We start from the raw sequence: 57,671 nt of genomic DNA, 5'->3' as shown, positions 1-57,671 counted from the left end.
TCCATCCAGGAGGCCAGGTGATGAACATACTGATCGCCGATGACGACGCCACCAACCGAACCATTCTGGTCAAGTTTCTGGAGAAGTGGGGTTACACGGTAACCATCGCGACAGATGGAGCGCAGGCCTGGGAAATCCTGCAAGCGCCCGGCGCGCCCAACATCGCCTTGCTGGACTGGATGATGCCCGGCATGGATGGCGTGGAAGTGTGCCGCCGTCTGCGCATCTTGCGCCCGACGCCTTACACCTATCTGATCCTGCTCTCCGCCAAATTTCAAAAGCAGGAAATTCTCGATGGTCTCAATGCCGGTGCCGATGATTACATCACCAAGCCGTTCAGCCCCAACGAACTGGCCGCCCGCCTGCGCTCGGGCTGTCGCATCGTTGAATTGCAGGATGAATTGGTGAAGGCCAGGGAGGCGCTGCAGCTTCAGGTCAGCCGCGACCCCCCACCGGCCTGTGGAGCCGCACGGCCATCATCGAGTTTGTGGAATCGGAGATTCACTTTGCCCGGCGCGAACATTCCTGCGTCGGCGTGTTGCTCGCCGATGCCGATCATTTCAAGGCGGTGAATGACACGCACGGCCACCTGGTCGGCGACGAGGTGCTGCACGAAGTCGGCCTGCGCATTACGCAATGCCTACGGCGTTACGATGCCGCCGGACGGTATGGCGGCGAATAGTTCCTGATCGTCGCGCGAACTCCCACCATCGATCATCTGGCGATGCTCGCCGAGCGGCTGCGCGCCACCATCGCCGCGCCGGAGATGGCCACCCGCCTCGGGTCGGTTACCGTAACCGTCAGCATCGGCTATGCCCTGTGGGACTCCGCGAATCCCCTCGACCGGCAGGCGCTTTTGGTACAAGCCGATGAAGCCCTCTACCGCGCCAAGGCACTGGGCCGGAATCGCTGCGCCTCCGCACAAGCGAACCCGCGTGTCGCGGAAACAGTTGAGCTAGTTGTCTCTGCCAGCAACCCAATGGGATCGAAATGATTGCGGGTCGCGAGGCGACCGGAAAGTCACCTCGCAAGTCCACCAAATATCTCCTAATAGGATTTGGCGATGACCACGCGGTGCGGCACCGTCTCGCCGGTTATCAGGCACGGACCCGGGCCGTCGTAGTGGTCTTCCAGAGGAATGCAGCGCACGCTGGCTTTGAACTCCTTCAGGCGCGCGTCGCAGCTTTTGTCATCTTTCAGATGAGCCATCACAAACTTACCGCCGCCCTTCTCCGCCGTCGCTGACTCAAGGATCGCGCGGACTTCCTCCAGACTTCCTGCCAGCACGGTGTTGTCCGCGCGGCGTTTGCGGGCGGCCTCCAGCATCTCCGTCTGCATCTGGTCGAGCGTGCGCACCACTACGGCCGCCAGGCCGTCGGCGGGAACGGTCTGCTTCTCCGCTGCGTCGCGGCGGCGGAACACCACGTTGCCCGCTGCCAGGTCACGCGGTCCCAGCTCAATCACCACCGGAACTCCGTGTTGCTCCCAGTGGAAAAACTTATTCCCCGGCGTGTAGCCCTCGCGGTCATCGGCGGTAACGGCGACACCCGCCGCTCGCAGCTCGAGAGTAATCTGCTGAACTTTTTCAAGGACGGCGCTGCGCTCCTCGTCCTTGCGATAGATGGGGATGATGACCGTCTGAACTGGCGCTAACTTCGGTGGCAGCACAAGTCCGCGATCATCCGAGTGGCTCATAATTAAGCCTCCCAGCAGACGCGTGGATACACCCCAGCTTGTCTGCCAGGCGAACTCCAGCTCGCCCGACTTGTTCTGAAAACGAATTTCGAAGGCTTTGGCGAAGTTCTGCCCGAGTTCATGGCTGGTCCCGGCTTGCAGCGCGAGGCCGTTCTGCATCATTGCTTCAATACAGAACGAACGCGTGGCGCCGGCGAAGCGCTCGGCCTGGGACTTGATCCCGCGTATGACGGGCATGGCCATGATGTTCTCGGCGACGTCAGCGTAAACATCCAACATGCGGCGCGCTTCCTCTTCGGCCTCCTGCTGCGTGGCGTGCGCGGTGTGGCCCTCCTGCCAGAGGAACTCAGTGGTACGCAGGAACATGCGCGTGCGCAGCTCCCAGCGGACGACGTTAGCCCATTGATTGATCAACACCGGCAGATCGCGCCAACTCTTAATCCACTTGGCGTAGAAGTAGCCGATGATGGTCTCCGACGTGGGGCGAATGACGTAGGGATCCTCCAGCGTCTCGCCGCCGGCGATGGTTACGACGGCCAGTTCAGGCGCGAAGCCCTCCACGTGCTCGGCCTCTTTCTTGATGAAGCTCATGGGGATCAGCAGCGGGAAGTAGGCGTTCTGATGGCCCGTGGCCTTGAAGCGGCTATCGAGCTCGGCCTGCAGGCGCTCCCAGATGGCGTAGCCATGCGGACGAATCACCATGCAGCCCTTCACCACTTCGGCCGCCTCGGCCAACTCGGCTTGTTGGATTACGTCCTTGTACCAGCGCGCGAAATTCTCGGCGCGGGGTGTGATCCTAGTCTTGTCTGCCATAGACAAATATCATAGCAGGAGTCGGGCAGGAGTCGGGCAGGAGTCGGGCAAGAGTCCGCGCCAGGAACTCGCCCGAGGTGAGTCGCGAGGACTGCGGGCCAGCGCATGGTTGGCAATCACAGTCCTTACGAGACCTGTTACAATCGGCATATATGAGCGCAGAAAAAGTTGGCTTGACTGCCGCCGTGAAAGCGGCCGGCTGAGCGTCGAAATTGAGTCCAAAGGTTTTGGACGCTGTGCTGGGGAAGCTCCCCCGGCAGACTGACAAGAACGTGCTGATCGGCTTCGACAAAGCCGACGACGCCGGAGTGTATCGCCTCAGCGATGCGCTGGCGCTAGTCCTGACTGTCGATTTCTTCACACCGATTGTCGACGACCCCTACACCTATGGGCAGATCGCGGCGGCCAACTCGCTCAGCGATGTTTACGCGATGGGCGGCAAGCCCATCACCGCGCTGTCGGTGCTCGCGTATCCGGAAAGCGGCGACCTGGACGTGCTGGGCCAGATACTTCGCGGCGGCCTCGACAAGATGCTGGAAGCTGGGTGCAGCGTAATCGGCGGGCATAGCGTGCGCGATGAGGAGATTAAATTCGGCTACTCGGTTACAGGCACCGTTCATCCGGATCACATTTGGACCAATGGTGGGGCGCGTCCGGGCGATGCTCTGATTCTCACCAAGAAACTTGGGACTGGAGTCATCTCGACCGCTGTAAAGCGCAAGCAAGCCCAGCCGGATTGGGCGGCGGCGGCCATTGAGTCCATGAGCACGCTGAACCGCGCGGCGGGAGAAATCGCGATTCGGCTTTCAGAAGCCACGGGCTATTCCGTTCACGCCGCCACGGACATCACCGGCTTCGGCCTGCTCGGCCACGCGCGAGAGATGGCCGTGGCCAGCAATGTAACTTTGGAAATCGACCATTCCAAAATAGACGCGCTGCCCGGGGCGATCGATGCCATTCGGCTGGACGCGGTTCCGGGTGGACTAAAGAACAATCAGGAGTTTGTTTCGTGCGCAGTTTCCCTCGGCGCATCCGTCAGCCCTGAAATCGAAACACTTCTCTATGACCCGCAAACCTCCGGCGGCCTGCTGATCTCCGTCGCCACACAACATGCCGCGGCGCTGGAATCAGCGCTGCAAGAGAGCGGTACTCCCGCTCACATCATCGGCCGGGCCATCGAAAAATCCGCCAGCACCATCCTCGTAATCTAAAGCCACAAAACAATACCCGTTCAAGCAATCTATTTCATCGCGGCTGATAGCGATTGGATGGAGTCCTCGGAGATCACTCGAAATTCGATGGCGCGGGGATTGCGTACTTGCTTGAAGGACAGCGAATCACAGATGACCAAATCCACAACGCGCAGTTCCGATGGATTCTCCATCGGGAAAGAGTACGTCATCAGGGTGTGCCCCAGCCGTTCGGCAGGTGCAAACAAACTGCGGGCCATCATAAGAATGGCAGGGCTCACGGAGATCATAGCGATCAGCGCGGGCTGAGTGAGTTGGAGAATCCGCCCGCGCGCCTGTTCAATAGTGCCGAAGCGCAACTCCACCAGCGGACGTGATTTAGGCACCAGCGGCTTAACGTCTTTAGCCAGATAATTGGGAGCGGCCACCTGCGCGCCAATGAGCAGATTCGGTTGTCCTGCCAACTCTGCGACCGAACAACTATTTACGGGAATCTTCAAGGCGGCTTTTAGTTCCGCCTGTAGGAGTTTGCGCAGCCCGTCCTCCGGCTCGACGATCAGGATGTGGTCGGCAGGCTCGACCATCAGACGGTCCAGCAAGCGTGTGCGCAACTCCTGCAAACTCCATTTCTGCTCCCGCGAGAAGCTGATCATCGCGTTGACCAACTCCTCCAGGCCGTTGGCGCGAACCTCGGAGGCCATCTCAGCCGAGCGCACCAGCAGACGGCTTCCCCGCCGACGGACCAGCCATCCGCGCTCCACTAGCTTTGAATAAGACTCGCTGACCGTGTTGTGATGAATGCCCAGCCGCCGCGCCAATTCGCGCACGCTGGGCAGCGGCGCACCGGACTTCCATCTCCCGGTGACAATCATGTAGATCACTTGCTCGGATAGCTGCTCGCGTACCGGCACGTCGCTCCGCCTGTTAATTTGAATATCCAATCAGGCTGCCTCCCGTTGCGGTCCCACCGCTCAATCATTCTAGCTCCGGTGTTCCGCTATGACAGAGAAGAAAGTGTCATCCTCCCGCTGGCAGCACAATCCGCAAACCGGCATTCTCTATCTTGAGAGCACGAACCTATTTAGGAAAGGACGTTGAATCATGAACAAAATCCAAACGATTATCACAGTAACTATATTGGCCTCAGGGCTAATGGCGACCGCCGCCAGGGCACAGGATGATCTCATCGTGTATCGGCCGTGGAGCGGCATTCTTTCCTCGGTGGGGAAAGAGATGGGAGTCATTTTGAAAACTGGTAGCTTTGTGCGAGGGCGCGCGGTGGCCATCCGGGGCAGCGAACTCGAAATAGACGTAAAGAAAACATCGGACCCGCAGGCCGTCCCGAAGGGCAAAAGAACATTTGCCCGAGAATCGATTTTGGAAATCGAGCTCTATTCAAAAAAATCGCGGGGATCCTCAGGTGTCTCACGGGCCGTAGTGGATGCAGGGAGGCAATCCGGGATGCTGATCGGCGGAAGGATTGGCAGCGAGTTACATGGCATCAGGGGAGTAGTTACAGGAGCAGCAGTTGGCATACTCGGCGGCGTGATTGGCGGAGTTCTGCTGGATAGGCGACTGCACCGCGAAACGGAAACGCTGCGCATTCGCATCGTCCCTGAAGTCGGCGAACAGGTCAGCATCCCTCAAGCGATTCAGGAGGACGCGGCAAGTCTTCTGGAGGCCCGCCACCGCTGAAGCCAATTCGTGAAATCGAATGCCAAAGGATGGAATCCAACGAAGCCGGTCGCAATCAGTTACGTCAGGCGCAAGGACTTTAGATATTCCCTGAATGCGGGGCCGAGGTCGGGGCGGCGCAGGGCGAATTCGACGGTGGCGGTGAGGAAGCCGAGTTTGTCGCCGGTGTCGTAGCGGGTGCCCTCGAAGCGATAGCCGTAAATGGGATGGCTGCGAAGCAAGGTTCGCAGTGCATCCGTGAGCTGTATCTCACCGCCAGCGCCAGCCGGTGTGGTGGCCAGGGCTTCAAAGATTTGTGGTTCTAAAATATAGCGCCCGATAATCGCCAGATTGGAGGGAGCTTGCGCGGCGGGGGGCTTCTCGACCAAATCATTAATTTTGAACAGGCGGTCAGGCCCACTGGCATGAGGCAGCGGCGCGGCGGAGATGACGCCGTAGCTTGAAATCTTTTCGGACGCAATTTGTTGAATAGCGATTACGGAGGCATTCGTTTCCGTATGCACATCGATTAGCTGGCGGAGACACGGCGTGGGCGCGTCGATGACATCGTCGCCCAGCAGGACCGCGAATGGTTCGTCACCGACCAGGTCGCGCGCCATCAGAATCGCGTGGCCCAGGCCGAGGGCTTCCTTTTGGCGAACGTAGCAGATTTGCATGAGATCGGAGATGCTGCGGACCTGCTTGAGCAGGTCATGCTTGCCTCTGGCTTCCAGGTTTTTCTCAAGCTCAAAGGAAACGTCGAAGTGATCTTCAATCGCATTCTTGCCCCGGCCGGTTACGATAATGATGGTTTCGATACCCGACTCGAGGGCTTCTTCAACCGCATATTGAATGATCGGCTTGTCCACCAACGGCAGCATCTCTTTCGGTTGCGCTTTGGTGGCGGGCAGAAAACGCGTCCCAAGACCCGCTGCTGGAAATACCGCCTTACGTACGCGTTTGGGCATCAAACTTTCTCCATACTATTATTCGTCTACGCAGCATATGCCTGCGGCCTAATAGTCATTAACTTTTCGGAATGAGAACCGATTAGCAAACGCACCCGCAGAAATTTCGGATACTGCCTGAATTTGACACTGGGTCTGACAAGGAAATCTTGGTGGAAAGCGTCCGTAACCAAAGCTAGAAAAAACACGATAGCCTATCGCGCGGAAGGAATATAGACAGGGTCCCCAATCCGGAGACTTTTTTTCAGGTGCCTGTTATTTTTTCTCAGGACTTCAACCGTGGTGTTGTAGCTGCTGGCGATCTGCCAAAGCGATTCTCCATTTTGCACCCGATGAACCAATCGGCCTGTGGTTTCAACGCTCGCATTCGAGGCGGTCGAAGCAATCCGGCGCGTGGATTCTGCTGGAGAGTCGGGAGCTTTCGCAGATGAGTTTGTGGAAGCCGCTAGTGTTCCATTCGCTTCTCTCTCGACTCCCGCATCCACTTCGCGCACAACCAATCGCTGCCCAACGCGGATAACAGTATCCGCCATGTTGTTCAGATCCTTCAGTTGTTGGGTGGAGATACCATAGCGGCGTGCAATCAGCGATAAGGACTCATTCCGGCGGACCACATGGATCCCGTTATTTCCCTTATTGGCTCCGCTCCGGGAGACAGTGGGTTCCTGCTCCGGGCGAGTATTGCCTACAGGAATCACGAGATCGTCAGCTTCTCGCAGCGGGACGTCCGCATCGATACTGTTCATTTGCGCGATGGATTGCACGGCAGTTTTATACTTCTTGGCGATGCCCGAAAGCGTCTCGCCGTGGCGAACCGTGTGCCATCTCCAGAAAACACGCTTCTCCCGTGGGATCATGGCGACTCGCTTCAGGAAAATATCGCGGGTGGCCAGCGGCAGGCGGAGGCGGAACTCGGGAACTTTGGGGGTCGTATTTCTAAGCAAGCTGGGATTCAACTCTCGAATCTCCTCCACGTTGGAGCCCACGATTTCTGCCACCAGCCGAAGATCAACCGGCTCATTAATCGTCACGACATCAAATGCCCAAGTAGGCTCGAAGATGATGTCGTTCACCCCATATTTTTCCGGGTTGCTGCCGACAATCGTCAAGGCGATGATCAGAGGCACATAATTGCGCGTTTCCTTGGGCAGCGCATTGCGCCGGGACAGTTCCCAGAAGTCGGCGTAGCCGGTGCGCTCGACCGCGCGGGAGACGCAGAATTCGCCGCAATTGTACGCGGCCATCGCGAGATACCAGTCACCGAGCGAATCATACAGATCGCCAAGATGGCGGGCGGCGGCGCGCGTGGCTTCCTCAGGATTCAGTCGTTCATCCTCCCACCAAGTCCGCTCCAACCCATAAAGCTTGCCCGTCCCGGAGATGAACTGCCACATGCCCATCGCGGCCTTCACCGATCGCGCGCGGGGCTGAAAGCCAGACTCAGCCTGGGCCAGGAAGATTAACTCGCGAGGTACTTTCTCTTCGTCAAAGACACGGAAGATCATGTCCCGGAAACGGCCTGAGCGCTGCATGGCCGCCTGGAGGGTGTACCTACCCTTGCCGTTGGTGAAATAGTTGATGTACCCAGAAACCTGACTGTTGATGACCAGCGGCATAGTCGAGCGCAACGGAGTCTTCGGGTTACCGTTAAGCACCTGCGACCCCTGATCGTCATCCTGAAACGTCAAGCTTTGGAGCTCATCAATGGGAGCAGGCATATATCCCGGCTCTGCAAATCCGTCGCCTGCGCGCAGGGCGTCCATCTCATAGTTATGGATACGATCAACCAGAGAATCAAAAGCAGTCTGAATCCTACGGTCTTCTCGCGCAGAAACCGGCGATTGGAGAATAGTGTTGATGGCGATATTAAATTCCGACTTGGCGGTCTCCAAATGTCCGGCTGCATAGCTCTTACGGCCCCGCTCAAAGGCCGATTCCGCCTTTTCGATCACATCCTGGATGGGATCAAACCTAGGCTGCTCCGGAATTCCAGAGAAATTCAGGGTGATCGGCAGCCTGGAAGCAGGCAGGGTAGCGGCAATAATTGGCGCAGGCTTGGGCGGCGGAGCTGCCGGTGGAACGTAGGCGCGCTTCGGAGCTGAACTACAGCCGAAGGCAAACCCCAAGGCAAGCATGGGCGCGAGTTTCAACAGCGCAAAATGTGATTTAGCTCTCATTCAATCACTCAAACCTGGAATGCGCACGGTGCCTTCATTATCGCCGATCCCGCGTTCAATGCGTCCCCGTCAATATCAAAAAGTCTGGCTCTTTGGGAGGCACTGTACAAAACCCGTCGTGTGCGCTCGCTGCTACCTATTAATTAGAACTACGAAAGGTTAACCTAGGCCGCAAAGGTGGGTCAACTCTTTATTTCGAAGTAAAAATACCAGAGATATAACATCTTTTATTATCAATTAGATACAGGCTATCAGCAGACGACATCCAGGAACACTTGGGGGGTAAGTGGATGCCTCCGCGCATTCCGGTTCCATCGGTACTCAGCACCGTCGCGGAATTTTTACGGCAATCCGGCCACAAACTTGAAAAGTCCATTTGAGGTAACGCCGGGACAGGAATACCAAAAACGGAATCCCATTTTATGCAAGGTATTCATGCTGTATCCTGGGCGGGAGTAGTTGAAGCAATCCCAGATTGAACTCGGGGGCCAATCCACCGGCGGAAAGACTCACAGAGAATGATCGCCACGCAGATCATCATGCCAACGATCAAAAAGGTATTCAGATACCCCTTAAACGGCTCCCCGGCGACGCTGGAGCTGGTAAGCGCCCAGAACCGCTGGATGAGTTGAACGCCCGCGGTCATGGTGGTGGTGGTTACGAAAAGCATCGGCGCGACGACCACCCAGAGGTAGCGGGCGCGGCCAGCGTTGACCATCACCGTCCCGGCAACTGACAGGGCCACCACCGCGAGCAACTGGTTGGCAATTCCAAACATAGGCCAAATAGTATCCACGTTCCCCGTCCAGATGAGATACCCCCAGCCCATCACCGTCAGCCCAGAGGAGATAATGGTCCCGGGAATCCAGTCCTGCTTGCCAAACTGCGGCCAGACTTTGCCGCCCATCTCCTGTATGAGAAATCTGGCTATTCGAGTGCCTGTATCGATGGTGGTGAGAATGAACAACGCCTCGAACATGATGGCGAAGTGGAACCAGAAGCTGACCAGCGCTTCAAAAATCGGCATACTGGAAAATACCTGAGAGATACCCACGGCCAGCGAGACCGCACCGCCAGCTCGGCCCTGAAGCTGCTCTCCTGTTTGCTGTTCGTAGTGTTGCAGTTGAGAAGGCTGATAGCCCAGTTCCGCGAATTTCTGCTCGAAGCGCGGGGCGGCTTTCAAATCCGTGTTGATGGCGAAATAGTCGCCCGGCGCCAGACTGCACGCGGCGATCAGGGAAACGATGCCCACCAAACCCTCGATTAGCATCGCCCCGTAACCAATCACGCGGGCATCCGACTCCTTGCCGATCATCTTGGGCGTCGTCCCGCTGGAGACCAGCGCGTGGAAGCCGCTGATCGCCCCGCACATGATGGTGATGAACACAAACGGGAACACCTTGCCGGGAAGCACCGGGCCTCCGCCCGCGGCAAACTCGGTAACGGCCGGCATCTTCAAGGTGGGGTTTACGACCACGACGCCAATCACCAGCAGCGCAATCGTCCCGATCTTAAGGAAGCTGGATAGGTAGTCGCGCGGACAGAGAAGAACCCACACCGGCAGCACTGACGCCAGAAAGCCATACGCCATGATGGCCAGAATCACTTCCTTCTGGGTCATGTCGAAATAAGGTGCGAGCACCGAGCCGGGAATGTAGCTGCCCGCCCAAGTCGCAATCAGAACCAGAACCGCTCCGATGGCAGAGGCTTCCGCCACATGCCCCTTGCGTAGCCGGTACATGTAGAGACCCACGAAGAGCGCGATGGGTACCGTGCAAAAAATAGTGAAGGTTCCCCAGGAACTGCCCGCGATCTGCAGGACCGTGCCGTCAGGCTTGACGAAGGTTTCGCCGCCGAGAGCCTTCACCACAACTAATCCCAACCCGGCCAGCGCGCAGAATATGATGAACAAAATGGCGACGGCCGCCGTGCCACCTGCCAGCGGACCAATCTCCTCGCGAGCAATCTCCGCCAGCGACCGTCCATTGCGGCGCGTGGAGGCCGCCAGCACCAGGAAGTCTTGCACCGCCCCGGCCAGCACCACCCCCACCACCAGCCAGATTAATCCCGGCAGATAGCCAAACTGCGCCGCCAGCACCGGCCCCACCAGCGGCCCCGCGCCGGAGATGGCCGCGAAGTGATGCCCGAACAGCACCCACTTGTGCGTGGGATGGTAATTATGCCCATCGTTCAGCCGATGCGCGGGCGTAACGCGCGAGTCATCCAGCACGGCCACCTTGGCGGCCAGAAACGCGCTGTAATAGCGGTAGCCAATGGCCAGCACGCACAAAGCAACAATCAGGATTGGGGCTGCACTCATAGTTCCCTACTTTACCTCAGCTTGATCGATGCTGGAAATGGCATCGGCCTGATCGAGAATTTCACTGGGAGATTCGACGGTCACAACCTCACGCTGCAGTCCATCAATGAAAGCTATAGCCGGGGCAAGATTGTCTGCATCGTAGCGGTGGTTCCATGAAAGAAGCCGCAAGAGGTCGAGAACTCCTTCACGCTTCGTGGATACCATCCACAGTTTCCTACCGACAAACCGTTTCAGGATGCGATAATCGCGCAATAATACGTTAGGGCGCAACGCGAAAATAATTTGCGCCCTTTCGAAGCTGGGACGAAGCCAACTGTAATAAACGCCTTCAACAATCCAATCCGGCTGCTGAAGGATGGCCGTGAGTTTAGCTTCCCGGCCAGCCTCGGAAGCCCGCAATCCATAGGATTGCACCGAAGAATTCCAAAACAAGTCATCCAGATCGTATGCTGGTACACCAAAGCGGCGTGAGAGTTGCCGTGCCGCGAATGTCTTTCCGCTTCCCGGCCCGCCAATGATGTGGATGCGCACGGCCATGCTTTCCCCACGCTTATTTTTTTACGGGCAGGTCGGATCAGCGGCGGGTGGGATGCTCCATGGCCTGACGCAGCAGGCTGTTGATGCGGGTCTGGTAGCCCGTGCCTTGCGATTTCAGCCAGGCCAGCACGTCGGCATCCACGCGAATACTAACGGATTTTTTCACCGGCCGGTAGAACTTTCCCACTACCGCCTTGCTCCAGTCCTTTATCCGGGGGATATCGCTGTAATCGATGTCCTCATCCTTCATGCGCATCAACGCCGTGAGTTCACGGTCATGGTCCTTCACTGTCCTATTTCGTCTGCGCTGATTCATAAGTCTTCCTTTCGTAGGCATCGGCCTTGCGCGCTGAGATGAGCCGGACCACCTCGTTGTCTTCCTCATCCTCTGCGGTGTGCGCAACCAGCAGCATCATGGCCCCACCCGTCGAGATGGGAACCACACCGATGGTCTGCCGGCGCACCTCTCCATCCACAACCCGGTCGTGCGCGGTTACCGCGTGATGATCGTCGAAGACGCGCGCAGCCACATCGAAGTGAACCCGGTGCTTCCGCCAGTTATTGCGCTCCTTTTGCTCATCCCACTCTATGCGCATTCCGCGATCGTCCGGGTTGTATATACATTATCGTACATCTATTTTTGTAATGCAACTGAGGGCGTTTCTTTCCTCGGCTGCATCATGTTTCGCGGGTCGTCGGCGGGGCTGATGTAGTTCACCACCCAGGGTCCCAGGCCGTGCAGTTGCAGGACGGTTTCTTCGCGGAAGTGCGCGAAGTGGCGGTGCGTGGCAGGCATCACCATCAGCGTGCCGGGGCGGATGGCTTCCACTTCACGTTCACTGTACTTTTCCCCCGCGCCTATGTAGAGCACACCGGAGATCACCGTGACGTGTTCGTCGGCGGTGTGCCAGTGGGGCGAGACGATATACCCAGCGGGAAATTTCAGGCGCATGGTGAACAGTCCGGCCTGCGCGGGGTCGCCGCGCAGCACCGCCACTTGCGCGCCCTTGGGCAGCGAGGCGGGCGCGTCTTTCCAAGCGAGCTTTTCCGGAACATGTACGAAATGGTGCGGCGCGGCTTGCTGGGCGAGTGACGCTCCCGCCGCCAGCAATGTAAGCATCAGAAACAGCGCAGTTGTATGTCGTTTCATGGCCCTTAATTTACCTCACTTGCTCAAGATCAAGAAGGACGATTCCGAATTGCGGATTAAATCGGCAAGCCGCTCTCATTTCTCGCCGAGGTAGGCTTCTCTTACGCGCGGATCGCTGGCCAATTGTTGGGATGGGCCTTCCATGACGATGCAGCCGGTCTCCAGCACGTAGGCGCGATGCGAATGCTTCAGCGCGGCGTTGGCGTTCTGCTCCACCAGCAGGATGGTGGTGCCCTCTTTATTGATGGCGTCAATCGCGGCAAATATTGTATGCACCAGCAGCGGCGCCAGACCTAGCGACGGCTCGTCGAGCAGCAGCAGACGCGGGCGCGACATTAGCGCGCGCCCGATGGCCAGCATCTGCTGCTCGCCTCCACTCAAAGTTCCACCCTGTTGCTTCCGCCGTTCCGCCAGGCGCGGAAACAGGGTGAGAACTCGATCCAACTGCCTTTCGTTCTGGGCTTGATCGTGCTGTAGGTATGCGCCCAACTCCAGGTTTTCCGCGACAGTGAGATTGGCAAAAATCGCGCGGCCCTCCGGGGCCATCGAGATGCCGAGCGCGACTATTTTGTGAGTGGGTAGATCGTTCAGCCGCCGGCCTTCAAACAGGATGTCGCCGGAGACGGGCGGGACAAGCCCGGTGATGCTGCGCAGCGTGGTGGATTTGCCGGCGCCGTTGGCCCCGATTAGGGTAACGATCTCCCCCTGCTCGATGCGCAGGTTCACTGACTTCAGCGCCTCAATAGCGCCGTAGCCGCTAGAAACATTTTTCAATTCCAGCATCACATCGGACATTTGGTGCGGCATTAGGCTCCCCCAAGGTAGGCTTCGATCACCTTCGGATCGTCCTGAATTTCCCGCGGACTGCCGAGCGCGATGGTTTCGCCGTAATCGACCACCTGGATTTTCTCGCACACGCCCATCACCACCTGCATGTTGTGCTCGACCAGCAGGATCGTAATCTGGAACTGGTCGCGGCTCCACTGGATCAATCGCATCAGCTCGCGCGCTTCCTGCGGATTCATGCCCGCCGCCGGCTCATCGAGCAGCAACACTTTGGGTTTGGTCGCCAGCGCGCGAGTGATCTCCAGGCGCCGCTGCGAGCCGTAGGGGAGGTTGCGAGCCAGCTCATGCGCCCGCGCGTCGAGATTAAATATCTTCAGCAGCTCGAAGGCATCGTGCTCGACTTCTTTCTCTTCCTCTTTCAACTGATCGGTGCGCACGATCGCATCCAGCAATCCCTGCCTTTTCCGCATGTGCCGGGCGAGCTTCACATTTTCGAGAACGGTCATGCTCTGAAACAAGCGGATGTTCTGGAATGTCCGCGACATCCCCAACCGCGCGATGGCGGAGGGCTTCCGCCTATGGATCGCCATCCCATCGAGCACGATGGAGCCTTCGTCGGGCGCGTAGACGCCCGTGATCAAATTGAAGATCGTGGTCTTGCCCGCACCATTCGGCCCGATCAGGCCATAGAGGTCGCCCGGCTGAAGGGACATGTTCAGGTCCTTGACGGCGACCAGTCCGCCGAACCGTTTCGTGCAGGCCTTGATGTCCAGAATGCCCATAGTCTAATTCGCCGGAGCAGCGCTGCCCTTCTTCTTGAATACGGTCCATGTGCCCAGCAACCCCTGGGGCCGATACAACATGATCAAGACCAGCAAGATTGAAAAGTTGACCAAGCGCATCGCTCCGAATTCGCGGAATACTTCCAGGATGATGGTGATGAGAATCGCTCCCAGCACCGCGCCTTCAATGCTGCCGAGGCCCCCGATGACAATCATGATGATGATGTTGAATGACGTAGTGAACAGAAACGAGTTGGGATGCAGGTACATGGTGTAATGGCCGAACAGGCTTCCGGCGATCCCCGCGAACATGGAACTGATGACGAACGACATCACTTTGATGCGCGTGGTATCAACGCCCATGGCCTCGGCGGCAATCTCATCGTCACGAACTGAAACGAAGGCGCGGCCGTAACTGGAATGCACTAGATTGTGTATGGAGATGATGGTAATCAGAACAGCAAGGTATACCCAGAAGAAATTGCTGAGTTGCGGGATGCCTGAAAAGCCCCGTGAGCCACCGATGAAGTCGAGGTTCAGGATGAGCACGCGAATGATCTCACCAAATCCCAAAGTGACAATGGCCAAGTAGTCTCCTCGCAAACGCAGCGAGGGTATGCCCACGGCCAAGCCGGCTAGTCCAGCAACGACGGCAGCGGCGAAAGACCCGAGCAGCAACAGCACGCCGTCCTGCGCCATCGCCGGCAAGAAGGCGATTGCGGCGCGAATCGAGGGGCCGCCATAGAAGACCACTGCGGCGGAGGCATACGCGCCGACGGCGTAAAATCCGGCGTGGCCAATAGAAAACTGGCCGGTTACTCCATTGATCAAATTCAGGCTGACGGCGAGAATAATGTTGATGCCGACGAGGATGACGATCTGGTAGTTGTAGGCCCCAATCAGGCCTTTCAAGCTGGCTTGCAAGCCCGCCAGGGCGGCGATGGCGACCAACCAGTAGACCCACTTCCTCATACTTTTTCCACCACGCCCTTACCCATAATTCCGGCGGGCTTCAGCAGCAATATCAAGATGAGAATGATGAAGGCGATGGCATCCCGGTAAGTGGATTGTCCGTAGCCAACGGCCATAACCTCGGCCATGCCCACGATCAATCCGCCCAGCATGGCACCGGTGATGTTGCCGATTCCTCCCAGCACCGCCGCGACAAAAGCCTTGAGGCCGGGCATGATGCCCATCAATGGATCGATTTTCGGATACAACAGCGAGACAAGAATGCCTCCGGCGGCGGCCAGCGCCGAGCCGATCGCAAAGGTCAGCGCAATGATGCGATCCGTATTGATACCCATCAACCTGGCGGCATCCAAATTGAAAGACACGGCGCGCATGGCCTTGCCCGTCTTGGTGTACTTCACAAACAGGTTCAGCAGGATCATCAATAGAATTGAGACAGCCAGCACGATCACCTTCTGGCTATCGATGGTCAGCTCTCCTACATGCCAGAGCGTGGTGGAAATGATCTGCGGGAAAAATTTGGGGTCGACTCCGAATACCTGCTGGCCACCATTTTCCATGACCAGCGAAACTCCGATGGCGATTATCAGCAGCGAGAGACGCGAGTTTTGTCGCACCGGTTTCAGGCCGGCTTGCTCAAGAATTACTCCGAGAAAAATGCCGACGCCCGCGCCGACGGCGAGCGAAAAAAGGTTGGGGCGGACGAGATGCCCGATCCCGGCACCAACGATTCCGAGCCAAAACGCCAGCGTGAAGCGCGCGCCGCTTCGCCCGGGGCGATATGCGAACCGCTCGATGACTATACCCAATCCCGCCGAAAGCGCCATCGCGCCCACCATCACCACGACAGCGCCGGCCGTTGAGGTTCCAACGTTCGACTGAATCCACTTATTATTGGCCAGATAAAAACCCATGTAAGCGCCGAACATGTAGACGTCGCCATGGGCGAAATTGATCAGCCGAAGCACTCCGTAGACCATCGTGTAGCCGAGTGCAATCAGCGCATAGGCGCTGCCCTGCGAGATGCCATTGATCAACTGCTGCAGAAAAGTGGCCATGCTGTTCAGCTTAACTTGCCCGCGCCTTTTGGGGAAGACTATCCAGCGGCTATGGTACCCAATTTGGAATGCGGGAGGAAGCCACAGTACCCACGGCGGAGGTTACGCAGGCACAGGCCAGCCGCAAGGGAGTGGCGGCGCCCTCACTGGCCGTCATAACACAGAGGCTTACGGGGTAACTCTCTCAACGAAATCCAGCTTCCCGTTGTTGACGCGAAGGATGACAGCCGGTTTCACCGCGTTGCGGTTGGCATCAATGGTGATGGGGCCGGCAATTCCGGGAAAGTCTTTCGTCTGGGCCAGAGCATCGCGCAGTTTTGCCGACTCAGTGGTGCCGGCGCGGCGAATGGCATCGACCAGGATACGGGCTGAATCGTAGGCGTTCGCGCCCAGCGAATCCGGCAACTCATTAAAACGCGCTTTGTAATCAGCAACAAACTTCTGAATGACCGGACTAGGATCGTCCATGGAAGTATGGTTGGAATAATAAGAACCGTTGAGCGCTTCGCCACCGATCTCCCACAGCTTCGGCGAATCCCAGCCGTCTCCACCGAGCATGGGGATGGTTATACCCAGCTTCTGAGCTTGCCGGGCGATCAATCCGACCTCAGTGTAATATCCAGGGATGAAGATGGCTTCTGGCTTTTTAGCCTTCATCGCGGTGAGCTGAGCACCGAAATCCGTGTCTCCTTCGCTGTAGCTCAAATCGGAGACGATCAGGCCCCCCATCTTGGTGAAATTCTCAACAAACACATCAGCAAGGCCAACCGAGTAATCGTTCTTGATGTCGCGCAGAATGGCGACATTCTTGACCTTCAATGTGGTACTGGCAAACTTGGCCATCACGAACCCCTGAAACGGGTCAATGAAGCAGGTGCGGAAAATGTAATCGCCAATCTGGGTAACTCGGGGATTGGTGGAGGATGGGGTGATCATCGGAATCCTGTTTTGCTGAGCAACAGGCGCGGCGGCCAGAGTGCGCGAGGACGCCACCTCGCCGAGAATGGCGACAACGCGATCGCGCGTGATCAGCTTAGTGACCACAGTCTGCGCCTCTTCGGGCTTGCCTTGATCATCCTCAACAACTACACGGATCTGTTTGCCGAGAACGCCACCCTGCTTATTGATTTCATCGATTGCCAAATCAATGCCGTTCTTGGTGGATTTGCCGAAGGTCGCCGTAGTGCCGGTCAGCGACCCGTATTCGCCAATGACAATCTCGGTGGCCGCTTCAGGCGGACGGGAGCACGAAATTCCTGCAAGCGCGGCGAGGCTAAGCATCGCTACTATAAGTTTGGCTTTCATGTGTCCCTCTCTTGCGAAGTAGTTCTCTCTTGGCGCAATGCAAACCGCCAATATAATCGACATCCACCGCCTGCCACCCGTCAAAGGATTCTACCGCGAGGCGAGGTTGAAGAATACGGAAATTGTCTGCTACCGCGGCGGTGCGGTATGCATATTTGTTGCATGCCAGATTACGTAGTTAATCCCTAATCGAAAGCGCCCAGAGATGGACCAAGCACTCGGTTCGGATCATAGGCCTGCATGGCCACCTGCAACCGCTTCCACACTTCCGATCCGTAGTGCTCCTGCCACTCCTGCGCTGTTTGATACGGCGCGTAAGGGAGGTAGGCCTTGCCGCCCACTGCGCGCATGCGCTCCAACATGCGCTGATTCACCTCCAGGGCATTCTGAAAAGCCGCGTCATCGTCCAGCGCAACGTTGCGCGGATAGAGCCAGAAGCCGAAGGCGACATCCTCGTCGGGGAACTTGTAAAGCGGACGCTGGTGCAGGCGAACATTGTAGGCGTTTAATTGAAAGTCGGCTAGTGCGCCCATGTCCGCTGGGGTGGCGGCCAAATACTCCATGAATTCCTTGGTGGCCGATGCCGGGAAGATCATCGCTATGGAGGGCTCGCGCCGCGGATTCGTGCGGCGGGATTCCAGATCAGCGGAATTCTTGCCCACTTCCCTATCCAAATAATCTACAAACGCGGCCCGCAGCGGCTCGGACCGGAACGAGAACGACAAATTCTCTTTACGGGCCAACCCCTCCGGCAGGATGGTCCATTCCGGCTCCTGGCCACGGTGATAAAACTTGCCGACGTTGATCGAGTACACCCAGCAGCCATCGCTCCGGCGGGTCGCGCGCGAATTCAAGTGATCAAATAGTTGGCTGCGCGCCAAGTGGCTGGCGTCAGTCACGAAGGCGGCGAGGTCATCGTAGAAAAGGTCCTGGCGAACGACCTGTTCCGGCGCGGGCATGAGCCTGATCTTGGCGCGCACCATGACGGCGACATTCCCCATGCCGCCGAGGGTCATCTCGAATAATTCCGGGTTGTGCCGCGCCGAGCATTCGAGAAGTCTGCCGTCACCAGTTACCACTTCAAGTTCCAATACATTGTCCACGATGCCGCCGTGGAGGTGCGAGCTATTGCTGTACCCGCCTACGTTGAGAACGCCTCCGACAGACAACTTCAGGCAAGTACCGAGCGTGGGCGGAACCAAGCCACGCGCGAGACTTGGCTGGACCACATCATTCCAATAAGCGCCAGTCTGCGCCTCGGCCACTCCCGCATCGGACACCGAGACCATATTCAAGGTGCTGGAGTCGATGACGATGCCGTCCTGCGCGAGCGTCTGTCCCCAGCGGGAATGCGCCTGCCCGCGCACGGCTACCTTCAGGTTGCACTCATTGGCATAGCGGACGATCTTCACCACATCGCTCCCCGAGGCAGGCTGCAACACCGCCAAGGGTACTCGTTGCACATTGCGGCAAAGGTCCATGGAAAACGCCTGCCGGGTTGCCTCGTCTGTTTTTAGGGAGCCATCAAGAGCAGGAATATTGGTGAGCAACATTTTTCGCTTTCACGATCTGTCAAATTGCGGGAAAGAGTGCCTGCTCAACAGGTAATTTAAGTAGGGTACGGTTGGACCAGGGCCGCTTAACCTGGTTCCCGCTCCTCGCCACCTTCAGATTCATTCGTCGCGGCGCTTCCGTAGGCAGGCCCCATACCCAGCTTGATCAGACTCCGGGCATCAATCTTGCCGGTCGGCTCGAATCCCTGGGAGTCTTGAAAGGCTTTCATTGCCTCAATGCTTTCCTTCTGCCAGACCCCACTTGCCTCGCCGGAAAAGTATCCGGCATCAGCGAGTGCCTGTTGTATCTCCGCATAACGCGCTTTGGTGGGCATGCGTTGATTGGCTGGGGTAACAACACGCCGTCGAACGGTGCGCCGCAGTGGCCGTTTTTTCGTTGGCTTAGCTTTGGGTGCGGCGGGCTTGGTTGGGGTGACAGACCTCTTAGTGGATTTCCTGGGGTTCTGAGCAAACGCGGCATTGGGCTGGACCACAAAGACCAGGAACAGGGAGACCAATATAGATTTCACAACCACAAGTGTCCAGATTCTCATGGCACCTCGATGGCGAGAATAAAACAAATCCGGGCAGAAAGGAAGTCCTCTCTGCCCGGAATCGATTCCGGCACGAATTTGGTTACGGGTTTACGGCAGGGTTCCAGCCAAATAATGGGTGCTGGCCTGCCCTCCGGCAACCCGTTTGATCAGGAACACTACATCCGCCTTCGCGCCCAGGGACTTCTGGATGTTAAGAAGGTCGTCCACCTTGTTCACATCCTGATGGTTGACGGACAGGATCACGTCGCCACGTAACAGGCCCACCTCGTCGGCGAAGCTGTCCGGCTCCACGACGGTTACCAGCACGCCCTTGGCGTCGCCGAGGCCCATGCGGCCAGCGGTCTCCGGCGTCAAGTTCTGGATGGAAATGCCGAATTTCGCCGGCGCGCCTTCCTCACTGCTTGCGCCTTCCGCTTCGCCAGTGCCGAGCCGGTCCGCAAAGACTTTCACGCGATCCCCGATCGCAACCTTCAGAGTTTGCTCCTTGCGATCGCGCATGATCTGAACATTCACAGACTCGCCCACGGGTGTATCGGCAACGGTGGCAACAAGGTCATCGCCATCCTTCACATCATGTCCTCCAATGGAGAGGATGACGTCGCCTTGCTTCATCCCGGCCTTTTCCGCAGGCCCACCCGGCTGCACCATGGTAACCACTACGCCGTGGGAAGCTCCCAGCGAACGCAGCAGCACAGGGCTCTGGTCGTTGCTCTGGAAGGAAACACCGAGAGAGCCGCGCGTTACTTTACCGCTCTTCACGATTTGATTGTAGACCGTGATGGCCACGTTCGAAGGCTGCGCGAATCCCACGCCCGCATAGCTGCCCGTACCGGTGGCGATGGCGGTGTTGATGCCGATGACTTCGCCGGCCATATTCACAAGTGGTCCACCGCTGTTGCCGGGGTTAATAGCCGCATCGGTTTGAATGAACTTCTGGAACTGACTGGAGCCGATATCGCGGCCTTTGGCGCTGACGATGCCGGCGGTAACGGTCTCATCCAGACCGAATGGGCTGCCGATGGCAAGGACCCAATCGCCGACGTTCATGCCGTTGGAGTTTCCAACCTTGGCGAACTTCAAGGGCCTGTCGGCCTCGATCTTGATAACAGCAATGTCGGTTTCCTGATCCGATCCAACAATCTTCGCGTCATAGACCTTGGGATCGTCAAGAATCTTCACCTTGATCTTGTCCGCCTTGTTCACCACATGGTGATTCGTCATGATGTAGCCCTTGGGATCAATGATCACACCTGAGCCCAAGCTGCGCTGTTTCATGTCGGGCGGCTCAGCTCCAAAAGGACCGAAATTGAAGAACCGCTCGAACATATCCTGCTGATCGCCCCCCTGCGGACCCTGCTGGCCGAAAGGAGACTGACCGCCCCGCTGGCTGGTCGTCCGCAGCGACGATTCGGTGTTGATGTTAACCACTGCTGGCGCGATTTCCTTGGATATTTTCGAGAAAACAGTGGACAACTGAACGGGCGAAGGCAACTCAATCTGAGCCGCGTCGGTGCCACCAGAAGACTTCTGCGCCGCCCGCACGCCGCGCGAGACTAGCGTGCCGACCAATATGCCGATGGCCAAGGTAATTCCAATAGCCAAGGTGGGCAGGGCGCGACGGCCTCTCATTACAACCTGAACTGGTACTTCATTTTCCATATAAATGCCTCCGGTCCGTGGCGCTTGCGGGGGGGGGGAACCCCGGTCCCCATGCCAAGCATATATCTGCCGCATTGGGGCCGCTACTGGCTTATCGAAACTTCGCCAGATTATAGCACGGACATTCTTTTGAAGTTTTTAGGTGGGTCGGCGACACTCAAACCAATATGACTTAAGTTGAGCCGACCTTGCCTCACACTGTGTCCAATCCCTGGGCACTCTTTGCTCCCGAGCAACTGCACACATATCACTAGATGCAGGACTGGCAACCAAAGGTTTCCTGCAACAGAGGGTTCTTTCTGGGTTGCACCGCTTGAATCGCCACGATAGGGGGGGTATACTCTCCATTAGTGTGGCATCAGCAAGAGAGGATTTTGGCCATGGGCAATATCGGATTCCCAGAGATGATTGTGATTTTCGTGGTGGCCCTGCTCATTTTTGGGCCAAAGCGCTTGCCGGAGTTGGGCAAGTCCCTGGGCAAGGGCATATCGGAGTTCCGCCGCGCCTCCTCTGACCTGAAGAACACCATCGAACGCGAGATAGAGAGCGCTGAAATTCCGCAGCAGTCCATCAAGTCAGCCATTGAGGATGTGAAGCAGGCAGCGACGTCCGCAGGAAATGCCCTTACCGCCGCCGCAGAAGAAGTTCCCAAGGTCTAGTGCCGGAGAATCGATGCCGACATTGGATGGCTCGTCCAACACCCCGTTAAATCCTGATCCAGATTGCAGTACTCCCAGCAGCGAGGCGAACTCTGGTTCGTTGGTGGGAGAGCCCTCGTCCGCTGTCACCGAGCAGGCCGTTGAACAGGAATTCGAAGGCTGGGACGCCGAGGCCCATGTGCTGGAGGAGTCCTCCGGCAGCAACGGCGCTCTGGTGCATGGCAGCGGCGGGCGTGGAGACGGCTCAGGAAATGACAGGGGGGAGTCCGGTAGCGAACCCGAAGAGCCGGGCAAAATGACCTTCCTTGGCCACCTCGAGGAGTTGCGCAGCCGCATCATCTATTCTGTAATCGCTGTAGTCGTGGGATTCTTCATCAGTTGGACATTCCGCAATGAAATCTATGCCGCGCTCGCCTGGCCCATTACCTCCACCATGCGTGACCTAGGCATGCCCGATAAGCTCGTATACACCAATCCCACCGGGGTCTTCACGCTATACGTGCAATTGGCATTTTTCATGGGACTGTTCCTGGCTTCCCCATTCTTGCTTTATCAGGTTTGGGGATTCATCGCTCCAGGACTTTATCCCAAAGAGCGGCGCTACGTATTCCCGTTCATCTTTCTCTGCACAGGTCTGTTCGTTGCCGGCGCGGCCTTCGCATACTACATCGCGTTTCCATCAACGCTGTACTTCCTGTTGGATTTTTCCAAGCAGTTCCAAGCCATGATTACAGTAAACGAATACTTCAGCCTGGCCATCATGATTATTCTCGGCTTGGCGCTAGTCTTCGAGCTGCCGATGCTAATCCTTTTTCTCACGCTGCTTCGAGTGGTTACGCCGGGTTTTCTATTGCGCAATTTCCGCTACGCCCTGTTGCTGATCTTCCTGGTATCCGCGATCATTACACCCACCCCAGATGTGCCGACAATGATGCTCTTCGCGGCGCCGCTGACAGGGCTATACTTCCTGGGCATCGGAATGTCCTACATCGTCGTCCGGCTGCGCAAACAACGCGAGGAAATGAGTTAGAGCATGACCCGTAAATCACAGCCCCCCAGGTCCAGGAACAATCATTTCTTCAGGCAAATCGCCTGGATGGTTGCCGCTGCGGGGATTGCCGTGTTAGTCGGTTGGGGCGCGTTGTCGGTGGCGCAGAATGACACCCTCGGCAAGTCGGCCATGGCGCACACGGAAAAGCTGGTCGGCTTCGGGCCGCGACCCTCTGGCTCCGACGCCCACCAGCAGATGCAGCAGTACATCATCTCCAGCTTGAAGTCCGCTGGCGTGGCGGTCGAGAGCAATTCCTTCACCGCCGATTCATCAATCGGTCCACTGCCCATGAACAACATCATTGGCCGCATCCCCGGTCGCACGGATCGGATATTCGTCATCGCCTCGCACTACGACACCAAACGCACGAAGGACTTCTCATTCGTGGGCGCCAATGACGGCGGATCGAGCAGCGGCCTGCTGCTGGCGCTGGCGCCGTTGTTGGCCAGAAAATCTTTCAGCCACGAGGTCCGCCTGGTATTCTTCGATGGCGAAGAGTCCATCCCCTGGGATTGGGACGAGGACGAAGCGCTGGTTGGCAGCCGCCATCTAGCGGCGCGCTGGAAGGCCGACGGCACGGCCAAGCGCATCGGCGCATTTATCCTTCTGGATTTGATCGGCGACGCCGACCTCGACATAGTCAAGGAGTCCAGTTCCACGGGCTGGCTGAGTGATCATGTCTGGGCAACCGCCAAGAGCCTTGGCCACTCGAAGCACTTTACGCAAAACAAATTTCCTATTGAAGATGATCACCAGCCGTTCCTGGATATCGGCGTCCCCTCCGTTGATCTGATCGACTTCAGCTATGGCCCCAACAATGCTTACTGGCACACTGAGAAGGATGCGCTCGACAAACTCAGCCCGCGCAGCCTGCAGGTGGTCGGCGAGGTGGTGTTGGACACCCTGACTACTCTTGATGTGAAAAAGTAATTCCCGCCTTCGATCTGCCCGGCTATTCGCACCCTCATCCCATGCGATAATAATCAAATGAACCACGAAATTTCATCGGCCTCCTCGCAGATATCCGTCCATGTGCCGGGAGCCTCCTACACCATTCGCATTGAAGAAGGCTTGATAAGCCGCGTCGGCGTTGCCCTGGGGACGCTGGCACAACGCCGGAAAATATTCATACTGGCCGATGAAACTGTTTGGCAGTTGTGGGGCAAGACGCTGCTGAACGGCCTGAAACCGCTGGAGCCGGGCGTGATCCGCATCCCTTCTGGAGAGCGACACAAGCGGCTGTCCACGGTAGAGAAGATTCTCGAACAGCTTGCCGCGCTAGGCGCGGAGCGCTCCAGCCTGCTGCTCGCCTTCGGCGGCGGCGTGGCCGGCGACATGGGCGGCTTCGCCGCGTCGATCTATCTGCGTGGCATCGACTGCGTACAGATTCCCACCACCATGTTAGCCATGGTCGATAGCTCCATCGGCGGCAAGACGGGGGCGAATCTCGAAATCGGCAAGAATCTCGTCGGCACTTTCTACCAACCTAAAATGGTCCTTTGTGATCCGCTGGTTTTGAAAACACTACCCGAGCGCGAACTGCGCGCCGGTTTATTTGAGGCAGTGAAGACCGCCGTGATCGGCGATCCTGCCTTATTTGAATTCCTGCAGGTCGCGCGGGTGAGCGTGATGGGCGGCAATCCCGCCGCGCTGCGCCATGTGATTCACGCCTGCGCTGGGTTCAAAGGCCGCATCGTCAGCCAGGATGAAAAAGAGGGCGACCTGCGCCGCGTCCTGAATTTCGGGCACACGGTCGGGCATGCCATCGAAGCGGCCACCGGCTATAAGCGATTCTTGCACGGCGAAGCCGTAGGTTGGGGAATGCTGGCGGCCACGAAGTTGGCCGTGGATGAAAAGCTACTATCGGAATCCGCAGCCAAGCGCATCTCCGCGTTGATTACGTCCTACGGACCGGTTCCTTCGCTTGGCCGTATCTCGATGGAAGCGATTGAACGCAGCCTCGGAGTGGATAAAAAAGTCCGCGACGGGAAAATTCACTTCGTCTTGCCGCGCGGCATCGGTGAAGTCGTGGTGGTGGGCGGAATCGCCGCCAGCAAAGCGATCCACGCGCTGGAATCCATTATGGCAACCGCGCCGTTCGAGACGGTCCAGCCTCCTCCACGCGGATCGAAAGAAGTTACTTCGGCCACGGGAGCGAAGCAGCGCAAAAGGACTGGCAAGTGACGAGCAGCAAAGCCACCCCTCCATCCAGCTCCGCCCCAGGGACAAGACCCACCGGCATTAACGAAGAGAAAGCCGCGTCACAATATGTCCGTGCGATGTTCACGGGTATCGCGGGACGCTATGACCTACTAAACCATTTACTCTCATTTCAGATGGATCGTTACTGGCGCCGCGTACTCTCACGCCAGCTGCGTGCCCGGATAAAGCAACCGAACATGCGAGCACTGGACCTCTGCTGCGGCACTGGCGATCAGGCGCTTTCGCTGGCCGCTCAGGGAGCGGCGGCGATCTATTGCAGCGATTTCTCCCATCCCATGATCACGCGAGCCAGCGACAAGCTGCGCCAGAGATCTTTGCCGCCATTGGTCTCAGAGGCCGACGCCTTGCAACTCCCGTTCGCCGATAATTCATTCGACGTGCTGGTCTGTTCTTTTGGCTTTCGCAATCTGGTCAACTACCGCGCAGGTTTACAGGAGATACATCGGGTCCTGCGCCCGGGCGGCGAAGCGGGCATCCTCGAATTCTCCGAACCACGCGGGATCATGAAGCCCTTCTACTCTTTTTACTTTCATCATGTGCTGCCGCGCGTCGGCGGCTGGATATCCGGATCGAAAAAATCTTACACTTACCTGCCCCGCTCCGTGGACCATTTCCCCGCCCCTCATATATTTACGGAGTGGATGCGCGAATCGAGCTTCCGTGATGTACAGGAGCACAAACTAACGGGTGGCGTGGCTTTCATTTATCGAGGAACAAAGTAGCCGAGGCAGGAAAGGGAATTTTCGCTGAAATACAAAAGGCCCACGCTTTTAATAGCATGGGCCAGAGCGTAATCAAAAGCCGCGACGCATCGAAGCGTTAGCGGGCCCAGCCAATTGGCAAATTCTTCGTCTTCAATTCTTCTTCCAGATCGGCGAATGCCTGTTTCGCCTTCTCCACAGCAACTTTCTGCTGATTAATTTCTTCGGTTCTCTTATTGATATCGGCGCGGCTATTCTGTTCGCGCAAGGCGACATTGGGATCGGAATAGTACTGCTGCTGCGTAAGGTTCAACTCCCGCTGCAGAACATCGAGACGCCGCTCCTCGTAAGCAAGAGCTTCCTTCAGCTTGGCGGCTTTATCGCGATACTCCTTTTCAACCTCCTCGGGCTTCTTTTCTGCTGTTGCGGCGGACTGCGGCTCTCCGGGCTTGGCCGAATCTGCGCTGGCACCCTCTGGCGTGGAGCCGAGTATCATTGCTGGAATATTATCATTCGTGTACTCTTTAGCGGCAGCGGCTTTCTTCTTGGCCCGTACTTGCCGGGATAGCTCAGCCAGTGATTGGGCGTCCCCGGTCATTGACAATAAAATACAGGACAGGACCAGCCCAGCCCCCACTCGGAATGTCCCACTGGTATTTGTAATCATGCATACCTCCTAGCCTTTGCCGATAAAGACTCTTCTAAGCCGAGTGTACTCCCCGAAATCGGCGTAAATCAAGATAGGCGGAGTCCAAGGATACTGCCTATACATTACCGAATCCGGAACATCGAGCGGAGCAATGGACTAGCGGAAGAGGCCAAGGTACCAATCCAGAACACGAATTCCCCAATAGGGGGCTACCCATGCGGAAAATCCCAGAAAAGTGCCGAACGGCAGTTCGTAGTTCGACTCTTTTTGGGAAACCAGCAAGAACAGGCCGCCCGCCAAGGCTCCCATAACTGACGCCATGAAGATTGTGAATAAAGTCAATTTCGGCCCGAGAAATATGCCTACCATGGCCATCATTTTAACGTCGCCAAACCCCATGCCCTCTTGATGCCGAAGCAGGTAATAAAGTTCGCCGATCAGGTAAAGTAGCCCTCCGCCAGCCAGTGCGCCGAGCAGCGCATCGAGCAAAGAGATAGCCGCAACGGGCAACCGCTCTATTCCTGACATGCGAACGAGAAAGGCTCCGGCACCGTCGCCTACCGGCACCACCAGGCTGAATAGAACCCCTATGGCTATCCCCGGGAAATTAACCTTGTCCGGAAGAATGCGCTCCCGCCAATCCGTTATAACAAGAACCACCAGAAGGGCGCTGAACACGGCCATCTTGGCAAATTCCCACGATAGTCCATACCGCAGGACAGCCACAAAAAACAGCACACCGCTGGCAAATTCCACCATGGGATAAAGAGGCGAGATGGGTTCCCGGCAACCACGGCAGCGGCCACCAAGAATTAACCAACTGATGATTGGAATGTTGTCATAGGGAGCGATGGCGTTCTTACAGCGCGGACAGCGCGAACGAGGCGAGACTACGCTTTCACCCTGCGGAAGCCGGAGGATGCAAACATTAAGGAAGCTTCCAATGATGGCTCCGTAGAGGAATGCGAGGGCGGGAATCACGATCAAACCTGTCCGCTTTCTGCCAAGCCGCAAGCAAGAATTTCTTCGTACAATGTCACGGTCCGGGCCACCATCTTATCACTGGTCGCATATTCCAGAACGAACTCCCGCCCCGATGTGCCATAGCGATGACGCATCTCGGCTGACTCCTGAAGCCGCTCAACAGCTGCGACAAGCGGGCGGATCCAACCATCCGCATCGGGGTCCACCAGCAGTCCTGTGCGCTGATGCTGGACAATCTCCGGAATGCCGCCCACGCGGCTTGCTACTACCGGCAGCCCATGCGCCATGGCCAGCAAGATGGCCGATCCCAGCCCTTCCGACTTGCTCAAATATACAAAGGCATCGAGGGATTGCAGCAGTCTGTCTGCATTGGATGCAACTCCCAGCAACTGATATCGGGTACCGCACCCACTCTCCTCGGCCAGCCGTTTAATCCGCACGGCTTCCGGAGAACTCGCTTGAGACGCGGGAATGCCCAGAACAAAGCGAACATTAGACGGCATCACACTTAGAAGCTGCACTGTCTCGTCCAACAACTTCTCTGGCGAGAGGCTGGATAGCGCACCAAGCACAAAATTGTCGTCTGTAATGCCCAGTTCCCTTCGCCGCTGCAGGCGTTCAATTCGCCTCGGCAGTTCTGAAGGAACGCGGACTCCATCGTATATCACGCGCGCGCGGCTGGGTGGGATACCCGATGCCACTATCTGCCTTCGGACGAATTCTGAGACGGCAATGAACCAGGCTGGCTGCCGATTCTTCCAGCGGCCCAGGAGACGAATGGGAAACGCCACTCGCCGAGCAACCACGACTGGCGGGAATTTCCCATTTGTCATTTTTTGAGCGGCCCACGCCAAGGTGTGTGCGTGCGCGTCGTGAGCGTGGATCAGATCGACCCCGTGCGCCGCCTCTCGAACTCGTCTGGCATTATCGATCGAGAGGATTCTTCCGGAAGAGGAAGACAGGTGGACCATCTCCAATCCCGAGAGATCGCGCCCGACACGCTGCAATGGCGCGGCCCGACGGGCCAGTTCCGAGCCCTCCGGAACCAGGAGAACTTGATCCAGGCTGCGAACCTGCGCTCCCTCCAGCAGCCATAAAACCTGCTGCTGTCCGCCGCGCCAGCCCATGCCGGTATCAATGTGTAGAATGCGCAAGTTTATTTTCCGACGGTGGCGCTCTTTCGGCGGACGCAACTCTCAGTAACCGCCCTGTGCAACGAATGAGCAATCCTATTAATCAAAATCAAGGTTACGACAGTTTTGCAGGTTGCAATAGGACGATTCGTGAATTAGGACCGAAAGTCCCTATTCCGGGTTGATCTAAAATCTTGGACTGGATCATACTGTTGAGAACTTACTCGGCATTCAAAATTGATTGCCGTTCAAGGTGATGTCGAACGAAGGAGAACTATGGGAAAGACTCACGCGGAAATGAGCGACGACCTGAAGCAGTTTATCGAGGCGCAAAAATTGTTCTTTGTGGCGACGGCCCCCACTGGGACTGAAGGACACATTAATGTCTCACCCAAAGGGCATGACTCACTGCGCATCCTCGGCCCAAAATCACTGGCCTACCTGGACCTCTACGGCAGCGGGATCGAGACCGTCGCGCATCTCCGCCAAAACGGGCGCATTACGATAATGCTTTGTGCATTCGACGGCCCACCGCGGATCGTCCGCCTTTATGGCAAGGGTGTGTCCACCGACCAGGCTCACTCCGAGTTCCCGCGGTTACGGGCGCTATTCCCCGCATACCCCGGCACACGGTCGATCATTCGGGTGGAGCTGGATCGCATCGCCGACTCCTGCGGCTTTGCGGTGCCGCTATTCCGCTTTGAAGCACATCGCCACCAACTACTGACCGCCGCTGAGAAGCGGGGCGCAGATGGAGTAGCTGAATATTGCCGACAGCACAATGCCGTCAGCATCGACGGCCTGCCCGGGCTTTTTTAGGAATGGCTGGTGGCTGGCGACAAATTCCAACGATTGCGAGTGGCTTAACCCCGGCCACAGCCTATTACGCATTAACTGCGTGCTGCTCGAAGCGTTTCATCTTTTCCAGCAACGTGGTCCGCTTGAGACCCAGCAATATGGCGGCCTGGGTGCGGCGGCCATTCGAGAGCCGTAGACCCTCTTCGATCAGCGCGCGTTCATATTGCGATACCAGCTGATTCAGATCGACGCCTTCGGGAGGCACTTCGATACGGGGGATGGGATCGTCGGCTACTCCGGAACGGCAAAGGGGAGGAAGATCGTCAGGCAACAGATAGTCACGATCCCCGGCCAGGATGATGGCCATCTCCAGCACATTTTCAAGCTGACGAACGTTTCCGGGCCAATCGTAGGCCATTAGAAATTTTAGAGCGTCCTGCGAAATCTGTTTCGTCGCGAGTCCCTCGATGACCGCAATTTTTTCGAGCAAATGCAGCGAAAGGAGCGGAATATCCTCGCGCCTCTCTCGCAACGACGGAAGGAAAATCGGGAATACATTCAGGCGGTAATAGAGATCCTCGCGGAATGCTCCATCACGCACCTTCGCTTCTATATTGATATTCGTCGCGGCGATGAATCGAACATCCAGCTTGATGGTCTGGCTGCCGCCGATGCGCTGGCACTCGCGCTCTTGCAATACCCTCAGAAGCTTACCCTGAAGATCGACAGGCATCGTGCCAATTTCGTCAAGAAACAATGTGCCGCGGTTGGCCTGCTCAAACCGGCCCATGCGCAACTGATGCGCATCGGTGAAAGAGCCATTTTCATGGCCAAAAAACTCATCTTCCATGAGGTTACCCGGTATCGCGCCGCAGTTGACTGAGACCATGGGGTAATCCTTGCGCTGGCTGTTCTGATGAATGGCCCGTGCGACTAGTTCCTTCCCTGTGCCCGTTTCACCAACCAGCAGCACGGTGCTGCGCTTTGGCGCGACACTCATGATTAACTCTTTAACGCGGCTAAAAGCTGGGCCGTCACCGATCAGTTGCGTAAGCGAACTCTTGCGGCTCTTTTCTTCCAGAGCGCGAGAATCCCAGCGCAGACGGCGATCCTCAACGGCTTTCTTGAGCCGGAGAACCAACTCTTCCTTTAGAAATGGCTTCTGGATGTAGTCCGCGGCGCCCAGCTTCATCATACGTACTGCGCTTCCGATATCGGCGTGGCCGGTAACCACTATGACAATCAAGTCGGGATAGATGGCTTTCGCCTGGGTGATAACCTCTTCGCCCGAGAAGCCGGGAAGACGCAGGTCAGTGATTAGCACGTCGAATATGGAGTTGCGCAGGCGGGCAATTGCGGCCTCACCGTCCGGCACAGCCTCCACTTCAGACGAAAGCTGACTCAGCACAAGTCCCAGGGAGTGGCGCAGTTCGGCGTCATCTTCAACGAGGAGAATTCGTTGATTGGCAAATCCTTCCGGTTTCTGTCTGACCTGTGACATGGTTGGCGAAAACGATCTACCATCCCTCTGGTGAATGCTCCCAGAATCAAATGGTTCAAGGGCACACGAACTATCACAAAATGATTCAGAACAAGTGTAGGCATCGGTACGGAGCAGAGTAAATACACTCTCGCTTCGAGATCTATTAATGTGCCATTCGGGGAACGGCGGCTTCACGCGACGAAAGTGGTCAGAGCGCGACAAAGGAGTATCGGGCCGCGTCGTGGTGTATTGTGGTGTGCTAACTAAAAAAATGGATTGCAGCAACGCAGACATCACTGCCGCTAGGCTGTTAGCGGTAGCTCATTGAAAGGAAATCGTGCGACGACTTCGTCTTGCACGGCAGACCAGGTGTCTCCGGGAATACTCAGGAAAACATCCACAATATCCGGATCGAACTGTGGCCCTGCGCAGCGCAGCAATTCAGCCCGCGCAGCATTAATGGAACGGGGCTTACAGTATGATCTCCCGCTGACAATTACATCCAACGCGTCCGCGACCGCGAAGATGCGTACGCTAAGTGGAATTTCCGACCCACGCAAACCGAACGGATAGCCTTTGCCATCCATGCGCTCATGATGCTTTAGCGCCAGATCGGCCGCTGCTTCGAGGTGCGGCAAGCGAGACAATATCTGATAACCAAGCGCTGGGTGCTGCTTAATAACCAGCGTCTCCTCGGCTGTCAGGGGACCCGGCTTGAGGATAATCGAATCGGGAATCGCTATCTTCCCAATATCATGCAGTAGCGCTCCGTCAGATAAATCCTTCATATCTTCCGGGCTGTAATCGCAATGGCCAGCCAGCACCATCGTAAAAGCCTGCACGCGAAGCGAGTGCAGGTGAGTGGCATTCTCCCGTTTATCCAGAGCCATTACCAAGGTTTCCACTGAGTCGCGACGGCTATTTTCAACTTCAGCAAGAGCGCGGTGGAGTTGCTCCGTGCGATCCTTTAACGTCACTTGAAGCATCTGCTGGATCACCCGTTCATCTGCATCCCGGCGGCGTGTCGCGCAAACTTCCGCCAGTCGGACACTCCAGCTATCATCACGGTCAGGCTTTTCCAGGCAATCGCAAGCACTCATCCGCATCGCTTCGAGGGATACTGCCCAGTCCCTCGAGGAGAAAATCATCACGACACCAGCTAAAGGCGCAGCCGATGAGATTCGCTCCAGCAGCTTGATTCCTGATAACTCCGGCAATCGAATCTCGCAGATGACCAAGTTGAAATCCGCGTGATTCAGCTGTGCCAGCGCAGAAGTAAGGTCGTAAGCAACTGCCGCGTTATGACCTGCTGGCAGACTGGACAAGGCAGACTGAATTGTGGCCGAGTCGTTACTGATAATCAGAACAGAAGTAGGTGATGTTCCCGCCGGAGAATGCATACCTAATTGTCAACCTCTCGGAGGGCTGGCTCCAGAGCATGCTCGGCGGGCTCAGAATACCAGCGCCGAGGGACGCGGGAAAGTGTACCTTCCCCGAAACCAGAAGCAATGCCAATCCTCAGAGAGTTTATCGGTTAATGAGGTGGGTCATTTTAGTTGTCTTTGGGACATTGGAGGAGGAAGCGGATGCAAGGACCGTCTAGTCCTGCCGGAATTCGCGGAGATACTGATTGATGTGCATCGCTTCCGAGAGAATTGTTTCGGCCTTTGCACGGATTTCCTCGGATCAATTCTCTTCCAGGATCATTTCACAGTTAATGAGGATCGAGGTAAGTGGTCCGCTGACGTCATGGCAAAGCTTATTTGCCTGTTTTTCGTTCGCAATTGATGGATTTCCGAAAGTAGGCTGTGCGAGAATATCAGTCTTAATGGCCATGGGAATCATAGATTTTCAGGTTCACTACGCGTTTGTTCTTACCTTTGAATTGTTGGCCAGCACACATTCGGAAGCAAGATTCAAAACTCTGGATAGGCCGTCCCTAATAAGAATCAAATTTTGCACAAGCTGGATCATTACTTTGAATCGCAGGATTTAATTGCCATGCGTGGAGAGCGGCTGCCCCGCTAGCTAAGCCAGCGCGGCGCTGATCTTATCCGTCAACTGTTGGGTGGTGAAGGGCTTGCGCAGAAATACCATATTGGGATCCAGCTCAAACTTCTTATTGATAAAGACCTCGTTGTATCCGCTGGTAAACAGGAAGCGTACACCAGGCTTCTTCCGTCGAATGTATTCGTATACTTCGCCAGAGCCTGTCTTGGGAATTATCGCGTCGAGCAATACCAGATCAATCTGGCCGGCCCAACGCTCAAACACTTTGATCGCCTCATCGCCGTCTGCCGCCGAGTAAATGCGGTGGCCCAGCTTCGGCAACAATTCCAGAAAGAGCTTGCGGACACTTTTCTCGTCTTCCACCACCAGGATTGTGGCGGCAGCAATTGAAGGAATGAGCGTCGCGCGACTTTGGACTGGCGGAGCAACCGTCCGGGCAACCTCAGCCTGCGGAGTCGATTCGGCGGAAGCCACGGGGAAATATATTGTGAACGTCGAGCCCTTTCCCATCGCGCTTTCCACATCTATGAATCCTTCGTGCTGCTCCACGATTCCGTACACCATCGATAGGCCAAGACCTGTTCCCTTGCCCACCGCTTTCTTCGTGTAGAACGGCTCGAAGATGCGCGTCAACGTTTCCGCATCCATGCCCATGCCGCTATCGCTCACAGATAGGGCCACAAAATTTCCCGGTCTTGAGCCCGACCGTTTGGAACACCATGCGGGGTCAAGCGTTACGTTTCGCAACTCAACACGCAGACTTCCCCCCTTGGGCATGGCATCACGCGCATTGAGACAAAGATTCAGCAACACCTGCTCGATTTGCGACTGATCTCCGCGAATCGCAGGAAGCGGTGCCTGGGCGGTGACGGCGAGATTGATATCCTCACCAATCAACCTAGCCACCATTCTGCCAAGGTTTTCCACTACCGACTCCAGATGGATGTTGCGCATCTGGAGAATCTGCCGACGGCTGAAGGCGAGCATCTGACTGGTCAAGTCAGCGGCGTGCTGCGCGGCGTGGCGAATTTCGCTGAGGCTCTCGGCGTTCGGCGCGGTGCGGCCGCTGATCATGGATTCGGTTAGGCCCAGTATGGTGGTGAGGGCATTGTTGAAGTCGTGCGCGATTCCGCCCGCCAGCCGCCCAATGGACTCCATTTTCTGCGACTGTAGCAGCTCCAATTCCAGCTTATGTCGCTCGCTTAGGTTACGCGCCTGAAGCAGCAACAAAGTTTCCCCACGGCTCCCAGTAAGAACGGAGTATTGCAGTTCTACTGGCGTCTCAGTCTGATCGTGAGTGCGCCATTCAGAATGTCGGGTCTGTGGTTGGCCTGTTTCCAGGGCCTTGCGGGCTAATTGCTGATCGGCGGCGGCTTGCCCCGCAACCGACATATGATCCGCGTTAAACTCAGAAAAATCCGCGCCAGTCTTGCCGGTTAACACTTCCATGGCCCGGTTCCACAAAACTATTCGGCCATCGCTCTGCGTGACCAGAATCGGCAGATTGATATTTCCAAGAACCCGACTTAGAATTTCCGCGTCGAGCATGTCGATGGAGGAACCATCGCGCGCTGCAGCCGCCACAATAGTATTCAAATTCGTTTTAGCTAGGCTGGGCGGCATGTTCATCCGTACTTCGGGTCATTTCGTGCTTGTATATTCTCCACACTCCACTCCAGCAGAGTAAATGCGGCAGTCTAATGCAACGGCAAATCCCCGCTTCAAATATCTGCGTACAATTGAAGGCATCTGGTTTTCATGCATCTCGACTTGCTACCTACCCTATCACCCAGTCGAGGCCACTTTTTTCATCCACTGACTGTTGTTTCATCATAAAATGTCCACTTCCTGGAACTTTTCCAGACAAGCAAACAAAGTGGGTATTGATGAATCTTGCAATGATTGGCGGGCGTATTGGTGCCCGAGGAATGTATTTCCTTCTGGCTCTCGGAACGATCCCTGTTCTGTTTGGACAAACAGATGCCACGAAATCAAGACGCGTCTCGAACGCCATATTCACCGATTCAATCATCACAATTGATGGGCAGCTCGATGAGCCTGCTTGGCAGACCGCTGAAGTGAATGCCGACTTTCTCCAACAGGACCCGCGCGAGGGCGAGCCGGCCAGCGAGAAGACCGAAGTCCGCGTGCTGTTCAATCACGACTTCCTCTATGTCTCGGCCATCTGCCACGACCGCACGCCGAGCAAAATCGTCAACAACGATATTCGCCGCGACTTCGACACGCTCAACCAGGACTACTTCACCCTGCTGCTCGACACCTTCAACGACGGCCACAGCGGCTACTACTTTGCCACTTCCCCCGGCGGCAGCCAGCACGACAGGCAAGTCTCTGACGAAGGCCGCTCCAGCAACACCAATTGGGATGGTGTGTGGTATGCGGAAACTCAGCGCGGCCCCGATGGCTACACGGTCGAGATGGCCATTCCGTTCAAGACGCTGCGCTTCAATCGCGATCAGCAGCAGACCTGGGGCGTGCATTTCTACCGCCGCATGAGGGGGCGCAACGAGAGTACCTACTGGTCCATGCCGCCGCGGCGCTATAGTCTGACGCGCGCGTTGTCCTACGCCGGCGAACTGCGCGGCATTGAGGATGTGCAACCCGGCCACAGCCTGCAGATCAAGCCCTACGCCATTGCGGGCGTGGAGCGGCTGGCCTCGCGCGGGAAAAAGGCCGATGGCGACTTTGACGGCGGCTTGGACATTAAATACGGCATCACGCCCGGCATGGTGCTGGACGTAACCGGCAACACGGATTTCTCGCACGTCGAGTCCGACACGCAGCAGGTGAACCTCACACGCTTCCCGCTGTTCTTCCCCGAGAAGCGCGAGTTCTTCCTCGAGAACTCCGGCATCTTCCAGTTCGGCGCGCTGCGGCGCAATGAGGCGCTACTGTTCCACTCACGCACTATTGGACTCGAAAGCGGTCAGCCCATTCCCATCTTCGGTGGCGCGCGCCTCAGCGGACGGCAAGGCAACACCTCCATCGGTCTGCTGAACATGCAGACGCGTTCAGAGCGCAATATACCCGCAACAAACTTTTCTGTTGCGCGCGTGCGGCAGAACATTCTCGGCGCTTCGGATGTCGGCGCGATCTTTCTGAACAGGCAATCGAGCCTGCCGAATGACACGAACCACGCCTTTGGCGTGGACCAGAACCTGGTTTTCTTCCGCACCGATCTGCGCCTCAGCACGCTGGCCGCCCGCACCGATTCACCCAATCTGAAAGGCGATGACTGGATCAAGAAAATTGAAGGCGAGTATCAGAACAACGAAATCCGCTTCTTCAGCTCGTATTTGGACATCGGAGCGAACTTCAATCCGCGCATGGGCTTTGTCCAGCGGCGCGGGCGGCGCATCGCGCGCAACGAGTTTGAATGGCGCATCCGTCAGAACGCCGACTCCAAGCTCGGCAAGTGGGTGCGCGACTGGGTGCCGCTGGTTACCTCCGAGTATGTTGTCCTTTCGGATGGCCGCACTGAAACAAAAAGTCTCTTGATGCCTTTCAATCTTGAGTTTCAGGATGGCAGCGTATTAGTCGTCCAGCATGAGAGAAGGTTTGAAAGACTGACTCGGCCTTTTGATCTACCCTTTGCCGTTCCCGTCCTTTCCGGTGATTTTCCATACAGTCAGACTGCCATTGGCTACCATTCCGACCAGAGCAAGCCCATCTCCGGTCTCGTATTGTATGGATGGGGCAATTTTTACGACGGCACCATTCAGACATGGAACCTGAACACAATTCTCCGATCTGGATACCGACTGCGGGCTACCTTAGACTACGAACGAAATCACATCACGATGCCGCGCGGGGAGTTCACCACCAATCTGGTGGGCTCGCACATTGACTGGTCATTCAATCCCAAGATGTACCTAAATACTTTCTTCCAGTACAACAACGAGACGGACTCGATCAACTCGAACATCCGCTTCCGCTTCATTCACCGTCCGTTGAGCGACATCTACGTCGTATATAATGATGTGCGCGACCGCCGCCGCGAGCTTGCCGACAGCAGCCTCACGATCAAGTACACGCACCTATTTAGTTTTTGAGAGGCTGGTCAGTTTTTGAGAGGCTGGTTTCATTCTTGAGCGAACTTCCCCAACTTCATGCCGCAAGGGGCTGTTGCAAATCCATCCGCAATGCAGAGAACCATCGAACGGAATCAATGGGCAGGTTGCTGCTTCCAGTCGCATTGCTGTTGATCGCCCTGCCTGCGCCGCTCCGCCCGCAAGCCCCCGACGCCACCAGCTCGAACGGCAAGCTGATTACCCATGCCCGCTTCACCGACGCCAAAATCACCATCGACGGCAAGCCAGATGAACCCGCGTGGCAGACGGCGGAACTCATCACGGGGTTGGTTCAGAAGGAACCCGAAGAAGGACAGCCCCCCACGGAGAAGACGGAGTTCCGCGTCCTGTACGACAAGGAATTTCTTTACGTGGCGGCTTGGTGCCACGACCGCACCAAGAACGGCGTCATCATCAATGATCTGGGCCATGACTTCGACATTCAGGAACAGGACTACATCGCCGTCATCCTGGATACCTTCAACGACGACCGCAACGGCTACTATCTGGGCGCCACCGTGCTGGGCAATCAGCGCGACATCCAGTTCTTCAGCGAGGGCCGCAACCAGAACGTGAATTGGGATGGCGTGTGGTACTCGGAGGGCCAATTCACCGACGATGGCTACACCGTGGAGATGGCCATTCCCTTCAACACGCTTCGCTTCAGCCGGCAGAAAGAGCAGGTGTGGGGTGCGCAATTTGTCCGGCGCATTCGCCGGCGCAATGAAGTAAGCTTCTGGTCGCCGCTCCCCCGGCGGCACACCGGCATCAGCGGCATCGCCATGGCGGGCGAGCTGCGCGGCATCGAAAACGTCGAGCCGGGCCGCAACTTCTATGTGAAACCCTTCGCGCTGGCTGGCGTAACGCGCTTCGCATCGAGAGACGAAAAGACGAAATTCGACCCCGATGGCGGCGTGGACCTCAAGTACGGCCTCACGCCGGGCCTGAGCCTCGATCTAACCGTCAACACCGACTTCTCTCATGTGGAAGCGGACACGCAGCAGGTGAACCTGACGCGCTTCCCGCTCTTCTTCGCGGAAAAACGCGAATTCTTCCTGGAGAACGCGGGCATCTTTCAATTCGGTTCGCTGACCAACGAGGAAGCTCTCTTATTTCACAGCCGGACGATTGGACTCGCTGGTGGCCAGCCGGTTCCCATCCTGGGCGGCGCGCGGCTCACGGGACGGGCGGGTGAATATTACCTCGGCCTGCTCAACATGCAGACGCGCTCGGACGCTGCCGTCCCGGCAACCAACTTCAGCGTGGCGCGGCTGCGTCGGAATGTTTTTCAGAATTCCGATGTGGGCCTAATGTTTCTCAACCGCCGCTCCGGCTTGGATCAGGACCACAACCGTGCGCTGGGCGCGGATGGCAACCTGCTGTTCCTCCGCAACACACTGCGCTTCAGCGGCGCTCTGGCGCAGACATGGACTCCCGAACGCGAAGGCGACAATCGTCTGGGCAAGGCCGAAGTTGACTACAACACCAACATCTTCCGAGCCTCTGGTAGCGTGGTGGACATCGGACGAAACTTCAATCCCGAGATGGGCTTTGTGCGGCGACGCGACCGCCGCAACCTGCGAAATTTTCTTGAGCTCAAGCCGCGTCTCAATACGCAGTCTCGGATCGGCCGCTACGTGCGCGATGTGTTCGTCTCCAATCTGACCCAACACATCCTGTTCGGTGAAGGCGGCACCGAAACGAAGTACATGCTCTCCCAGGTGCGCTTGAATTTTCAGGACGGCAGCGATTTCGGCGCGCACTATGAGCAAAATTTCGAGCGGCTGCGGCAGCCATTCGAAGTCAGCCGCGCCGTGATCCTGCCCGCCCGCGACTACCATTTCAATGAGTCCAAAGCCTGGTTCTTCTCCGACACCAGCAAACCGCTCTCCGGCAAGCTGGAATACGTCTGGGCCCGCTTCTACAGCGGCGACCGCACCGAGATCACCGCCAGCGCACAGTACCGGCCCACCTACCGCCTCTCCACCATCGTCAGCCTGGAGCGCAATGATATCGACCTGCCCGAAGGCGCGTTCGTCACCAATCTGCTTGGCTTCCGCGCGGACTATTCCTTCAGCGCCAGAATGTTTTTGAACTCCTTCGTCCAATACAACAGCGAGACGGATACCATCAGCTCGAACCTTCGCTACCGCTTCATCTACCGCCCGCTGAGCGACATTTACGTGGTCTATAACGATGTCCGCGACCGCCGCCGCTCATTGAACGATTGGAGTATGACGGTCAAGTACACGCGTCTGTGGAGTTTCTAGTTCCAATCACTTCCTTGGGACAAAAAAATTGCGGTGCAAAGGTTCTGCACCGCATGACTGATGACTGTCGAGTTTAGTTCCCGACTGCTATGGTGACGGAATTGCTCTGCTTCCCGCTGATGGTAAGCACCACCGGAATAGTGTTGCCGGTGCGCGTATTGGCGGGCACGCGCACGTTGATTTGGTTCAGTCCCACACAGCAATCCGATAGCCCGGAAAACGAAACATCCGCGGCCATGCCGTCGATCATTACCGTGGGAGTGGCGACCGTTCGAGTCAGTGTCGTGGGCCTTGCCCCGGTGGGCACAACCGGATTGGTTTGCCCCAAGCCGGTAGCGAATATCGTGATGTCCTCGCCCGGGCGCGCGGGCCGCGACGTAACCCCGCTAATTGATCCCACCGCCGCCGCGATTCCTCCGCCCGTTGCCAGCACAATCACGCCCTGACCGCTTCCCTGGCTATTGGTCGTAAAAATTCCGGGAGCGGCTGGCTCAAGTGCGATGGTGCGCGTTGCACTGGTCTCACCGCCGACGGAGATCTGAATCGTTGTGCTGGTTCCGGAAACCTCCGTGGGAATCTGAATTCCCAATTGTCCTCCAGTCGTATAGAACATCGGAGCCGCAACTCCGCCAACGGTGGCGCGTGCTCCCAATAGACCGGTGACCTGCCGCCCGTTAGCATCGAAGGCGGAGGAAAGCAGCGTGCCTCCGTCCGAAAGATTCGAGCCGAATACGGCCACGATGGAGCCCGGCGCAACCGCCACTGTGCCGGGGGCAAAGCTGGCGCCATTAACCACTCCATTTGCCGGCAGCACCGGCACCGGTATGGGCGCGGTCCGGGGCGATGGGCTGAATGAAGTTGTGTAGATGAAATCGCCGGTATTATTCGTGCTTCCATTGGCGGTATTGCCTGCGGCGTGGAATTGCAAAGCACCATCCGCAGACGCAGGCGACTGCCACAGAAAATCAAAATTCACTCCCGCGGGTGTTCCAAACCGTGTGCCAACTTCCGTGTGGGAGATATACTGAATTCCATTCAATTCCGGAAGCAGTTGAGTATAGCCATCCCCTCCCGGAAGGAGTCTTCCAGCCTGCTGCCCTGACTGGTTCCGTGTGCTCAACTCGAATCCCCAGCGTTGCGACTCCGGGTTGGGGTTGGCAACTGTTACACGAATCGGATAGGTTGTTCCCGGCAGGTAAGTAGCTGGTCCCGTGATGACTATCGAACCCGTCCCGGTATTTAGAGGATTCGTCCGGTGGCATTGCGTACAATTGCCCTCTCCAAATCCCCCGGTTACGCCGGAAGGTGGTCCTCCCGAGCGGGCCGCGATGTAAATGGGAATGGCCAGCAAGCAAACTCCGATTGCGCACACGCGCACGTGTGATCGAATGTTCTTCATTTGTATTTTCCCCGTTCTGACTAGATGTAATTACTCTTGATCAACTATCAACCCACAAAACTTTTTCATCCTGGAAATGCTCCCCAGCCTGGATGAAGAATTGCCAACAGGCTAACAGACTTTATCTGAATCTGGCAAAAAAGGCCCCCTTAATGTTGGGGGCCTAATGGATATTTCGGCTAAAATTTTTCCAGCCAGTTTTACCGCAACTCTTCCATGATCTCGTCCAGCGCCGACTTGGGCGGACGCGTGATCGAGAGCGGCAGCGTGGCCAACGGCTGATCCACCAGATTGAGCAGATCGTGGAAGTTCTCGCCCTTGGGGTTCACGTAGAGTACGCCGGTGAGCACTTCGCCGCGTGAATGGGCTTCTTCGATGGCGCGCAGCGCGGCGTTCTTGTTGGTGGCGTCGTAGCTGGCGTTGTCGAGCTTGCGCAGGCGCAGCATGGAGCCGTCGTGCATCTGCACGTCCTGGGTCTCCCCTGGATCGTAATTCACTTCGATGTTTTGGAAGAACGGCACAAAGTCGATTTCGTGCAGCGGCTCGTCGTGATCCTTCATGTATTCGTAGCTCTTGGTGGAGCCCTGATGATCGTTGAAGGTTACGCAGGGGGAAATGATGTCCAGCATCGAGGTGCCCTGATGGGCGATGGCCGCCTTCATGATGGCCGAAAGCTGCTTCTTGTCGCCGGAAAACGAACGCGCCACCAGCGTTGCGCCCAGCTCGATGGCCATCACGCAGGTGTCGATGGCCGGCAGATCATTGATCACGCCGTTCTTCTGACGTGAGCCCCTATCAGCGGTGGCGGAGAACTGTCCCTTCGTCAAACCATAAACGCCGTTGTCTTCGATGACATAGATCAGCGGCACATTGCGGCGCATCAGGTGAACAAATTGGCCCATGCCGATCGACGCCGTGTCGCCGTCGCCGGAGATGCCGATGGCCTTCAGCGTTTTGTTCGCCAGCATCGTGCCCGTCGCCACCGAAGGCATGCGCCCGTGGACCGCGTTGAAGCCATGCGAGCTGCTCAGGAAATAAGCGGGCGCCTTGCTCGAGCAACCGATGCCGCTGAGCTTGACCACTTGATAGGGATCGACGCCCATCTCCCAGAACGATTCGATGATGCGTTCGGTAATGACGTTGTGGCCGCAGCCGGCGCATAGCGTGGTCTTGCCGCCGCGGTACGTGGCCAGCTCAAGGCCGATGCGGTTGAGCTTTGCTGCTGGTGCTGGAGGTTGTGCCGTGGTTGCCATATTAGCCTGCGATCTCCTGTGCAAGAATTTCGTCGGTGATAGTGCGGGCATCAATCGGGAAGCCTGTATAGTGCCGCACGCTGCGAACTTTTTCGGCGTACTTGCCGACTTCCAAGCGAATCAGATCGCGCATCTGTCCGTCGCGGTTCTGCTCGACGACGTAGACGCGCTTATACTTCTTCACAAATTCCTTGATCTCCGGGCTTAACGGATAGGCCCGCAGGCGCAGATACGCGGTGGGGATGTTCTGCTCATCGCGCAGTTGGTCGCGCGACTCGATGATCGCCCAATGCGTGCTGCCGAAGGCGATCAGGCCGATCTCGGCATTGGCGTCGGACTCCAGCAGCGGCGGCGAGATCACGCCACGGGCCGTCTCATGCTTGCGCTTGATGCGGTCCATGTTGTTCTTGTAGTCTTCGGGCTTCTCGCTGTAGAGCGCCTTCTCGTTGTGGCCGGAGCCGCGCGTGAAGTAGCTGGCCAGCGGATGATGCGTGCCCGGTATCGTGCGATAGGGAATGCCGTCGCCGTCCACGTCGCGGTATCGCTCGAACTTGCCGATCTTCTCCAGCTCTTCCGCGTTGAGTACCTTGCCGCGATTGATGGGCTTGTCCGGATAGATGAACGGGTCCGACATCCAATTGTTCATGCCGATGTCCAGGTCGCTCATCACAAACACGGGAGTCTGGAACTGCTCGGCCAGATCGAACGCCTCCATGGCCATGCGGTAGCACTCTTCCACGGAATAGGGGAACAGCAGGAGGTGCGAGGTGTCGCCGTGCGAAAGAAACGCCGTGGCCAGGATGTCGGCCTGCATGGTGCGCGTTGGCAGGCCTGTGGAGGGCCCGGTGCGCTGAATGTTGAAGATGACGATGGGAATCTCCGCGTAGTAGGCCAAGCCCGTGAATTCGCTCATCAGCGAGATGCCGGGACCCGACGTGGTGGTCATGGCCCGCGCGCCTGCCCAGGCCGCGCCAACCGTCATGCCCACCGAGGCCAGCTCGTCTTCGGCCTGCACCACGGCGAAGGTCGCCTTGCCGGTCTCCTTGTCGATGCGGTAGTCCTTCAGATATTCAATCAGCGCCTCGGCCAGCGAGGACGACGGAGTGATGGGGTACCAGGCCAGCACCGTAACGCCCGCGAACAGGCATCCGACGGCGGCGGCGGTATTGCCGTCAATCAGAATTTTCCCCGCGGTCTTGTTCATGCGCTCCAGACCAAACTTCGCCGACTTCGGGAATTTCTCGGCGGCGTACTGTACGCCGGCGTTGATGGCGTTCCAGTTTAGCGACAACGCCTTGGGCTTGGAGCCGAGCTGCTTTTGCATGGCCTTCTCGGCCTCGGCGAGATCGATGTCGAGCAAGTACGCCACGACGCCCACGTAAATCATGTTGCGGACTAGTCGTCGCAGCCGCGCGTCGGGACAAACCGGCGTAACCAACTTGTCGAACGGAACGGGATAAAAATCCAGGTCGTTGCGCAGGGCCTTCAGGTTCAACACTTCGTCATAAACAACGCCCGCGCCCGGCAGCAGACCCTTCACGTCATCGATGGCGGTCTCGGCATTCATCGCAATCAGGAAGTCGATCTCCTTCTTGCGCGCGACGTAACCATGCGCGTTGGCGCGGATGGTGTACCACGTCGGCAGACCGGCGATGTTCGACGGAAAAATATTCTTGCCCGAGATGGGGATGCCCATCTGGAAAATGGACCGCAACAAAATGGTGTTGGCGGTCTGGCTGCCCGAGCCGTTCACCGTGGCGATCTGAAGGCTCATGTCATTCATGATGCGCTTCGTCGTGGAATCAGCGCTGCGGGGAGCAGCAGTTTCAATCGTGGCCATTGGACTCCTTCGTCCTCAATCGACGTTCTCTAATTTGGGCGCGCAAGCAGAACCAGCCCCGCGCAGGGATTCTCAATCAATCGCCGTACTGGTTTCCTCGAAGTGATGGTCAGGCCGCCGGCAACAGAGTTCCTTGAGCTATGAATTACATCGGGTCATTGCTCTCAATAATCAAGTATAGGCCCGCAAAATAAGCAAAATCAACGGGCCGCGCGGTCCCGAAAATGGGTCATGTTCAACCGGCTGAACAGCGATCGGGAAGGGCTTCCAGTCCTCTGAGAGTCCGGGGGCTTAACTTTGGACTGCCGGCGTGGGAGTGTAACCTCAGGCGGTAACGCGAAGATGAGCGCGCAGAAACTCTGGCGCGATATCTGCGCCATTTTCCCAGGCGAGCGTGTGCATGAAGAGGGAGAATCGCTTGAAGTACTCAACATCGCGGAGAGGCTCGAAGACTTCGCCCCACAACTCGCCAGAGAGATCAACCTCACCGCTGCTTCCGTCATTGAAGCGCAACCAGACTGTGTAATCCTAGACGTACCGGGCTTCCTCTACATGTAGAATCATGGTCCTACTCCAAAGGCTGGATGGGCTTCAAGGCCTGCTGTTGCCGTGCCCGTTGCCAATCGTCAGCTAATTCGCTTCTGTGAAGCGCGTGCCACTCCATCACCATGTTCAATGCTCGGCGGGAAACTTCCCGACAACTTTCCCGCTCGAAATTTCCACTATGATTTCAAACTCACCGTATTCCGCGTGAAAATGGCCGGGCTCGTGATCCCGAAAATTCATATAAATCACGATTCCGAAGAAGCGGCTTAGGACAGGAACAGCAAGCTCACTATAACAATTTCAAGAAGGAACTGCGGAAGCAAAAAAGCCCGGACAGCATAACTGTCCGGGCCATAGTAATCATCGAATTGGACAGCAGGTCCTTCGCTGCACTCAAGATGACATCGTTGTTCTCCACAGCGTACCGCGGAGCGACCATCGTGAGCGAGGCGAGGCTGGACGCAGTCCTAGTACATGCCGCCGCCCATGCCGCCGGGAGGCATGGCTGGACCCTTGTCCTTGTCATCCGGTAATTCGCAGATGAGCGCTTCGGTGGTGAGCATCAGGGACGCGATGGAGCCTGCGTTTTGAAGCGCCAGACGAGTTACCTTGGTGGGGTCGATGACGCCGGCCTTCACCAGGTTCTCGTAGACTTCCGTGTCGGCGTTGAAGCCCCACTGTTCGTCCTTCTGCGCGCGCACCTTCTCGACCACGATGGCGCCTTCGAATCCGGCGTTCGCCGCGATCTGACGGCAAGGCTCTTCGAGCGCACGTCGCACGATCGCCACACCGATGGCTTCATCGCCCGTAAGCTTCAGCTTGTCGAGCGCCTTGGCTCCGCGCAGCAGCGCAACGCCGCCGCCGGGAACAATGCCTTCCTCGACCGCCGCGCGCGTGGCGTGCATGGCATCCTCAACACGAGCTTTCTTTTCCTTCATCTCGGTTTCAGTTGCTGCGCCCACTTTGATCACCGCAACGCCGCCGACCAGCTTGGCCAACCGCTCTTGCAGCTTTTCACGATCATAGTCCGAGGTGCTCTCTTCGACCTGCGCGCGCAGTTGCTTCACGCGGCCCTGGATGTCAGCGTGCTTGCCATAGCCCTCGACGATGGTGGTGTTGTCCTTGTCAATGGTTACCTTCTTCGCGCGACCGAGCTGGTCCATCTTCACGTCTTCCAGCTTGAAGCCAAGCTCTTCGCTGATCACCTGGCCGCCGGTGAGGATAGCGATATCCTCCATCATGGCCTTGCGGCGATCACCGAATCCAGGAGCCTTGACGGAAGCAGCGTGCAGCGTGCCACGCAGCTTGTTGACCACCAGAGTCGCCAGCGCCTCGCCTTCCACTTCTTCCGCGATGATCAGAAGCGGCTTGCCGGTCTTGGCGATCTGCTCGAGCAGCGGGAGCAGGTCCTTCATCGAGCTGATCTTCTTTTCGTGAATCAGGATTCGAACGTCTTCCAGCACGCACTCCATGCGCTCCGGATCAGTTACGAAGTAAGGGGAGAGATAACCGCGATCAAACTGCATGCCTTCGACCACTTCGAGTTGCGTCTCCATGGTCTTGGACTCTTCGACAGTGATGACGCCGTCCTTGCCAACTTTCTTCACGGCCTCGGCGATGATGCCGCCGATGGCCTTGTCGTTGTTGGCTGAGATGGTGCCAACCTGCGCGATCATGTCGCCGGTAACGGGCTTGGACAGCCGCTTGATCTCCGCCACAGCGGCCTCAATGGCGATATCCACGCCGCGCTTCAGCGCCATCGGGTTCGCGCCCGCCGCGACGTTCTTGATGCCTTCGCGGAAGATGGCCTGCGCCAATACGGTCGCGGTGGTGGTGCCGTCGCCAGCCACGTCGCTGGTCTTCGAGGCCACTTCGCGAACCATCTGCGCACCCATGTTCTCCAGCGGGTGCTTCAGTTCAATTTCCTTTGCCACCGTAACGCCGTCCTTGGTGATGGTCGGCGCACCGAATTTCTTGTCGAGCACCACATTGCGGCCCTTGGGACCCATGGTGATCTTTACGGCATCCGCCAGTGCATTCACGCCGGCCAGCACGTAGTGGCGAGCTTCCTCGCCTTTCACAATTTGCTTTGCTGCCATTCTCGTTTTTCCTTTCGTTCGGACTTTAATCTGTCGTTAGTATCTGAATCAATACGTTTTGATTTAGGCGATCACTCGGCTTAAATGAAGCCACCGGGCTTCGCGATACGTTCACTATTTCTTGCCGGTGTTCAGGATGCCAAGAATATCTTCTTCGCGCATGATGAGCAGTTCTTCGCCATCCAACTTGATTTCCGAGCCGGAGTACTTGCCGAACAGGATGCGGTCGCCGACTTTCACGTCCATGGCCACGCGCGTGCCCGTGTTGAGGATTTTGCCATCGCCCACGGCGAGAACTTCACCCTCCTGGGGCTTCTCTTTCGCCGAGTCCGGGATGACAATCCCACCCTTGATCTGTTCCTTCTCTTCTAGTCTGCGGACTACGACACGGTCCTGCAGGGGACGAATCTTTATTGCCATTAGCCTTGCTCCTTTCGCTCTTTGCTTGCTCACGTACTGACTGAAATCCAGTCAGCTCATTTCAAACTCAATTTTCGCCAACCGGCTCTGCGGCGCAGACCACGGATAGGCACCTTTGCTTCCATGCCCTCAATCGCAGCATCGCCAATCAACAATTTGTTATCGGGGTTACGCCTTGAACCACAGGCGGACTAAAATCTTTGGTGGTGCTCCTTCGCCTTGAAAACTTCTGCTGACATGCCAGTTCAAGCGAACCGGATATCAGAGTACTCACTTTAATTAGCACTCAGCGCAGACGAGTGCCAGTATATTAAGCGCGCAGTGGCTTTGTCAAGAGAAAAGTCGTCAATTAGTGTCATCCATATAATTAATATGAGCGTAATATACTAATGTTTAACGATAAGAAAACAATATTATTACGTTAATAGTTTGGGGAAATTTGCAGAATTTCATATCGATTGGATAGCGATAAAAAATTAATTAATGCCGAGGGCATTCACAATGGAAAGCATGATAGCCGCGGCCATGATCGAGCCGACTTGCCCTCCGGTGTTGGCTCCCATGGCGTGCATCAGGAGATGATTTTTCTTGTTGTAGCGCTGACCCTCATTCTGCACCACGCGAGCCGCCATCGGCAGCGCCGAGATGCCTGCGGCACCGATCAGAGGGTTTACTTTCCCCCCAGTTAGCAGACACATCAACTTGCCGAAGAGTACGCCCATTACGGTGTCAAGCGAGATGGCGATCAGGCCCAGAGCGAAAATCCCCAGTGTCTTGATATTCAAAAATTGCTCGGCCTGCATCGTGGCTCCAATGGTCAGACCCAGCAGCAGTGTTACGATGTTGCCCAGCTCATTCGACGCGGTCTTGGCGAGACGATCCAGGCCGCCTACTTCGCGGAAGAGATTGCCGAGCATCAGCATGCCCATCAGCGGCGTACCCAGCGGTGCGATCACCGCCGTGAATCCAGTAACCAAAATCGGAAATACCAGCTTCGTGGTCTTTGAAACCGAGCGCTTGACGGTGGGCATGACGATCCGGCGCTCTGCGTCGGTGGTCAGCGCGCGCATGATCGGCGGCTGCAGAATCGGCACCAGCGCCATGTAGGAATAAGCCGCGACCGAGACCGAACCCAGCAGATGAGGCGCGTAGTTGGTTGTTACATAGATCGCCGTCGGCCCGTCGCATGCGCCGATGATGCCGATAGCCAGTGCCTCCAACTGCGTGAATCCCAGGCCCAGCGCGAGCAGCAGCGTCAGGAAAATTCCGAACTGCCCCGCTGCTCCGAATAGCAGAATGCGCGGGTTCTCCAGCAGCGGACCAAAGTCCGTCATCGCTCCAATGCCAATGAATATAAGGATGGGAAAGAGCTCAGTAATGATGCCCGCGTCGTACAGAGCCTTCAAAAATCCGTGGCCTTCCATCAGACCGGTGCCGGGAACATTCACCAGGATCGCGCCGAAGCCGATGGGCACCAGCAGTAGCGGCTCCAGATTTTTGGCCACTCCGAGCCACATCATGACGCAGCCGATGGCAATCATGATCCAATGCTGCAACGTGAATTGCGCGGTCCCCGCGACCATCCCTTGCAACCCGGCGATTATGGCATCCCAAAGCACGCTGTCTATTTCTCCTTACCCGCAGCGGGTGCGGGCGCTTCGATCGGGTAAATCTTCTTCAGTCCCGAAATGAGCAGGCTCAACAACCACAAGCTGATGAGCGTCCCCGACATGCCCAGGATGGTAAGTGTTAGTCCGAAGGTGAAGTTGTCCATACCGATTCTCGTCCACCGGCGCTGCCGCATAGTGCAAATCTGATACCAGGCTCAAAGCGGTTATTGTAGCACGGAACCATGCACCGAAACGCGAGGCGCGCAGAGCAGGCGCGTCTCATTAGGCGACCAGTTAGGCAATCAGCGCGCGGCGCAGCGCGCCTTCGATCTCCGTATAACGGAAGCGGAAGCCAGCTGCCAGCAACTGCGCCGGCTCGACGCGCTGACTGCCAAGCAGTAACTCCTCGCCCATCTCGCCGAAGACCATCTTCACCACGAACGCCGGCAGCGGAGCAATCGTCGGCCGGCCCAGCACCTTGCCCAGCGCTTTCGTAAACTGCAAATTGGTAACCGGCGCAGGCGCCACTACATTCACCGCACCCTTTAACGACACTGTATTGATAGCATGCAATATCGCTCCGACCGTGTCATCAAGCGCAATCCAACTCATGTACTGGCGGCCCGATCCGATCTTGCCGCCTAGCCCCAAGCGAAATGGCGTGAGCATCTTCTTGAGCGCGCCGCCCTTGGCGCTGAGTACAATTCCGGTACGCACGTGTACGACGCGTATCCCGGCGCGCGACGCCACTTCCGTCGCCGTCTCCCAGTCGCGGCAGACATCGGCGAGATATCCCTTGCCGGGCTTCGAATCCTCGCGCAGCACCTCGTCGCCGCGATCACCATACCAGCCAGTCGCCGACGCGCTCACCAGCACCTGTGGTGGATGGAACATCGCGCGCGCGGCCTCGGCGATCAATTGCGTTCCGCGCAGACGGCTGCCGTGAATGATCTCTTTCTGCGCCGGCGTCCATCGCTCAGAGATAGTCTCGCCGGCCAAGTGTACAATGGCATCGGCGCCATTGAGCGCCGGCGTGTCCACGTAGGCCGTGTCGGGATTCCAGAACACATCGCCCGCGCCCAGCTTGCGCTGATCGCGCATCACGCGCGACACCGTATGGCCAGCGGCTCCCAACGCCTCCACCAACGCTGAGCCCACTAGTCCCGTCGAACCTGTAACCGCGATACGCATGTTGGTCTCCTCTGTTCGTAAGTATGCGGCATGAAGCTCAAATACCCTCAGGATACTTGAGAGGTTGACAAAAGGGAATGGCAACCCGTAGCCTGAGACTTGGCTTGGTCATTCGATGGCAGCGCACGCAAGCCGCTTGAATACAGGCGCACAGCACAGTCAGTCCGCGTTGCAGCGATGGCGGGCAGCAACCTCAGGAGGCATCACGATGGGTCAGCGAATGGTCAAGTGCATCAAGCTGGGGCGCGAGCTGCCCGGCCTGAAGGAGCCGCCTTTCGACAACGCCTTTGGCCAGCGCATCTTCGACAACGTCTCGGAGGACGCCTGGCTCATGTGGATCGAGCACCTCAAGATGGTCCTCAACGAGTACCGCCTGAACCTGGCCGACCGCACCGACCAATTGAAGGTCCGCAAATACATGGAGGACTTCTTCTTCGGCGAAGGCGCTGGCAGCTCCATGCCCGCCCCGCCTCCGGACTTCGTCCCGCCCACCCCCAAATAGTGACCCGCGCGGCGCAAAATTTGTGACCCGCGAAGACCTAAAATCTCGCCCGTGACTTGGCTATAAAATCGAGTCATTGCCCGCCGCCAAATAGTCCAAATTTGCGGCCCTGCCAAAAGTACACACTTTCACGGTTCTGACCACTCTGACCAAGTTCCGGGGCTCGGGGTTGAGACCACGCCATCGGCGTGATGGCCGGGATCGCGCGACGGCACCAGCGGCATGTGGCAATCCACGCACGTCGCAGTCTTCTCCGGATAATAGAACGACCGCGCGCCCTGACCCGACACGCCGCTCGCCTGCCACGCGTCATAATCGTTGAAGCCGCGGAACCAGCGGTAGTCGTTTACGGGCACATCGAGATGAACTTTGTGGCACGAAGAGCAATACTCCGCCGCGTCCTCGCGCATGAATGGTTTCATGAAACTCTCGCGGTGCGGACGCGGGTTGAGAAAAGTAAGGAAGCGGTCCAGCCCGCGCATGTAGGGATTCTTGCTGGTGGCCAGCTCGTGCAGCGGCTGATACTGAATCAGAAAACCGCCGTTGCCCACTGAGCCATTCACGTGAACGATGGAGTGGCACGACGTGCAGGCCAGGCCCGCGTGTGCCTCCGGCGTGTCAATCTGCTACTTGATGGGGCGGTCGAAGCGGCCGTTAAAGAACACCGCGTGATCGTGGCAGCCCGCGCACCACTTGCTCGGCTCGGTGCCGACCACGTCCTGCATGTACTCAATCGACTTGCGATAGAACTGATTGTTGAACGACGCGAAGTGGTGGACAGAGGAGTTCCACTGCTCATAGATATCGGCATGGCATTCGCCGCAGGTCTCCGAGTCCATGAAGAAGTTCGAGGGGATGATATCGCCCGTGTTGGTCTGCGCGGCGGACGGAAAAAACGGCGACTGCGGCCCGCCGCCCTCTTCCTGCATCGTGGCGGGGACCAGCAGAGTGTTCTTGATGCGATCCGCCGGATTCGGAAACGCCGCGCGATAGCCGATGCCAGCGGCGGGCAGCGCCACGGCCAGCGCCGCGCCCACGGCGAGTCCCTTCTGCATGGTCAGCCATCCGCCGCGCAACTCCTGTGCGCGCCGACGCACCCAGGGGAACAACAGGATCGTGCCGAGCGCCGCGGCGATGATGTGCGCCCAGAACGCCCAGCGGTGCGGCTGCGTATTGCCCCAGCCAGCCAGAAACACCGCGAAGCCAATCGAGAGCACAAACAATCCCGCCGCCGGAGCGACGCCGCGGCGAAGCTCCTGGTTGCGCATCAACAGCAATGTGGCCGCCACGGCTACGGCCAACCCCAGGCCCAGGTGAAACAGCACATTCACCATGTAGAAAATCGTGGCTGAGGAGAAGCCAGCAATGTAGCCGGTGTTCACCAGCAGGATCACGAAGAACAGTCCCGTCCAGCGGCGTAGATTCATCATTGCTGCCCTCCGGGCTGATCTCCGGCATTCGGCGCGGGCGCAGACAGCGCGGCCACTTCAGGGAAATCCGGCACGCTTGTATTTGCAGAAGATGTGCGCGTAATCGGCGTGGGCGCCAGCGGCCTGACCACGCGCAACGCAGGGCGCGTGTTGTAAATGCGGCGATACTCGCGGTGCTCTTCCGTGTCAGGAAAATGTTCATTGGCCGGATACGGATACTGACTCATGCCGTGGAACGGCAGCGGCTCGACGCTCGTCGCGAACGCCGTATTGGCGTCCTGATCCTTGGCCCAGCCATCCACCTTCAGCAGAAAGTCGCGCTGCCACCCGACGGGCAGCGGCGGGAGCGATGCGGCATCGAACAGGAAGCGCATCTCATCGCCCGAGCCCATCAACACCAATTTGTCATCCATGCTGGTCAATAATGTTTTCACGTCGCCGTAGCGCGTGTACAGTCCCTGCGTGGGATTCCACATCGTCGTGGGCATCCACTGCTGATAATCGAAGTGCTCGGGCTGCTTGCGCTCGGGATGAATGATGGGGCGCGACCATCCGCGGAATTGCAGATCGACGCTGGCCAGCGCCACATCTGACATCTTTGCGGAAAGCGGCGCTGCCGCCGCGCCATTCGCTTCGCTCAGAAAAATCTCATCCCAATAAAGCGCCATGCCGGTAACGATGCGCACTTCGCGCGAGGCTGAGAGGAATTTTCCGGTCAGGTCCACGGCGATGGTTTTCGGCTTGCCCGCCGGAATGCCCATGTCCTCGATCACCGTCTGCCACTCGCGGCGCGCGTTCTTCACTTGTAGATAGGGCAGAGCGAGGTCGCCGCCAAGGCCGCTATTTCCTCCACCCGGAGTGGCGCTCATCTCCTGCGAGACGGCGCGGAAGGTGGAGCCATCGGCCCAGTCGAGCCATCCATTCAGCACCAGCACGGCGGAGTTGTTTTTCGCTGCATTGCCAAAATCCAGATCAATATGATGCCGCTCGGCCAGCCCGCTCAGGTCGCGGCGGAACTGGTCCGGGTAAGTCTTGTCGAGCTTGCGCAACTGCGGCAGCACGTCATTGCCGCGATGATCGCGCGCCGTCTTCGGATAGATGCGCCGCTCAACGCCGAATAGACGGAACTCCGGGAAGGGCGGCGATTTGAATTTATCGTTGGTGAATATCTCGACATTCGCAGGATGATCGACGGCGATTAGTTTCACTTCGTCGAAGTAAGCGACTTCGCGCAACTCCTCCGTGATGCGCACTTCATACTTGCCGTTCACCGCTGTCAATGCGCGTCCCGGTATTTGAATGAACTCGTCGTGATCGACCGGGAAATATTGTCCGTCGCCGAGGCTCGCGCCCAGCGGGGCGACGCCGAGCACGTCGGTGATGAACTCGAACTCCTTGCCGTTCCAGGTGAAGATCATCGGGCACGATCCCGACAGCCGTTGCGCTTCCTTATATGTGACGTGCTGGTTGACCGCCACTTTCGTCTCATTCTGGATGAGTCCATTCGGCCAGGTGATGCGCACCGTGTCAATCAGCTTGGTATTTCCCAGAGGGCCCAGCCCAAACGTCAGCGGCACGCCCGCATAGGTGCGCTTCTGATACATGCGCCCGGCTCTGACCTCGACGCGCGCGCCCGGCGCGAGCTTCAGATTTTTCACGCCTTCCAGCGACACCGTCAGCCACGCGCCCGCCGGCTCCGTTTCATTTCGCTGACGCTCGACGGCGCCGCCGAACCCGATGGTCGCCAAATCCGTTTTCCCGTCCTGATCCCAATCCGCCGAGGACACGCGGGAGGCAATCTGCCCTTGCTCCAGAAAATCATTCTCGGAGGAGAACGCCCCGCCCTGATTGGCCTTGGTAAACAACCGGCCCTCGGCGGCGGAGATCAAATCGGCGAGTCCGCGATTGTCGAAATCGACGAACGCGGGGAACGAGGAAGCCAGCGAAATGGATTGCTCTTCCTGCTGCAGCACACCTTCCTTATTGCGGAGCAGCAACACTTGATACGAACCGGTCCGCGCCATGCGGGAAGATTCCAACTCATCGCCGAACTCGCGCAGCGAAGGATATTCGAGATGCGAGACGGCCAGGTCGGTCCAGCCGTCGTTGTTCCAATCGTGGGCGATCAGATGGCGCGTGGCTTCGGGGATCGCGGGCGTGGCTTCGGGAAGCCCAGGCGTGACCTCATACTGGCCGCCGAGCCGGTCGCGATAAATCACGCCGGCGCGATCCTGATAGGCCACCGCCAGATCGAACGCGTTGTCATAGGCGATCACATCCATCTGCACCGCGTCGATGGCCTCGCCCTTCACAAACGGGAAATCGCGCGACATGTCGCTGAAGCCGGCGCTCCCGTTATTGCGCGCCAGCGCGCTGGCCTTGCCGAGCAGGATCAGATCGAGGTCATAGTCATGGTCGTAGTCGAGCCAGACCGCCTTATTAAATTTGGTGTTGAATGGCGCAGAGGACAACTGCGTAGTCAGCTTTTCAAACTTGCCGTTGCGATTGGCCCACAGCGAAACACTGTCAGCGGCCAAAAGGGCCAGGTCCACGAAGCCGTCGTTGTTGAAATCGCCGGGGGCGACGCCCGCAATCGTTCCGGCGTTATCCAATCCTGAGTCGGGAACGCGCTCCGCGCCGTTACGATATAGCGCGACACCTTGGTCGGTCCAGGCGAGCAGATCGGGCCGCTTGTCCGCGTTGTAATCGAGCACCACTAAACCAGCCCGCTCGTAGTCGGCCTGCGCGGAGAGTTCCGCCGCAGCAAACTCTGGTTTGCTCGGCGCTGTCGTGGAAAGAGTGGGCGATTCTTCAAGCGGCTCGTATATCTCCGAGTAGAAGCTCCAGTCGAGGTCTTCGGGAATCGCCGCTCCGGCTTGCAGGCGGCGCAGTTCCTGGAAGCGAGCCAGTTCGCGCGCAGCGTCGGCGGCGCGCCCGGCGGCGCGATAGGCGTTGTAAAGCTGGAAGCGCGCACCGGCCAAATTGGGATCGAGCCGCGCGGCTGCCTCAAAATGGGGCAGCGCCGCCGCGACTTTATCGGTCAGGCGGTAAAGATATCCGAGGTTGTATTGCGAAATCGCATCGGTGGGCGCGAGCGCGACCATCTTCTCAAACTGCGCGATAGCCTTTTCGTGCTCGTCTTCCTTCTTGTAGGTGATGCCCAGATTAAACCAGGTGTGCGGCAGCGCGGGCTGCAGTTCCTGCGCCTTTAGCAACTCGGCGATGGCTTCCGGCGTCTTGCCCGCGCGCAACAGCGCCAGGCCCAGGTTGACTCGTTCACGCACCGAGTCCGGCTGGAGCGCCAACGCCTTGGTGAACTCTTCCACGGATTGCGCGTACGTGGTAGGGTTCTCATAGAACGCCTTGCCCAGATTGCGGTGAATCGCCAACTGCTCCGCGGGATCAGTTGCAGCGGCGGCGGGTGCCTGCGCGGACAACCTTGCGCTGCGCATCCAAGCAGCACCCGCAGCGCACGTCAACAGCGCGGCGGACATTACGGCAATCTTTAAGGGACGATTCATTTGCTGATCACACCCTTATCTTCATGGATCGTGGAAATCTGATTCATCGGAACACTCACTTTCTGTTTCGCGCCGCTCGGCCAAAGAATCTCCACTGAATCAATCTTGCTGATTGCGCCGAGACCGTAATGCACCCGCTGCGTACTCTGGCCGGAGTAGCCGTTGCCGCCATCGACCTCGCGAATCCATTCGCGCCCGTCGGCCTTCAGTGTGATGCGCGCGCCGATGGCATCGCGGTTGCTCTTCGTCCCCACCAACTGCACCGCCACCCAGTTGCGTGCCGCGGTGGTTTCGTTGTGATACATCAGCGCGGGTTGGTCGGCGTTGGTCTGATAGAAATCGAGGCGACCGTCGTTGTCGAAATCGGCGATGGCCACGCCGCGCCCGTCGAATTCATTGTCCACGCCCGCGGCGGCGGAGATGTCTTTGAAGGCCTGTCCATCGAGGTTGCGCATTAGTTTTTTCTTCTGATAGCCGGACCAGGTGCGGTCGCCGATGGCGGGCCAACTACTCACGTCGCTGAAGTCCACGCCGGGCTTGATGAGCATCTCGAAGATCAGCGGAACGTAATTTTCCTTGCTGCCCGAGCGCAGGCCGTTGGTCGCGAACAGGTCGAGCCAGCCATCGTTGTCGAAGTCGGCGAACTTCGCGCCCCAACCCCACAGCGTGTCGCACGAGCCGGTCTCCTTCGAGAGGTCCGTGAATGTTCCATTTCCAGTGGCCCAGTTGCCATCGTTGTGCCAGAGCATGTTGCATTCTTTCATATACTCGTCGGTGATGTTGGTGACATACACGTCGAGCCAGCCATCGTTGTCGTAGTCGGCAACCTCGGCGTTCATGCCCTTCTTGGTGTCCTTGCCGATGGCGGTGGCGGAGACATCCTTATAAGTTCCATCACCATTATTCAGATAAACGCGATCCATGCCGTAGTCGCTGGCGACATATACATCGGGGTCGCCGTCGTTGTCGAAATCGCCCGCACCCACGTCCAGCGTCCAGCCAGTATGATTTTCAAAACCAGCCCGCGCGGTGGCGTCGGAAAATTTCCCCGCGCCGTCGTTGCGCCACAGCGTAAGGCCGCCGCCGTTGATGGCGTCGTCCAGATTGTTCGGCAGCACCTTCGGGTCCTTCAATGCCAGCAGGTTCTCCGGCTTGAAGTAATTGCCGAAGAGCAAATCGAGATCGCCATCGCGGTCGTAGTCAATGGAGATGGCGGCAATGGTGTTGGCAAACTTGTTGAGGCCCGAGCCTGTGCTCACATCCGTGAAGGAATCACCCTTCTCGTTGTGATAGAGCAGCGGCGTGCCGAAGCGCACCACGAGCAGATCGCGCCAGCCGTCGTTGTCATAATCGAACCACAGCGCGTCGGAGACGATGGACAGCGGATCATTGCCATGCGCCACTTCGCCCGCCTCCTCGGTAACATCCTCAAACGTGCCGTTGTGACTATTACGAAACAGTTTATTGAACTTGCCTTCGTCTGAGCTGGTGACAAACATGTCGTCCCAGCCGTCATTGTCAAAATCGCCAACGGCCACTGACGAGCCGCCCGAGGTGAACATGCCCAGCACGTCGCCATGCGCGCCCTTGAACTTGCGCGTCTGATGCACATGGCGCACACCGGCTTTTTCGCCGATCTCGGCGAAGCGGATCGCGCCGGGCCCCTGCGCGCGCGAGGGTGCGACGCTGATGGAAAGGATCAGCGCGATGAACGCGAACCGCAAACAGAGCCGTGACCGGAAGGGAGCGGTCGCCCGCTGATCCGCAATGCCGGAACACCGCTCCCTCCCGGTCGCGGCTCTGTAAATTCTTCGCGTCATTTCGGGGCAACCTCGGCGGCGAACATTTCCTTCAGCGAAGTATCCACGCGGCGGGTGATGTCGTAAGTGTCATCGATCACAGCTTTCAACTCGTCGCCGTCCTTCGCCACACGCGACTTCAGCGCCGCGCTTTCGGGGAAATGTTTCAGGCCATCGCGCCACGCCTGCTTGGCTTTCTCAAAATCGTCTGTCTTCCAGTAACTGTCGCCGAGCGCAATCCAGGTGCGAATGTAGTAAGGCTTCATTGCGCCATTCTGCAACTTCATCGCGGCTTCGATATCGGCCACCGCGTTCGCAGCACGCCCGAAAATTTTCGGCCAGAACAGGTAGCTATTGCCGCGCGTGTAGAGCGAGATCCAGGTGGGCCTCACTTCGATTGACCTGGTAAACGCGTTCAAGGCATTGTTGGCCAGCAGCACCTGCGTGATGGAACCAGCCACGGGAACCTTGTCCACGTAAGTGAAGCCGAAGTTCAGTTGCGCGTTGGCCAGGCTTGGATGGTCGGAGGCGACCTTCTCGAAGAACGCGATAGCGCGATCATAAGTCGCCAGGCGAATCACCATCTGGCGATACTCCGCGCCGAGGCGCAGATTGTCGGGGTCGGCGGTGATCTTGGTTTCCATCTCGCCGAGCGCAAAGGTGGCTGACCCGCCCGAGATTTTGTACCAATCCTTGTGAGAGAGTTTACATCACAACCTGAGGCCGAGAAACTGGGTTTTTGACAGGGCTATAGGCCCCCGGCGCCGGGGGCCTATAGCCGAGCGCCGAGTGCGGCCTGCGGGTGTTGTA

Annotated in this window: 51 protein-coding genes and 2 pseudogenes (1 of these 53 running past the window's edge); 15 read left to right on the top strand and 38 right to left on the bottom strand. The window is 57.6% G+C overall.

What is annotated here, in order from left to right; translation table 11 throughout:
- The 4 genes in view from EXQ56_03940 to EXQ56_03925 are tightly spaced (at most 42 nt apart) and all read left to right on the top strand, a layout consistent with a single transcriptional unit that may run on beyond the window.
- Window positions 1-21: the final stretch of a response regulator gene (locus tag EXQ56_03940; protein ID MSO19603.1), read on the top strand. It extends 1,437 nt beyond the left edge of the window; the window shows 21 of its 1,458 coding nt (coding positions 1,438-1,458); its start codon lies beyond the left edge, outside the window; it ends in the stop codon at window positions 19-21.
- Complete coding sequence (locus EXQ56_03935) at window positions 21-572, top strand: response regulator (protein MSO19602.1); 552 nt, start codon at window positions 21-23, stop codon at window positions 570-572. Before EXQ56_03940 ends, EXQ56_03935 begins: the two co-directional genes overlap by 1 nt.
- Window positions 401-682: a diguanylate cyclase gene (locus EXQ56_03930; GenBank protein MSO19601.1), complete on the top strand. Its 282-nt coding sequence runs from the start codon at window positions 401-403 to the stop codon at window positions 680-682. The genes EXQ56_03935 and EXQ56_03930 overlap by 172 nt, the downstream gene beginning before the upstream one ends.
- Before the next feature lie 42 nt (window positions 683-724).
- Window positions 725-994 (top strand): diguanylate cyclase, encoded by a 270-nt coding sequence (locus EXQ56_03925; protein ID MSO19600.1) that lies wholly within the window; start codon window positions 725-727, stop codon window positions 992-994.
- A gap of 53 nt (window positions 995-1,047) precedes the next feature.
- Here EXQ56_03925 and EXQ56_03920 read toward each other — a convergent pair whose 3' ends face one another.
- On the bottom strand, window positions 1,048-2,508 hold the full coding sequence (locus tag EXQ56_03920; GenBank protein MSO19599.1) for a proline--tRNA ligase: 1,461 nt from the start codon (window positions 2,506-2,508) through the stop codon (window positions 1,048-1,050).
- 152 nt (window positions 2,509-2,660) lie between these two features.
- Here EXQ56_03920 and selD point away from each other — a divergent pair, with 152 nt between their 5' ends.
- Window positions 2,661-3,719, top strand: a complete 1,059-nt coding sequence (gene selD, locus EXQ56_03915; protein ID MSO19598.1) for a selenide, water dikinase SelD — start codon at window positions 2,661-2,663, stop codon at window positions 3,717-3,719.
- A gap of 29 nt (window positions 3,720-3,748) precedes the next feature.
- Here selD and EXQ56_03910 read toward each other — a convergent pair whose 3' ends face one another.
- The gene (locus EXQ56_03910) at window positions 3,749-4,639 is read right to left on the bottom strand and encodes a GntR family transcriptional regulator (protein MSO19597.1); all 891 of its coding nucleotides are present in this window, start codon (window positions 4,637-4,639) and stop codon (window positions 3,749-3,751) included.
- Between the two features lie 160 nt (window positions 4,640-4,799).
- On the opposite strand from EXQ56_03910, the gene EXQ56_03905 reads away from it, so the two are divergent.
- A complete protein-coding gene (locus EXQ56_03905) occupies window positions 4,800-5,393 on the top strand; it encodes a hypothetical protein (GenBank protein ID MSO19596.1) in 594 nt (197 codons plus the stop codon).
- Window positions 5,394-5,452: 59 nt separating this feature from the next.
- On the opposite strand, the gene galU is transcribed toward EXQ56_03905, so the two are convergent.
- The 15 genes from galU to EXQ56_03830 all read right to left on the bottom strand — a co-directional run bounded on the left by galU (window position 5,453) and on the right by EXQ56_03830 (window position 21,274).
- Window positions 5,453-6,340 (bottom strand): UTP--glucose-1-phosphate uridylyltransferase GalU, encoded by an 888-nt coding sequence (galU, locus tag EXQ56_03900; protein MSO19595.1) that lies wholly within the window; start codon window positions 6,338-6,340, stop codon window positions 5,453-5,455.
- 194 nt (window positions 6,341-6,534) lie between these two features.
- A complete protein-coding gene (locus tag EXQ56_03895; protein MSO19594.1) occupies window positions 6,535-8,517 on the bottom strand; it encodes a LysM peptidoglycan-binding domain-containing protein in 1,983 nt (660 codons plus the stop codon).
- Between the two features lie 433 nt (window positions 8,518-8,950).
- Window positions 8,951-10,837, bottom strand: coding sequence for a carbon starvation protein A (locus EXQ56_03890; GenBank protein MSO19593.1), 1,887 nt, complete (start codon window positions 10,835-10,837; stop codon window positions 8,951-8,953).
- A 6-nt stretch (window positions 10,838-10,843) separates the two neighbouring features.
- Complete coding sequence (locus EXQ56_03885) at window positions 10,844-11,377, bottom strand: DNA topology modulation protein FlaR (protein MSO19592.1); 534 nt, start codon at window positions 11,375-11,377, stop codon at window positions 10,844-10,846.
- Between the two features lie 37 nt (window positions 11,378-11,414).
- Window positions 11,415-11,693 carry a hypothetical protein gene (locus EXQ56_03880; protein MSO19591.1) on the bottom strand — a complete coding sequence of 93 codons (279 nt, stop codon included), beginning with the start codon at window positions 11,691-11,693 and terminating at the stop codon, window positions 11,415-11,417.
- Window positions 11,671-11,973, bottom strand: coding sequence for a BrnT family toxin (locus EXQ56_03875; GenBank protein ID MSO19590.1), 303 nt, complete (start codon window positions 11,971-11,973; stop codon window positions 11,671-11,673). Before EXQ56_03875 ends, EXQ56_03880 begins: the two co-directional genes overlap by 23 nt.
- Before the next feature lie 38 nt (window positions 11,974-12,011).
- On the bottom strand, window positions 12,012-12,527 hold the full coding sequence (locus EXQ56_03870; GenBank protein MSO19589.1) for a cupin: 516 nt from the start codon (window positions 12,525-12,527) through the stop codon (window positions 12,012-12,014).
- 75 nt (window positions 12,528-12,602) lie between these two features.
- Complete coding sequence (locus EXQ56_03865; GenBank protein ID MSO19588.1) at window positions 12,603-13,322, bottom strand: ABC transporter ATP-binding protein; 720 nt, start codon at window positions 13,320-13,322, stop codon at window positions 12,603-12,605.
- A gap of 11 nt (window positions 13,323-13,333) precedes the next feature.
- Window positions 13,334-14,095, bottom strand: coding sequence for an ABC transporter ATP-binding protein (locus EXQ56_03860; protein MSO19587.1), 762 nt, complete (start codon window positions 14,093-14,095; stop codon window positions 13,334-13,336).
- A gap of 3 nt (window positions 14,096-14,098) precedes the next feature.
- Window positions 14,099-15,067: a branched-chain amino acid ABC transporter permease gene (locus EXQ56_03855; protein ID MSO19586.1), complete on the bottom strand. Its 969-nt coding sequence runs from the start codon at window positions 15,065-15,067 to the stop codon at window positions 14,099-14,101.
- The gene (locus EXQ56_03850) at window positions 15,064-16,125 is read right to left on the bottom strand and encodes a branched-chain amino acid ABC transporter permease (GenBank protein ID MSO19585.1); all 1,062 of its coding nucleotides are present in this window, start codon (window positions 16,123-16,125) and stop codon (window positions 15,064-15,066) included. Before EXQ56_03850 ends, EXQ56_03855 begins: the two co-directional genes overlap by 4 nt.
- Window positions 16,126-16,293: 168 nt before the next feature.
- Window positions 16,294-17,430 (bottom strand): ABC transporter substrate-binding protein, encoded by a 1,137-nt coding sequence (locus EXQ56_03845; protein MSO19584.1) that lies wholly within the window; start codon window positions 17,428-17,430, stop codon window positions 16,294-16,296.
- A gap of 185 nt (window positions 17,431-17,615) precedes the next feature.
- A complete protein-coding gene (locus EXQ56_03840; protein ID MSO19583.1) occupies window positions 17,616-18,983 on the bottom strand; it encodes an FAD-binding protein in 1,368 nt (455 codons plus the stop codon).
- Window positions 18,984-19,069: 86 nt separating this feature from the next.
- Window positions 19,070-19,537 carry a hypothetical protein gene (locus EXQ56_03835; GenBank protein MSO19582.1) on the bottom strand — a complete coding sequence of 156 codons (468 nt, stop codon included), beginning with the start codon at window positions 19,535-19,537 and terminating at the stop codon, window positions 19,070-19,072.
- A 90-nt stretch (window positions 19,538-19,627) separates the two neighbouring features.
- Window positions 19,628-21,274 carry a Do family serine endopeptidase gene (locus EXQ56_03830; GenBank protein ID MSO19581.1) on the bottom strand — a complete coding sequence of 549 codons (1,647 nt, stop codon included), beginning with the start codon at window positions 21,272-21,274 and terminating at the stop codon, window positions 19,628-19,630.
- 305 nt (window positions 21,275-21,579) lie between these two features.
- On the opposite strand from EXQ56_03830, the gene EXQ56_03825 reads away from it, so the two are divergent.
- The 5 genes from EXQ56_03825 (at window position 21,580) to EXQ56_03805 (ending at window position 25,854) form a co-directional block, all read left to right on the top strand.
- The gene (locus EXQ56_03825) at window positions 21,580-21,858 is read left to right on the top strand and encodes a TatA/E family twin arginine-targeting protein translocase (protein ID MSO19580.1); all 279 of its coding nucleotides are present in this window, start codon (window positions 21,580-21,582) and stop codon (window positions 21,856-21,858) included.
- Between the two features lie 295 nt (window positions 21,859-22,153).
- Window positions 22,154-22,888, top strand: a complete 735-nt coding sequence (tatC, locus tag EXQ56_03820) for a twin-arginine translocase subunit TatC (protein ID MSO19579.1) — start codon at window positions 22,154-22,156, stop codon at window positions 22,886-22,888.
- Between the two features lie 3 nt (window positions 22,889-22,891).
- Window positions 22,892-23,839 (top strand): M28 family peptidase, encoded by a 948-nt coding sequence (locus EXQ56_03815; protein MSO19578.1) that lies wholly within the window; start codon window positions 22,892-22,894, stop codon window positions 23,837-23,839.
- 57 nt (window positions 23,840-23,896) lie between these two features.
- Window positions 23,897-25,093: a 3-dehydroquinate synthase gene (gene aroB, locus EXQ56_03810; GenBank protein ID MSO19577.1), complete on the top strand. Its 1,197-nt coding sequence runs from the start codon at window positions 23,897-23,899 to the stop codon at window positions 25,091-25,093.
- Window positions 25,090-25,854: a ubiquinone/menaquinone biosynthesis methyltransferase gene (locus EXQ56_03805; GenBank protein ID MSO19576.1), complete on the top strand. Its 765-nt coding sequence runs from the start codon at window positions 25,090-25,092 to the stop codon at window positions 25,852-25,854. Before aroB ends, EXQ56_03805 begins: the two co-directional genes overlap by 4 nt.
- 97 nt (window positions 25,855-25,951) lie before the next feature.
- On the opposite strand, the gene EXQ56_03800 is transcribed toward EXQ56_03805, so the two are convergent.
- The 3 genes from EXQ56_03800 to EXQ56_03790 form a co-directional block, all read right to left on the bottom strand.
- Entirely contained in the window at window positions 25,952-26,500 is a 549-nt protein-coding gene (locus EXQ56_03800) for a hypothetical protein (protein ID MSO19575.1), read from the bottom strand.
- 138 nt (window positions 26,501-26,638) lie between these two features.
- Window positions 26,639-27,469 (bottom strand): prepilin peptidase, encoded by an 831-nt coding sequence (locus EXQ56_03795; protein MSO19574.1) that lies wholly within the window; start codon window positions 27,467-27,469, stop codon window positions 26,639-26,641.
- Complete coding sequence (locus EXQ56_03790) at window positions 27,466-28,620, bottom strand: glycosyltransferase family 1 protein (GenBank protein MSO19573.1); 1,155 nt, start codon at window positions 28,618-28,620, stop codon at window positions 27,466-27,468. The genes EXQ56_03795 and EXQ56_03790 overlap by 4 nt, the downstream gene beginning before the upstream one ends.
- 255 nt (window positions 28,621-28,875) lie before the next feature.
- On the opposite strand from EXQ56_03790, the gene EXQ56_03785 reads away from it, so the two are divergent.
- Complete coding sequence (locus EXQ56_03785) at window positions 28,876-29,418, top strand: pyridoxamine 5'-phosphate oxidase family protein (protein ID MSO19572.1); 543 nt, start codon at window positions 28,876-28,878, stop codon at window positions 29,416-29,418.
- A gap of 64 nt (window positions 29,419-29,482) precedes the next feature.
- Here the strand turns inward: EXQ56_03785 and EXQ56_03780 are convergent, their stop codons facing one another.
- The 3 genes from EXQ56_03780 to EXQ56_03770 form a co-directional block, all read right to left on the bottom strand.
- Window positions 29,483-31,174 carry a sigma-54-dependent Fis family transcriptional regulator gene (locus EXQ56_03780; protein ID MSO19571.1) on the bottom strand — a complete coding sequence of 564 codons (1,692 nt, stop codon included), beginning with the start codon at window positions 31,172-31,174 and terminating at the stop codon, window positions 29,483-29,485.
- A gap of 8 nt (window positions 31,175-31,182) precedes the next feature.
- Complete coding sequence (locus EXQ56_03775; protein MSO19570.1) at window positions 31,183-32,280, bottom strand: HD domain-containing protein; 1,098 nt, start codon at window positions 32,278-32,280, stop codon at window positions 31,183-31,185.
- Between the two features lie 628 nt (window positions 32,281-32,908).
- On the bottom strand, window positions 32,909-34,519 hold the full coding sequence (locus EXQ56_03770) for a response regulator (GenBank protein ID MSO19569.1): 1,611 nt from the start codon (window positions 34,517-34,519) through the stop codon (window positions 32,909-32,911).
- Between the two features lie 71 nt (window positions 34,520-34,590).
- Here EXQ56_03770 and EXQ56_03765 point away from each other — a divergent pair, with 71 nt between their 5' ends.
- Together EXQ56_03765 and EXQ56_03760 are read left to right on the top strand one after the other, a co-directional pair.
- Window positions 34,591-36,963 (top strand): hypothetical protein, encoded by a 2,373-nt coding sequence (locus tag EXQ56_03765; GenBank protein ID MSO19568.1) that lies wholly within the window; start codon window positions 34,591-34,593, stop codon window positions 36,961-36,963.
- A 116-nt stretch (window positions 36,964-37,079) separates the two neighbouring features.
- The gene (locus EXQ56_03760; protein MSO19567.1) at window positions 37,080-39,251 is read left to right on the top strand and encodes a hypothetical protein; all 2,172 of its coding nucleotides are present in this window, start codon (window positions 37,080-37,082) and stop codon (window positions 39,249-39,251) included.
- A 73-nt stretch (window positions 39,252-39,324) separates the two neighbouring features.
- Here the strand turns inward: EXQ56_03760 and EXQ56_03755 are convergent, their stop codons facing one another.
- From EXQ56_03755 to EXQ56_03710, 10 genes and pseudogenes are all read right to left on the bottom strand, one after another.
- Window positions 39,325-40,650: a hypothetical protein gene (locus tag EXQ56_03755; protein MSO19566.1), complete on the bottom strand. Its 1,326-nt coding sequence runs from the start codon at window positions 40,648-40,650 to the stop codon at window positions 39,325-39,327.
- Between the two features lie 200 nt (window positions 40,651-40,850).
- A complete protein-coding gene (locus tag EXQ56_03750; GenBank protein MSO19565.1) occupies window positions 40,851-41,903 on the bottom strand; it encodes a 2-oxoacid:ferredoxin oxidoreductase subunit beta in 1,053 nt (350 codons plus the stop codon).
- 1 nt (window position 41,904) lies between these two features.
- Window positions 41,905-43,743 (bottom strand): 2-oxoacid:acceptor oxidoreductase subunit alpha, encoded by a 1,839-nt coding sequence (locus tag EXQ56_03745; GenBank protein ID MSO19564.1) that lies wholly within the window; start codon window positions 43,741-43,743, stop codon window positions 41,905-41,907.
- A 324-nt stretch (window positions 43,744-44,067) separates the two neighbouring features.
- A pseudogene (locus EXQ56_03740) lies at window positions 44,068-44,307 on the bottom strand (DUF2442 domain-containing protein).
- A gap of 4 nt (window positions 44,308-44,311) precedes the next feature.
- Window positions 44,312-44,529: pseudogene (locus EXQ56_03735) on the bottom strand (DUF4160 domain-containing protein).
- A 227-nt stretch (window positions 44,530-44,756) separates the two neighbouring features.
- Complete coding sequence (gene groL / locus EXQ56_03730) at window positions 44,757-46,388, bottom strand: chaperonin GroEL (GenBank protein MSO19563.1); 1,632 nt, start codon at window positions 46,386-46,388, stop codon at window positions 44,757-44,759.
- Window positions 46,389-46,502: 114 nt separating this feature from the next.
- The gene (locus EXQ56_03725) at window positions 46,503-46,808 is read right to left on the bottom strand and encodes a co-chaperone GroES (GenBank protein MSO19562.1); all 306 of its coding nucleotides are present in this window, start codon (window positions 46,806-46,808) and stop codon (window positions 46,503-46,505) included.
- A 476-nt stretch (window positions 46,809-47,284) separates the two neighbouring features.
- A complete protein-coding gene (locus EXQ56_03720) occupies window positions 47,285-48,391 on the bottom strand; it encodes a sodium ion-translocating decarboxylase subunit beta (GenBank protein MSO19561.1) in 1,107 nt (368 codons plus the stop codon).
- A 41-nt stretch (window positions 48,392-48,432) separates the two neighbouring features.
- Complete coding sequence (locus EXQ56_03715) at window positions 48,433-48,612, bottom strand: hypothetical protein (GenBank protein ID MSO19560.1); 180 nt, start codon at window positions 48,610-48,612, stop codon at window positions 48,433-48,435.
- Between the two features lie 100 nt (window positions 48,613-48,712).
- Window positions 48,713-49,609, bottom strand: a complete 897-nt coding sequence (locus EXQ56_03710) for a TIGR01777 family protein (GenBank protein ID MSO19559.1) — start codon at window positions 49,607-49,609, stop codon at window positions 48,713-48,715.
- 208 nt (window positions 49,610-49,817) lie between these two features.
- Here EXQ56_03710 and EXQ56_03705 point away from each other — a divergent pair, with 208 nt between their 5' ends.
- On the top strand, window positions 49,818-50,111 hold the full coding sequence (locus tag EXQ56_03705; GenBank protein ID MSO19558.1) for an oxidative damage protection protein: 294 nt from the start codon (window positions 49,818-49,820) through the stop codon (window positions 50,109-50,111).
- A 128-nt stretch (window positions 50,112-50,239) separates the two neighbouring features.
- Here EXQ56_03705 and EXQ56_03700 read toward each other — a convergent pair whose 3' ends face one another.
- The 5 genes from EXQ56_03700 to EXQ56_03680 form a co-directional block, all read right to left on the bottom strand.
- On the bottom strand, window positions 50,240-50,674 hold the full coding sequence (locus EXQ56_03700) for a hypothetical protein (GenBank protein ID MSO19557.1): 435 nt from the start codon (window positions 50,672-50,674) through the stop codon (window positions 50,240-50,242).
- 63 nt (window positions 50,675-50,737) lie between these two features.
- A complete protein-coding gene (locus EXQ56_03695) occupies window positions 50,738-51,541 on the bottom strand; it encodes a hypothetical protein (GenBank protein MSO19556.1) in 804 nt (267 codons plus the stop codon).
- Window positions 51,538-55,062, bottom strand: a complete 3,525-nt coding sequence (locus EXQ56_03690; GenBank protein MSO19555.1) for a tetratricopeptide repeat protein — start codon at window positions 55,060-55,062, stop codon at window positions 51,538-51,540. The genes EXQ56_03695 and EXQ56_03690 overlap by 4 nt, the downstream gene beginning before the upstream one ends.
- Window positions 55,059-56,882 carry a CRTAC1 family protein gene (locus EXQ56_03685; GenBank protein MSO19554.1) on the bottom strand — a complete coding sequence of 608 codons (1,824 nt, stop codon included), beginning with the start codon at window positions 56,880-56,882 and terminating at the stop codon, window positions 55,059-55,061. The genes EXQ56_03690 and EXQ56_03685 overlap by 4 nt, the downstream gene beginning before the upstream one ends.
- On the bottom strand, window positions 56,879-57,505 hold the full coding sequence (locus EXQ56_03680) for a hypothetical protein (GenBank protein ID MSO19553.1): 627 nt from the start codon (window positions 57,503-57,505) through the stop codon (window positions 56,879-56,881). Before EXQ56_03680 ends, EXQ56_03685 begins: the two co-directional genes overlap by 4 nt.
- Window positions 57,506-57,671 lie beyond the last annotated feature (166 nt).

The sequence above is a fragment of the Acidobacteriota bacterium genome, from assembly GCA_009691245.1.
Taxonomy (GTDB): Bacteria; Acidobacteriota; Terriglobia; order 2-12-FULL-54-10; family 2-12-FULL-54-10; genus SHUM01.
Note: the sequence above shows the minus strand (reverse complement) of the source record. Positions and strands in the feature narration are given on the sequence as shown.

Bases quoted from the DNA above. Each gene is read 5' to 3' on its own strand.
- EXQ56_03935 (MSO19602.1), top strand. From the start codon at position 21: ATGAACATACTGATCGCCGATGACGACGCCACCAACCGAACCATTCTG.
- EXQ56_03925 (MSO19600.1), top strand. From the start codon at position 725: ATGCTCGCCGAGCGGCTGCGCGCCACCATCGCCGCGCCGGAGATGGCC.
- EXQ56_03920 (MSO19599.1), bottom strand. From the start codon at position 2,508: ATGGCAGACAAGACTAGGATCACACCCCGCGCCGAGAATTTCGCGCGC.
- EXQ56_03905 (MSO19596.1), top strand. From the start codon at position 4,800: ATGAACAAAATCCAAACGATTATCACAGTAACTATATTGGCCTCAGGG.
- galU (MSO19595.1), bottom strand. From the start codon at position 6,340: ATGCCCAAACGCGTACGTAAGGCGGTATTTCCAGCAGCGGGTCTTGGG.
- EXQ56_03895 (MSO19594.1), bottom strand. From the start codon at position 8,517: ATGAGAGCTAAATCACATTTTGCGCTGTTGAAACTCGCGCCCATGCTT.
- EXQ56_03890 (MSO19593.1), bottom strand. From the start codon at position 10,837: ATGAGTGCAGCCCCAATCCTGATTGTTGCTTTGTGCGTGCTGGCCATT.
- EXQ56_03885 (MSO19592.1), bottom strand. From the start codon at position 11,377: ATGGCCGTGCGCATCCACATCATTGGCGGGCCGGGAAGCGGAAAGACA.
- EXQ56_03880 (MSO19591.1), bottom strand. From the start codon at position 11,693: ATGAATCAGCGCAGACGAAATAGGACAGTGAAGGACCATGACCGTGAA.
- EXQ56_03875 (MSO19590.1), bottom strand. From the start codon at position 11,973: ATGCGCATAGAGTGGGATGAGCAAAAGGAGCGCAATAACTGGCGGAAG.
- EXQ56_03870 (MSO19589.1), bottom strand. From the start codon at position 12,527: ATGAAACGACATACAACTGCGCTGTTTCTGATGCTTACATTGCTGGCG.
- EXQ56_03865 (MSO19588.1), bottom strand. From the start codon at position 13,322: ATGTCCGATGTGATGCTGGAATTGAAAAATGTTTCTAGCGGCTACGGC.
- EXQ56_03860 (MSO19587.1), bottom strand. From the start codon at position 14,095: ATGGGCATTCTGGACATCAAGGCCTGCACGAAACGGTTCGGCGGACTG.
- EXQ56_03855 (MSO19586.1), bottom strand. From the start codon at position 15,067: ATGAGGAAGTGGGTCTACTGGTTGGTCGCCATCGCCGCCCTGGCGGGC.
- EXQ56_03850 (MSO19585.1), bottom strand. From the start codon at position 16,125: ATGGCCACTTTTCTGCAGCAGTTGATCAATGGCATCTCGCAGGGCAGC.
- EXQ56_03845 (MSO19584.1), bottom strand. From the start codon at position 17,430: ATGAAAGCCAAACTTATAGTAGCGATGCTTAGCCTCGCCGCGCTTGCA.
- EXQ56_03840 (MSO19583.1), bottom strand. From the start codon at position 18,983: ATGTTGCTCACCAATATTCCTGCTCTTGATGGCTCCCTAAAAACAGAC.
- EXQ56_03835 (MSO19582.1), bottom strand. From the start codon at position 19,537: ATGAGAATCTGGACACTTGTGGTTGTGAAATCTATATTGGTCTCCCTG.
- EXQ56_03830 (MSO19581.1), bottom strand. From the start codon at position 21,274: ATGCGGCAGATATATGCTTGGCATGGGGACCGGGGTTCCCCCCCCCCG.
- EXQ56_03825 (MSO19580.1), top strand. From the start codon at position 21,580: ATGGGCAATATCGGATTCCCAGAGATGATTGTGATTTTCGTGGTGGCC.
- tatC (MSO19579.1), top strand. From the start codon at position 22,154: ATGACCTTCCTTGGCCACCTCGAGGAGTTGCGCAGCCGCATCATCTAT.
- EXQ56_03815 (MSO19578.1), top strand. From the start codon at position 22,892: ATGACCCGTAAATCACAGCCCCCCAGGTCCAGGAACAATCATTTCTTC.
- aroB (MSO19577.1), top strand. From the start codon at position 23,897: ATGAACCACGAAATTTCATCGGCCTCCTCGCAGATATCCGTCCATGTG.
- EXQ56_03800 (MSO19575.1), bottom strand. From the start codon at position 26,500: ATGATTACAAATACCAGTGGGACATTCCGAGTGGGGGCTGGGCTGGTC.
- EXQ56_03785 (MSO19572.1), top strand. From the start codon at position 28,876: ATGGGAAAGACTCACGCGGAAATGAGCGACGACCTGAAGCAGTTTATC.
- EXQ56_03780 (MSO19571.1), bottom strand. From the start codon at position 31,174: ATGTCTGCGTTGCTGCAATCCATTTTTTTAGTTAGCACACCACAATAC.
- EXQ56_03775 (MSO19570.1), bottom strand. From the start codon at position 32,280: ATGCATTCTCCGGCGGGAACATCACCTACTTCTGTTCTGATTATCAGT.
- EXQ56_03770 (MSO19569.1), bottom strand. From the start codon at position 34,519: ATGAACATGCCGCCCAGCCTAGCTAAAACGAATTTGAATACTATTGTG.
- EXQ56_03765 (MSO19568.1), top strand. From the start codon at position 34,591: ATGCAACGGCAAATCCCCGCTTCAAATATCTGCGTACAATTGAAGGCA.
- EXQ56_03760 (MSO19567.1), top strand. From the start codon at position 37,080: ATGGGCAGGTTGCTGCTTCCAGTCGCATTGCTGTTGATCGCCCTGCCT.
- EXQ56_03755 (MSO19566.1), bottom strand. From the start codon at position 40,650: ATGAAGAACATTCGATCACACGTGCGCGTGTGCGCAATCGGAGTTTGC.
- EXQ56_03750 (MSO19565.1), bottom strand. From the start codon at position 41,903: ATGGCAACCACGGCACAACCTCCAGCACCAGCAGCAAAGCTCAACCGC.
- EXQ56_03745 (MSO19564.1), bottom strand. From the start codon at position 43,743: ATGGCCACGATTGAAACTGCTGCTCCCCGCAGCGCTGATTCCACGACG.
- groL (MSO19563.1), bottom strand. From the start codon at position 46,388: ATGGCAGCAAAGCAAATTGTGAAAGGCGAGGAAGCTCGCCACTACGTG.
- EXQ56_03725 (MSO19562.1), bottom strand. From the start codon at position 46,808: ATGGCAATAAAGATTCGTCCCCTGCAGGACCGTGTCGTAGTCCGCAGA.
- EXQ56_03720 (MSO19561.1), bottom strand. From the start codon at position 48,391: ATGGTCGCGGGGACCGCGCAATTCACGTTGCAGCATTGGATCATGATT.
- EXQ56_03715 (MSO19560.1), bottom strand. From the start codon at position 48,612: ATGCGGCAGCGCCGGTGGACGAGAATCGGTATGGACAACTTCACCTTC.
- EXQ56_03710 (MSO19559.1), bottom strand. From the start codon at position 49,609: ATGCGTATCGCGGTTACAGGTTCGACGGGACTAGTGGGCTCAGCGTTG.
- EXQ56_03705 (MSO19558.1), top strand. From the start codon at position 49,818: ATGGGTCAGCGAATGGTCAAGTGCATCAAGCTGGGGCGCGAGCTGCCC.
- EXQ56_03695 (MSO19556.1), bottom strand. From the start codon at position 51,541: ATGATGAATCTACGCCGCTGGACGGGACTGTTCTTCGTGATCCTGCTG.
- EXQ56_03690 (MSO19555.1), bottom strand. From the start codon at position 55,062: ATGAATCGTCCCTTAAAGATTGCCGTAATGTCCGCCGCGCTGTTGACG.
- EXQ56_03685 (MSO19554.1), bottom strand. From the start codon at position 56,882: ATGACGCGAAGAATTTACAGAGCCGCGACCGGGAGGGAGCGGTGTTCC.
- EXQ56_03680 (MSO19553.1), bottom strand. From the start codon at position 57,505: ATGGAAACCAAGATCACCGCCGACCCCGACAATCTGCGCCTCGGCGCG.